General features: G+C 67.9%; 49 protein-coding genes (2 of these 49 cut by a window edge). 25 read left to right on the forward strand and 24 right to left on the reverse strand.

Annotation, left to right across the window (positions count from 1 at the left end):
- Nucleotides 1-1,237, forward strand: partial view of a CoA-acylating methylmalonate-semialdehyde dehydrogenase gene (locus AC1PPL_RS09675; RefSeq protein WP_312792798.1) — the 3' portion only. 281 nt of this gene lie to the left of the window's left edge; the window shows 1,237 of its 1,518 coding nt (coding positions 282-1,518); its start codon lies beyond the left edge, outside the window; its stop codon occupies nucleotides 1,235-1,237.
- 103 nt (nucleotides 1,238-1,340) lie between these two features.
- Here the strand turns inward: AC1PPL_RS09675 and AC1PPL_RS09680 are convergent, their stop codons facing one another.
- Nucleotides 1,341-2,213, reverse strand: coding sequence for a FadR/GntR family transcriptional regulator (locus AC1PPL_RS09680; protein ID WP_479973163.1), 873 nt, complete (start codon nucleotides 2,211-2,213; stop codon nucleotides 1,341-1,343).
- Between the two features lie 245 nt (nucleotides 2,214-2,458).
- Between AC1PPL_RS09680 and AC1PPL_RS09685 the strand changes: the two genes are divergently transcribed.
- The 10 genes from AC1PPL_RS09685 (at nucleotide 2,459) to AC1PPL_RS09730 (ending at nucleotide 13,506) form a co-directional block, all read left to right on the forward strand.
- Nucleotides 2,459-3,664, forward strand: coding sequence for an ABC transporter substrate-binding protein (locus AC1PPL_RS09685; RefSeq protein ID WP_015914667.1), 1,206 nt, complete (start codon nucleotides 2,459-2,461; stop codon nucleotides 3,662-3,664).
- An 83-nt stretch (nucleotides 3,665-3,747) separates the two neighbouring features.
- Complete coding sequence (locus AC1PPL_RS09690; RefSeq protein ID WP_287803742.1) at nucleotides 3,748-4,608, forward strand: branched-chain amino acid ABC transporter permease; 861 nt, start codon at nucleotides 3,748-3,750, stop codon at nucleotides 4,606-4,608.
- 11 nt (nucleotides 4,609-4,619) lie between these two features.
- Complete coding sequence (locus tag AC1PPL_RS09695) at nucleotides 4,620-5,627, forward strand: branched-chain amino acid ABC transporter permease (protein ID WP_123675581.1); 1,008 nt, start codon at nucleotides 4,620-4,622, stop codon at nucleotides 5,625-5,627.
- Nucleotides 5,624-6,403: an ABC transporter ATP-binding protein gene (locus AC1PPL_RS09700; protein WP_015914670.1), complete on the forward strand. Its 780-nt coding sequence runs from the start codon at nucleotides 5,624-5,626 to the stop codon at nucleotides 6,401-6,403. The genes AC1PPL_RS09695 and AC1PPL_RS09700 overlap by 4 nt, the downstream gene beginning before the upstream one ends.
- The gene (locus tag AC1PPL_RS09705; RefSeq protein WP_015914671.1) at nucleotides 6,400-7,107 is read left to right on the forward strand and encodes an ABC transporter ATP-binding protein; all 708 of its coding nucleotides are present in this window, start codon (nucleotides 6,400-6,402) and stop codon (nucleotides 7,105-7,107) included. Before AC1PPL_RS09700 ends, AC1PPL_RS09705 begins: the two co-directional genes overlap by 4 nt.
- Before the next feature lie 80 nt (nucleotides 7,108-7,187).
- Nucleotides 7,188-8,444 carry a Zn-dependent hydrolase gene (locus AC1PPL_RS09710; protein ID WP_312792792.1) on the forward strand — a complete coding sequence of 419 codons (1,257 nt, stop codon included), beginning with the start codon at nucleotides 7,188-7,190 and terminating at the stop codon, nucleotides 8,442-8,444.
- Entirely contained in the window at nucleotides 8,441-9,907 is a 1,467-nt protein-coding gene (locus tag AC1PPL_RS09715) for a M81 family metallopeptidase (RefSeq protein WP_479973164.1), read from the forward strand. The genes AC1PPL_RS09710 and AC1PPL_RS09715 overlap by 4 nt, the downstream gene beginning before the upstream one ends.
- A 165-nt stretch (nucleotides 9,908-10,072) precedes the next feature.
- A complete protein-coding gene (locus tag AC1PPL_RS09720; protein WP_015914674.1) occupies nucleotides 10,073-12,382 on the forward strand; it encodes an NADP-dependent malic enzyme in 2,310 nt (769 codons plus the stop codon).
- A 154-nt stretch (nucleotides 12,383-12,536) separates the two neighbouring features.
- Nucleotides 12,537-12,941, forward strand: a complete 405-nt coding sequence (locus AC1PPL_RS09725) for a guanyl-specific ribonuclease (protein WP_011807185.1) — start codon at nucleotides 12,537-12,539, stop codon at nucleotides 12,939-12,941.
- A gap of 139 nt (nucleotides 12,942-13,080) precedes the next feature.
- Nucleotides 13,081-13,506, forward strand: a complete 426-nt coding sequence (locus AC1PPL_RS09730) for a barstar family protein (RefSeq protein ID WP_011807186.1) — start codon at nucleotides 13,081-13,083, stop codon at nucleotides 13,504-13,506.
- Between the two features lie 294 nt (nucleotides 13,507-13,800).
- On the opposite strand, the gene rsmA is transcribed toward AC1PPL_RS09730, so the two are convergent.
- From rsmA to AC1PPL_RS09745, 3 genes are all read right to left on the reverse strand, one after another.
- Nucleotides 13,801-14,562 (reverse strand): 16S rRNA (adenine(1518)-N(6)/adenine(1519)-N(6))-dimethyltransferase RsmA, encoded by a 762-nt coding sequence (rsmA, locus tag AC1PPL_RS09735; RefSeq protein ID WP_479973165.1) that lies wholly within the window; start codon nucleotides 14,560-14,562, stop codon nucleotides 13,801-13,803.
- Nucleotides 14,559-15,956, reverse strand: a complete 1,398-nt coding sequence (locus AC1PPL_RS09740; RefSeq protein WP_479973166.1) for a peptidylprolyl isomerase — start codon at nucleotides 15,954-15,956, stop codon at nucleotides 14,559-14,561. The genes rsmA and AC1PPL_RS09740 overlap by 4 nt, the downstream gene beginning before the upstream one ends.
- A gap of 63 nt (nucleotides 15,957-16,019) precedes the next feature.
- Nucleotides 16,020-18,473, reverse strand: coding sequence for an LPS-assembly protein LptD (locus tag AC1PPL_RS09745; protein ID WP_479973167.1), 2,454 nt, complete (start codon nucleotides 18,471-18,473; stop codon nucleotides 16,020-16,022).
- 86 nt (nucleotides 18,474-18,559) lie between these two features.
- Between AC1PPL_RS09745 and AC1PPL_RS09750 the strand changes: the two genes are divergently transcribed.
- From AC1PPL_RS09750 to AC1PPL_RS09780, 7 genes are all read left to right on the forward strand, one after another.
- A complete protein-coding gene (locus tag AC1PPL_RS09750) occupies nucleotides 18,560-19,723 on the forward strand; it encodes an aminoglycoside phosphotransferase family protein (RefSeq protein ID WP_479973168.1) in 1,164 nt (387 codons plus the stop codon).
- Nucleotides 19,724-19,790: 67 nt separating this feature from the next.
- A complete protein-coding gene (locus AC1PPL_RS09755; protein WP_015914679.1) occupies nucleotides 19,791-20,519 on the forward strand; it encodes a 16S rRNA (uracil(1498)-N(3))-methyltransferase in 729 nt (242 codons plus the stop codon).
- Nucleotides 20,519-21,946 carry an efflux RND transporter periplasmic adaptor subunit gene (locus tag AC1PPL_RS09760; protein WP_088888024.1) on the forward strand — a complete coding sequence of 476 codons (1,428 nt, stop codon included), beginning with the start codon at nucleotides 20,519-20,521 and terminating at the stop codon, nucleotides 21,944-21,946. The genes AC1PPL_RS09755 and AC1PPL_RS09760 overlap by 1 nt, the downstream gene beginning before the upstream one ends.
- On the forward strand, nucleotides 21,939-22,661 hold the full coding sequence (locus AC1PPL_RS09765; protein WP_479973169.1) for a hypothetical protein: 723 nt from the start codon (nucleotides 21,939-21,941) through the stop codon (nucleotides 22,659-22,661). Before AC1PPL_RS09760 ends, AC1PPL_RS09765 begins: the two co-directional genes overlap by 8 nt.
- Nucleotides 22,662-22,666: 5 nt before the next feature.
- Nucleotides 22,667-25,501, forward strand: a complete 2,835-nt coding sequence (locus AC1PPL_RS09770) for an ATP-binding protein (RefSeq protein WP_479973170.1) — start codon at nucleotides 22,667-22,669, stop codon at nucleotides 25,499-25,501.
- A 211-nt stretch (nucleotides 25,502-25,712) separates the two neighbouring features.
- Entirely contained in the window at nucleotides 25,713-25,937 is a 225-nt protein-coding gene (locus AC1PPL_RS09775) for a hypothetical protein (protein ID WP_479973171.1), read from the forward strand.
- A 183-nt stretch (nucleotides 25,938-26,120) separates the two neighbouring features.
- Nucleotides 26,121-27,269: a GGDEF domain-containing protein gene (locus AC1PPL_RS09780; RefSeq protein ID WP_302077361.1), complete on the forward strand. Its 1,149-nt coding sequence runs from the start codon at nucleotides 26,121-26,123 to the stop codon at nucleotides 27,267-27,269.
- A 67-nt stretch (nucleotides 27,270-27,336) separates the two neighbouring features.
- Here AC1PPL_RS09780 and AC1PPL_RS09785 read toward each other — a convergent pair whose 3' ends face one another.
- The 7 genes from AC1PPL_RS09785 to AC1PPL_RS09815 all read right to left on the reverse strand — a co-directional run bounded on the left by AC1PPL_RS09785 (nucleotide 27,337) and on the right by AC1PPL_RS09815 (nucleotide 35,757).
- Complete coding sequence (locus tag AC1PPL_RS09785) at nucleotides 27,337-28,212, reverse strand: alpha/beta hydrolase (protein ID WP_015914684.1); 876 nt, start codon at nucleotides 28,210-28,212, stop codon at nucleotides 27,337-27,339.
- Nucleotides 28,213-28,226: 14 nt separating this feature from the next.
- A complete protein-coding gene (locus AC1PPL_RS09790) occupies nucleotides 28,227-29,690 on the reverse strand; it encodes a M20 family metallopeptidase (protein WP_312843526.1) in 1,464 nt (487 codons plus the stop codon).
- 82 nt (nucleotides 29,691-29,772) lie between these two features.
- Nucleotides 29,773-30,960, reverse strand: coding sequence for a GGDEF domain-containing protein (locus AC1PPL_RS09795; RefSeq protein WP_479973172.1), 1,188 nt, complete (start codon nucleotides 30,958-30,960; stop codon nucleotides 29,773-29,775).
- 80 nt (nucleotides 30,961-31,040) lie between these two features.
- Nucleotides 31,041-33,065, reverse strand: coding sequence for a methyl-accepting chemotaxis protein (locus tag AC1PPL_RS09800; protein WP_479973173.1), 2,025 nt, complete (start codon nucleotides 33,063-33,065; stop codon nucleotides 31,041-31,043).
- Nucleotides 33,066-33,321: 256 nt separating this feature from the next.
- Nucleotides 33,322-33,906 (reverse strand): methionine biosynthesis protein MetW, encoded by a 585-nt coding sequence (gene metW, locus AC1PPL_RS09805; protein WP_011807201.1) that lies wholly within the window; start codon nucleotides 33,904-33,906, stop codon nucleotides 33,322-33,324.
- A complete protein-coding gene (gene metX, locus AC1PPL_RS09810; protein WP_015914688.1) occupies nucleotides 33,903-35,042 on the reverse strand; it encodes a homoserine O-succinyltransferase MetX in 1,140 nt (379 codons plus the stop codon). The genes metW and metX overlap by 4 nt, the downstream gene beginning before the upstream one ends.
- A 136-nt stretch (nucleotides 35,043-35,178) precedes the next feature.
- On the reverse strand, nucleotides 35,179-35,757 hold the full coding sequence (locus tag AC1PPL_RS09815) for a TMEM165/GDT1 family protein (RefSeq protein ID WP_015914689.1): 579 nt from the start codon (nucleotides 35,755-35,757) through the stop codon (nucleotides 35,179-35,181).
- Nucleotides 35,758-36,234: 477 nt separating this feature from the next.
- Here AC1PPL_RS09815 and AC1PPL_RS09820 point away from each other — a divergent pair, with 477 nt between their 5' ends.
- On the forward strand, nucleotides 36,235-36,600 hold the full coding sequence (locus tag AC1PPL_RS09820; protein ID WP_015914690.1) for an RNA recognition motif domain-containing protein: 366 nt from the start codon (nucleotides 36,235-36,237) through the stop codon (nucleotides 36,598-36,600).
- Between the two features lie 241 nt (nucleotides 36,601-36,841).
- Nucleotides 36,842-37,297: an RNA recognition motif domain-containing protein gene (locus AC1PPL_RS09825; RefSeq protein ID WP_287740121.1), complete on the forward strand. Its 456-nt coding sequence runs from the start codon at nucleotides 36,842-36,844 to the stop codon at nucleotides 37,295-37,297.
- Between the two features lie 73 nt (nucleotides 37,298-37,370).
- Here the strand turns inward: AC1PPL_RS09825 and AC1PPL_RS09830 are convergent, their stop codons facing one another.
- Genes AC1PPL_RS09830 through AC1PPL_RS09845 form a run of 4 tightly spaced genes read right to left on the reverse strand, consistent with a single transcriptional unit; the run spans nucleotide 37,371 to nucleotide 40,385 of the window.
- Nucleotides 37,371-38,183 (reverse strand): SDR family oxidoreductase, encoded by an 813-nt coding sequence (locus AC1PPL_RS09830; protein ID WP_479973219.1) that lies wholly within the window; start codon nucleotides 38,181-38,183, stop codon nucleotides 37,371-37,373.
- A 5-nt stretch (nucleotides 38,184-38,188) separates the two neighbouring features.
- Nucleotides 38,189-38,809: an LPS export ABC transporter periplasmic protein LptC gene (gene lptC / locus AC1PPL_RS09835; protein WP_479973174.1), complete on the reverse strand. Its 621-nt coding sequence runs from the start codon at nucleotides 38,807-38,809 to the stop codon at nucleotides 38,189-38,191.
- Entirely contained in the window at nucleotides 38,806-39,384 is a 579-nt protein-coding gene (locus AC1PPL_RS09840; protein ID WP_103736977.1) for a KdsC family phosphatase, read from the reverse strand. Before AC1PPL_RS09840 ends, lptC begins: the two co-directional genes overlap by 4 nt.
- Nucleotides 39,384-40,385, reverse strand: coding sequence for a KpsF/GutQ family sugar-phosphate isomerase (locus AC1PPL_RS09845; protein ID WP_088888012.1), 1,002 nt, complete (start codon nucleotides 40,383-40,385; stop codon nucleotides 39,384-39,386). Before AC1PPL_RS09845 ends, AC1PPL_RS09840 begins: the two co-directional genes overlap by 1 nt.
- Before the next feature lie 48 nt (nucleotides 40,386-40,433).
- Here AC1PPL_RS09845 and AC1PPL_RS09850 point away from each other — a divergent pair, with 48 nt between their 5' ends.
- Nucleotides 40,434-42,419 carry a monovalent cation:proton antiporter family protein gene (locus AC1PPL_RS09850; protein WP_287951417.1) on the forward strand — a complete coding sequence of 662 codons (1,986 nt, stop codon included), beginning with the start codon at nucleotides 40,434-40,436 and terminating at the stop codon, nucleotides 42,417-42,419.
- Nucleotides 42,420-42,489: 70 nt separating this feature from the next.
- Nucleotides 42,490-43,044 carry an adenine phosphoribosyltransferase gene (locus tag AC1PPL_RS09855; RefSeq protein WP_011807211.1) on the forward strand — a complete coding sequence of 185 codons (555 nt, stop codon included), beginning with the start codon at nucleotides 42,490-42,492 and terminating at the stop codon, nucleotides 43,042-43,044.
- A 35-nt stretch (nucleotides 43,045-43,079) separates the two neighbouring features.
- Here AC1PPL_RS09855 and AC1PPL_RS09860 read toward each other — a convergent pair whose 3' ends face one another.
- From AC1PPL_RS09860 to rpmH, 8 genes are all read right to left on the reverse strand, one after another.
- The gene (locus AC1PPL_RS09860; protein ID WP_047349218.1) at nucleotides 43,080-43,919 is read right to left on the reverse strand and encodes a hypothetical protein; all 840 of its coding nucleotides are present in this window, start codon (nucleotides 43,917-43,919) and stop codon (nucleotides 43,080-43,082) included.
- A 137-nt stretch (nucleotides 43,920-44,056) separates the two neighbouring features.
- A complete protein-coding gene (locus tag AC1PPL_RS09865; protein ID WP_041839105.1) occupies nucleotides 44,057-44,548 on the reverse strand; it encodes a Crp/Fnr family transcriptional regulator in 492 nt (163 codons plus the stop codon).
- An 87-nt stretch (nucleotides 44,549-44,635) separates the two neighbouring features.
- Nucleotides 44,636-46,039: a tRNA uridine-5-carboxymethylaminomethyl(34) synthesis GTPase MnmE gene (mnmE, locus tag AC1PPL_RS09870; RefSeq protein WP_479973175.1), complete on the reverse strand. Its 1,404-nt coding sequence runs from the start codon at nucleotides 46,037-46,039 to the stop codon at nucleotides 44,636-44,638.
- Nucleotides 46,040-46,256: 217 nt separating this feature from the next.
- Nucleotides 46,257-47,843 carry an ABC transporter substrate-binding protein gene (locus AC1PPL_RS09875; protein ID WP_011807215.1) on the reverse strand — a complete coding sequence of 529 codons (1,587 nt, stop codon included), beginning with the start codon at nucleotides 47,841-47,843 and terminating at the stop codon, nucleotides 46,257-46,259.
- A gap of 130 nt (nucleotides 47,844-47,973) precedes the next feature.
- Nucleotides 47,974-49,686: a membrane protein insertase YidC gene (yidC, locus tag AC1PPL_RS09880; protein WP_479973176.1), complete on the reverse strand. Its 1,713-nt coding sequence runs from the start codon at nucleotides 49,684-49,686 to the stop codon at nucleotides 47,974-47,976.
- On the reverse strand, nucleotides 49,683-49,979 hold the full coding sequence (gene yidD, locus AC1PPL_RS09885; RefSeq protein WP_011807217.1) for a membrane protein insertion efficiency factor YidD: 297 nt from the start codon (nucleotides 49,977-49,979) through the stop codon (nucleotides 49,683-49,685). Before yidD ends, yidC begins: the two co-directional genes overlap by 4 nt.
- Complete coding sequence (locus AC1PPL_RS09890) at nucleotides 49,976-50,449, reverse strand: ribonuclease P protein component (RefSeq protein ID WP_015914746.1); 474 nt, start codon at nucleotides 50,447-50,449, stop codon at nucleotides 49,976-49,978. The genes yidD and AC1PPL_RS09890 overlap by 4 nt, the downstream gene beginning before the upstream one ends.
- Before the next feature lie 70 nt (nucleotides 50,450-50,519).
- Nucleotides 50,520-50,654 (reverse strand): 50S ribosomal protein L34, encoded by a 135-nt coding sequence (rpmH, locus tag AC1PPL_RS09895; protein ID WP_005798102.1) that lies wholly within the window; start codon nucleotides 50,652-50,654, stop codon nucleotides 50,520-50,522.
- Nucleotides 50,655-50,974: 320 nt separating this feature from the next.
- On the opposite strand from rpmH, the gene dnaA reads away from it, so the two are divergent.
- From dnaA to gyrB, 3 genes are all read left to right on the forward strand, one after another.
- Complete coding sequence (dnaA, locus tag AC1PPL_RS09900; RefSeq protein WP_287985714.1) at nucleotides 50,975-52,396, forward strand: chromosomal replication initiator protein DnaA; 1,422 nt, start codon at nucleotides 50,975-50,977, stop codon at nucleotides 52,394-52,396.
- A gap of 144 nt (nucleotides 52,397-52,540) precedes the next feature.
- The gene (dnaN, locus tag AC1PPL_RS09905; protein WP_011807220.1) at nucleotides 52,541-53,647 is read left to right on the forward strand and encodes a DNA polymerase III subunit beta; all 1,107 of its coding nucleotides are present in this window, start codon (nucleotides 52,541-52,543) and stop codon (nucleotides 53,645-53,647) included.
- Nucleotides 53,648-53,764: 117 nt separating this feature from the next.
- The gene (gene gyrB, locus AC1PPL_RS09910) at nucleotides 53,765-56,371 is read left to right on the forward strand and encodes a DNA topoisomerase (ATP-hydrolyzing) subunit B (protein WP_172204922.1); all 2,607 of its coding nucleotides are present in this window, start codon (nucleotides 53,765-53,767) and stop codon (nucleotides 56,369-56,371) included.
- Between the two features lie 18 nt (nucleotides 56,372-56,389).
- Here gyrB and AC1PPL_RS09915 read toward each other — a convergent pair whose 3' ends face one another.
- Nucleotides 56,390-56,534 carry the end of a winged helix-turn-helix transcriptional regulator gene (locus AC1PPL_RS09915; protein WP_287964224.1) on the reverse strand. The gene runs 353 nt beyond the window's last position, so the window shows 145 of its 498 coding nt (coding positions 354-498); its start codon lies off the right edge, out of view; its stop codon occupies nucleotides 56,390-56,392.

The following is a 56,534-nucleotide window of genomic DNA, read 5'->3' on the forward strand; positions in this document are numbered from 1 at the left end:
CGCCGAGCACGGCAAGGTGCTGGCGGATGCCCACGGCGAGCTGCAGCGCGGCATCGAGAACGTGGAGTACGCGAGCTACGCGCCCGAGCTGCTCAAGGGCGAGCACAGCCGCAACGTGGGCCCCGGCATCGACAGCTGGAGCGAGTTCCAGGCGCTGGGCGTCACGGCCGGCATCACGCCGTTCAACTTCCCGGCCATGGTGCCGCTGTGGATGTGGCCCATGGCCGTGGCCTGCGGCAACACCTTTGTGCTCAAGCCGTCCGAGCGCGACCCCAGCAGCACGCTGTTCATCGCCCAGCTGGCGCTGAAGGCGGGCCTGCCGCCCGGCGTGCTGAACGTGGTCAACGGCGACAAGCTGGCCGTCGATACGCTGCTGCAAGACCCGCGCGTGAAAGCCGTGAGCTTTGTGGGCTCCACCCCCATCGCCGAGTACATCTACGCCGAAGGCTGCAAGCACGGCAAGCGCGTGCAGGCCCTGGGCGGCGCCAAGAACCACGCCGTGCTCATGCCCGACGCCGATGTGGACAACGCCGTCAGCGCGCTCATGGGCGCGGCCTATGGCTCGTGCGGCGAGCGCTGCATGGCCATCCCGCTGCTGGTGGCCGTGGGCGACGCAGTGGGTGACGCCGTGATTGCGGGCCTGAAGACCGAGATCGCCAAGATGAAGGTCGGCCCCGGCACGGACAACAGCAACGACATGGGCCCGCTGGTGACCAAGCCCCACTTCGAGAAGGTGAAGGCCTATGTGGACAGCGGCGTGCAGGAGGGCGCCACGCTGGTGGTGGACGGCCGTGGCGTGCAGGTGGCGGGCCACGAGGAAGGCTACTTCCTGGGCGCCTGCCTGTTTGACAACGTCAAGCCCGGCATGAAGATCTACCAGGAAGAAATCTTCGGCCCCGTGCTCGGCGTGGTGCGCGTGAAGACGCTGCAGGAAGCCATGCAGCTCATCAACGACCACGAATACGGCAACGGCACCTGCATCTTCACGCGCGACGGCGAAGCCGCCCGCTACTTCACCGACCACATCCAGGTCGGCATGGTGGGCGTGAACGTGCCGCTGCCCGTGCCGGTGGCCTACCACTCGTTCGGCGGCTGGAAGCGCAGCCTGTTCGGCGACCTGCACGCCTATGGGCCGGATGCCGTGCGCTTCTACACCAAGCGCAAGACGATCACCCAGCGCTGGCCCTCGGCCGGCGTGCGCGAGGGCGCGGTGTTCAGCTTCCCGAGCAGCCGCTGATCCGGGCGGCCGGGGCGGCCCCGCCCCGCGCCGTTTGCGAAAAGCCCCTGGGCCTGGCGGCCGCAGGGGCTTTGTCTTTTGTGAGGGAGGCGGCCTGGCCGGCCTATTCCGCCCCCACGCCGGCGGCGCGCCTGCGCGGACGCTTGGTCCCTGCGGCGGCCGTGGCTGCCGTGGACACGGCAGGCGCCGCACGCGGACGCCGCAGCGTGTCTGCGTCGAGGATCAGGCGTCCCTGGATGCGGCCCTTCATGCGCTTGACGCTGCTCGCCGCATCCTGCATGTGGCTCTGCATGAGCGTGCGCACCTTCTCCGCGTCGCGCGCGCGTGCGGCCTGCACGATGGCGCGGTGGAACTGCGCGTTGGCCTCGCCAAAACGCCGGTGCTCGGCTTGCGGCGTGCGATTGCCAAACACGATGAGCTGGCGAATCATCTCGTTGATCAGCTCACAGGTGAAGCGCAGGAACGGATTGGGGTTGGCCGCCGCGAGGATGTCGTGGAAGTTCACGTCTTCGCGCCGCTGGCTCACCAGGTCCTCCTGGCTCTGGGTGGGGTCGCAGCAGGCGATGCTGTGCTCCAGCGCCTCGAAGTCGGCCTCCGTCAGGTGCGGCACAGCGCCCGCCGCCAGCATGGGCTCGAGCTGCTGGCGCACGGCATAGATGTCGTCGATGGTCACTTCCTGGAAGAACAGGTAGTTCTGCATGAACTGCAAGGTGCGGTCCAGAGGCACTTCGACGATGGTGCCGCCGCCCGAGGGGCCCGTGGAAATGGTGACGAGGCCCTGCACCTCCAGCGACTTGAGCGCCTCGCGGATGGTGCCCTTGCTGACCTGGAACTGCGCCTGCAGCTCGATCTCGCGCGGCAGGCGGTCACCGGGACTCAGGTTCTTCTCGGTAATCAGCCGCTTGATCTCCTGGGCCACGAGATCGGAGCGCTTGAGCTGCTTGATCGCCAGGGGAGCGGGCTTCTGTGTTGCCATGGCTTGTTGTCTTTCCTCGGGATAGTCCGGTACCACCACCGCCACCCCGGTGTTCGCTGTCGTGGTGCAGTATGCACCGCCCAGGGGCATGCCGGAAGCGTCTAGGGTTTGTACGCGTCATATTCATTCTATTTGTCACTATAAATATGAATTAAGGAGCGTGCACGCATTCCGACAAATTGGCATGCATCGTGCTCTGAGACCCGTACCACCCACTGTTCTTCAGCCTCACCACGGAGTCCCCTATGCAACGACGTCACCTCCTGCAACTTTCCGCATTCGGCGCGCTGCCCGCCTCCCTGGGCTTGGGCGCCAGCGCCTGGGCACAGTCCAAGGACGCGATCCAGTTTGGCTGCCCCGTGCCCATGTCGGGCGCATTCGCCGCGAACGGCAAGTTCGCGGACCTGGGAATGAAGCTCGCCATCGAGCAGTACGGCAAGGCCCTGGACCGGCCGCTGGCCTACACGCTGCTCGATACCGAAGGCAAGCCCGCCACCGCGGTGCGCAAGGTGCAGGAGGCGGCTCAGCAAAAGGGCGCGCGCTTCTTCGCAGGCGGCATCCTGTCGTCCGAAGCGCTGGCCATGGGCAAGGAAGCCGAGAAGGCCGGCGGCATCTTCATCACGACCGCAGGGGCCGACGAGCTCACCGGCTCCGACTGCAATGGCGCCACGTTCCGCTGGTCGGTACCGACCTTCGGCGCCATCGAGCAGACCGTGCGCCCCTTGCTCGACGCGCACCCGAAAGCCAAGCGCTGGTACACCATCACGCCGCAGTACGTGTTCGGCGACGGCCTGCTGACCGCTGCCAAGAACATCTTCAAGGAAAAGGGCATCGAGCACGTGGGCAACAGCTACCACTCGCTGACCGAGAAGGAGTTCAGCGGCTACCTCACCAACGCCATGGCCGCCAAGCCCGACGTGCTGCTGCTGCTGAACTTCGGCGCCCAGTCGTCCGACGCGCTGCGCCAGGCCATCAGCTTCGGCATGCACAAGAACATGACCATCCTGATCGCCTGGGCCTCGGGCCTGGAGCAGTTCGAATCGCTGGGCGCCGATCTGTGCGATGGCGTGTACTTCGGCGCGCAGTACTGGCACACGGTGGACACGCCGCTCAACCAGGACCTGGTCAAGCGCACCCAGGCCGCGTTCAAGTCCAACCCCAACTACAGCCTGGCGGGTTCGTACATCTGCACCAAGCTGCTCCTCGACGCCATCCTCAAGGCCGGCACGGTGGACCAGAAGGCCGTGGTGGCAGCCCTGGAGGGCATGAAGTACCAGGGCCTCACGGGCGAGGAGGAAGTGCGCAAGGCCGACCACCAGGTGCTCAAGAACTACTACCTGCTCAAGGGCAAGGCCAAGGCCAAGATGAAGAACAAGGACGACTACGTGGACGTGGTCAGTTCCGGCAAGTCCTTCCTGCCCATCGACCGCACCGGCTGCAAGCTGGCCTGACCGCCCGCCCCCGGGCCTCAAGCCAAAAGACCACCTAGCGCTTGACCAGCAAGCGCTGGCAGCTATTTTTTTGATAGTCGAGTATGAGCATCTACCTGCTACAGACCATCAACGGGATCGGCATCGGCATGCTGTATTTCCTGTTGGCCGTGGGCCTGTCGATCGTGTTCGGCCTGCTGCGCTTCGTGAACTTCGCGCACGGAGCCTTCTACCTGCTGGGCGCGTATTTCTGCTACCAGATGACACGCTGGGGTCTGAGCTTCTGGCTCGCCCTGGCCGTGGTGCCGCTGGCCGTGGGCGCGATCGGCTGGTTCACCGAGAAGCTCATGCTGCGCCATGTGTACGCCAAGGCCCATGAGTTCCACATCATCATCACCGTGGGCCTCGCGCTCGTGGTGCAGGAACTCGTGATCCTGCAATGGGGGCCGCTGGGCGACAGCGTGGCCGTCCCCGACCTGCTGCAGGGCGTGGTGATGTGGGGCAGCTTCGTCTATCCGAAGTACCGGTTGTTCGTGATCGGCTTCACCGCCGTGCTCGCGGTACTGCTGTGGTGGGTGCTGGAAGGCACACGCCTGGGCAGCGCGGTGCGCGCCGGCAGCGAGTCGACCGAGATGGTTTCGCTGCTCGGCCTGAACGTGCTGCGCATCTTCAGTCTGGTGTTCGCGCTGGGCGCGGCCACGGCGGCCCTGGCGGGCGTGCTCGCCGCGCCGATCCGCGGCGCCGAGCCGTTCATGGGCATCGAGGCCCTGGGCGTGGCCTTCGTGATCGTGGTCGTGGGCGGGTTGGGCAGCTTCGGCGGCGCGCTCGTGGGCGGCCTGCTCATCGGCATCGTGCAGAGCGTGATGAGCACGCTGTGGCCCGAGGGTGCTCGCCTCATGATCTACGTGGCCATGGCTGCCGTGCTGCTGCTGCGCCCCCACGGCCTGCTGGGCCGCAAAGGATGAACACGATGAACATGTCCAGACATTCCCATTTCCTTCTCGCGCTGGCGATCGTGGTCGCCATGCCGCTGTGCATGCAGTCGGGCTCGCTCGCGAGCGAAGTGCTGATCTTCGGGCTCGCCGCCATGGGCTGCAACCTGCTGCTGGGCTACACCGGGCTGCTGTCGTTCGGGCAGGGCATCTTCTTCGGGCTGGGCAGCTACACCATCGCGCTGCTGCTCACGCGCTGGACCTTGCCCATGCCGCTGGCGCTGCTGGCCGCCGTGGCCATGGGCGCCGCGGGTGCAGCCATCGTGGGCTGGGTGGCCATCCGCCAGCGCGGCACCTACTTCGTGATGCTCACGCTCGCGTTCGCGCAGATGTTCTATTTTCTGGCCTACACCGCCACGGGCCTCACGGGCGGCGACAACGGCCTGCTCGACATTCCGCGTCCCTCGCTGGCCGTGGCCGGCCAGACGCTGTGGCCCCTGGACTCGCCCTGGCAGTACTACGGCTTTGTCGCGGTGCTGTTTCTTGCGGCGTTCTGGCTGCTGCGCCGCGTGTGCGACTCGGTGTTCGGCCGCACGCTGCTGGCCGTGCGCGACAACGAGGAGCGCGCCGCGGCCGTGGGCTACGACCTGCGCCTGCTCAAGCTGCAGGCCTTCGTGATCTCGGGCGCCGTCACCGGCCTGGCCGGCGCGCTGCACGCCATGATGACCGGCATCGCGCCGCTGTCCAATGCCGAATACCACACGAGCGAGATGATCCTCGTGATGACCGTGATCGGTGGAACTGGCAACCTGCTGGCCTCGGTGCTGGGCGCGGCGTTCTATGTACTGCTGGGCGACTGGCTCTCCACCCTGTGGCCGCGCTGGCTGCTGCTGTTGGGCGTGGTGCTGATGGTCGTCAGCCTGGGGCTGCAGCGCGGCCTGTGGGGCCTGGGCGAGTCCCTGTGGAGCCTGCTGCGCCGCAAGGGCGGCGGGGCCGACGCACAACGCAACGGGGCGGCGTCCCAGGCCAACACCCAGGGAGGCCAGGCATGAGCACCACCGCATCCCCCATCCTGCTCGAAGCCCAGGGCGTCGAGAAACGCTACGACAAGTTCGTCGCCCTGGGCGGCGTAAACCTCAAGGTGCGCGCCAACACCGTGCATTCGGTGATCGGCCCCAACGGGGCGGGCAAGACCACGCTGTTCCACATGCTCACGGGGACCAAGCAGGTGAGCGGCGGGCGCATCCTGTTCGACGGCCACGACGTGACGCGCGAGCCCGACCACCGGCGCGTGCGCCGGGGCATGGCGCGCTCGTTCCAGGTCACGAGCCTGTTCCTCACCCTGCCGGTGCGCGAGAACCTGCGCCTGGCCGCCCAGGGCGTGGCCCCCAAGAAGGCGCTGGACTGCTGGAACGCCCCCGAGGGCCGGCGCTCCTGCGCCGACACGGTGGCCAGCGTGCTCGAACGCCTGGGCCTCACGCGCTACGCCGACACCCCCGCCGGCAATCTCTCGCACGGCCAGCAGCGGCGCCTGGAGGTGGGCATGGCGCTGGCCGCGCGCCCGAAGGCGATCTTCCTCGACGAGCCGACCTCGGGCATGGGCATCGACGACCTCGAGGAGATGAAGCAACTGATCCAGGGCCTCAAGGACGAGCACACCGTGGTGCTCATCGAACACAACATGGGCATCGTCATGGACATCTCCGACACCATCACCGTGATGCAGCAGGGCCGCGTGCTCGCCGAGGGCCTGCCGCACGAGATCCGCAACGACGAGCGTGTACGCAGCGCCTACCTGGGCAACATGATCACCGGAGGCAAGGCATGAAGACATTGCTGTCCGTGGAATCCGTTCACGCGCATTACGGCAAAAGCCATGTGCTGCAGGGCGTGTCGCTGCATGTCGGCGACGGCGAGCTCGTCACGCTGCTGGGCCGCAACGGGGCGGGCAAGACCACCACGCTCAAGACCATCGCCGGCGTGATGGCGCCCACGCAAGGGCAAGTCCGCTTCGGCGGCGAGCCCGTGCACCAGCTGGCCACCCATCTGGTGGCACAACGCGGCATCTGCCTGGTGCCGGAGCACCGGGGCATCTTCAAGCTGCTCACGGTAGAAGAGAACCTGTTACTGGGCCAGCGCAAGCATTCGCCCTGGCAGCTGCCCGACGTCTATCGCATCTTTCCGCGCCTCAAGGAGCGCCGCGCCAATGGCGGTGGCCAGCTCTCGGGCGGCGAGCAGCAGATGCTGGCCATCGGCCGCGCGCTCATGAACGCGCCGCGCCTGCTGATGCTGGACGAGCCCGTGGAGGGACTGGCGCCCGTGATCGTCGAGGAGATCGTGGCCCAGCTCCAGACCATCAAGGCCGCGGGCGTGTCCATCCTGCTGGTGGAGCAGAACCTCGAGGTCTGCACCCAGCTCGCCGACCGCCACTACGTCATCGAGCAGGGTGCCATCGTGCATGAGGCCAGCAACGTGGACTTCCTGGCAGACGACGCCGTGAAGGACCGCTACCTCGGCGTGGGCATGGCCTGACATCCAACGGCAGCCCTTGTGGTCCGCCCCAAAAGCGCGGAGGCCGCATCGCGCTGCGAACAGCAGTGAAGGACTCTTTCATGGACATGCAAACATCCCCCGCCACTGCGCTGCGCATCGACGGCGCACGCCTGTGGAAATCGCTGATGGACCTCGCGCGCATCGGCGGCACCCCCAAAGGTGGCGTGTGCCGCATCGCCCTCACCGACCTGGACCGGCAGGGCCGCGACCTCTTCGTGCAGTGGGCGCGCGAGGCCGGCTGCAGCATCCGCATCGATGCCATCGGCAACATCTTCGCGCGCCGTGCAGGCGCGGACGACAGCCTGGCGCCGGTGATGACGGGCAGCCACATCGACACCCAGCCCACCGGCGGCAAGTTCGACGGTAACTACGGCGTGATGGCCGGCCTGGAAGTGGTGCGCACGCTCAATGCGGCTGGCGTGCGCACCCGCGCGCCCATCGAGGTCGCGGTGTGGACCAACGAAGAAGGCTCACGCTTCGTGCCCGTGATGATGGGCTCGGGCGTGTTCGCGGGAGCGTTCACGCTGGAGCATGCGCTCGCACAGCGAGACGCCCAGGGCGTGAGCGTGGCCGAAGCCCTCGCCGCGATCGGCTACGCGGGCCAGGCCAGCGCAGCACCCGTCGTGGGCGCCTACTTCGAGGCGCACATTGAGCAAGGCCCGGTGCTGGAGAATCACGAACGCGTGATCGGCGTGGTGCAGGCGGCGCTGGGCCAGCGCTGGTACGACGTGACCGTGCAGGGCATGGAGGCGCATGCCGGTCCCACGCCCATGGAATTGCGCCAGGATGCGCTGCTGGCCGCGAGTGCGCTGGTGGCCGAGGTCAACCGCATCGCCCTGGACCGCCTGCCGCATGCGCGCGGCACCGTGGGCTCGCTGGAGGTGCACCCCAACTCGCGCAACGTGATCCCGGGCCGCGTGAAGCTCAGCGTGGACCTGCGCGCGCCCGACGACGCCCAGCTGCTGGACATGGACGCCGCGCTGCGCGCCGCCTGCGCGCGCATCGCCGCCGAGCGCGGCCTGGCCATCGACGTGGAGCAGGTGGTGTACTTCCCGCCGCAGCCGTTCACGCCGCACCTGGTGGAGGCCGTGCGCGCCAACGCCGCGGACCTGGGCTACAGCTGCATGGATGTGGTGAGCGGAGCGGGCCATGACGCAGTCTATGTAGCGCGTGTGGCGCCCGCGGCGATGATCTTCGTTCCCTGCGCCGACGGCATCAGCCACAACGAGATCGAAGACGCAGATCCCGCCCATCTGGAGGCCGGCTGCAATGTGCTGCTGCGCGCCATGCTCGCCAGTGCCGGGGTGGTGGCATGAAGATCCTGATCGCACGGCTCAACCACGAGACCAACACCTTCTCGCCCGTGCCCACGCCCCTGGAGGCGTTCTCGCCGGCTTTTGGCGAGGCGGCCTTGCGCGCCAACAAGGGCATGCGCACGGCCATGGCGGCCTTCATCGACCTGGCCGAGAGGATGGGGGCCACGCTGGTCACGCCCGTGTCCGCCACGGCCAACCCCAGCGGTCCCGTGCACGCGAAGGCCTACGACGAGCTCACGCGCCGTATCGTCGAGGCAGCTCCCGGCTCCGATGCCATCCTGCTCGACCTGCACGGCGCGATGGTGGCCGAGCACACCGACGATGGGGAGGGCGATCTGCTCGCGCGCGTGCGCGCTGCAGCGCCCGGCGTGCCCATAGGCGTGGCATTGGACCTGCATGGCAACATCACCGAGCAGATGGTGCAGAGCGCCGACGTGATGGTGGGCTTCAAGACCTACCCGCACATCGACATGTACGAAACCGGAGAGCACGCAGGTCGCCTGCTGCTGCAGATGCTGCGCGGCGAGGCGCACTTTCGTGTGTGCTGGCACCGCCTGCCGCTCATGAGCCACACGCTGCGCAGCACCACGCTTGAGGGCCCGATGCGCGATGCCGTGGAGGCCGCGCGCGGCCTCGAACGTAGCGGGCTGCCCGCTGTCTCCGTGTTCGGCGGCTTCTCGCTGGCCGACATCGAGGCACCCTGCGTGAGCGTCGTCGCCACCTGCCGCGCGGAGGATGCGGCCGCCACCCAGGATGCCGTAGACGGGCTGGCGCGGCAAATATGGCAGCGGCGGACGGAATATGTCTACCGCAGCGACCCACTGGAAGACTCTCTGCGCCGCGCGCAGGACATGGCACAAGGCGCCACCCGCCCCGTGCTGCTGCTCGACCACGGCGACAACTGCATGTCGGGCGGCACCTGCGACACCATGGACGTGCTGCAGGCCGCGCTGGAGCGGGGCCTCACCGGCATCGCCATGGGGCCTCTGTGCGACCCGGAGGCCGTGGCCCGGCTCATCGCAGCCGGCGAGGGTGGCGAGGTGGACGTCGACCTTGGCAACAAGGTGCCACTCGACCGCATCGGCCTGCACAAGAAGCCACTGCGCCTGCACGGCACGGTGCGCGCCGTGAGCGATGGCAGCTACACCGTCACGGGCCCGATCTACACAGGCCAGCGCTGCCACATGGGGCGCACGGTGTTGTTCGATACCGGTAGCGCGCAGATCGTGGTGTCCGAGCAGACCCATGAGCCGTGGGACCTCGGTGTGTTCCACTGCGTGGGGCTGGATCCCACGCGCTTCCGGTTCCTGCTGCTCAAGTCACGGATGTACTGCCGGCCTGTGTTCACGCCCCTTTCCGAGGGTCTTGTCGAGTGCGACAGCCCGGGCGTAACCACATCGGACTATGCGCGGTTCCCTTTTAGGCGGGTGCGCCGGCCGGTATACCCGCTCGATCCGGCGTGAATACCGGCACATGGAACTGCCTGCATTGCGATCACAAGTGTTTCGCTTGACGGCAGACTGACAGCCTCGCGTCCTACAATCGGCTCCCCTTACATACCGCCGACGGGGCGCAGTGCTCGCATGCCGCCACGTCGGCCATGCTTCGCTGACGATTGGAGACGCTTGATGTCCGACAACACGGCCCACAACCCTACCGACAAGCGCGCCCTGCTGCGTCGTGCCGCACTCGAATATCACGAGTTTCCCCAGCCCGGCAAGATCACGATTGCTGCGACCAAGCAGATGGTCAATCAGCATGACCTGGCACTGGCCTATTCCCCCGGCGTGGCCGCGCCCTGCGAAGAGATCGTCAAGGACCCCGCCGCTGCCTTTCGCTACACCGCCCGCGGCAACCTGGTCGGCGTGGTGACCAACGGCACGGCCGTGCTGGGCCTGGGCGATATCGGCCCGCTGGCCGGCAAGCCGGTGATGGAAGGCAAGGGCGTTCTGTTCAAGAAGTTCTCGGGCATCGATGTGTTCGACATCGAGATCAACGAGAAGGACCCGGACAAGCTCATCGAGATCATTGCCTCGCTGGAGCCCACGTTCGGTGGCATCAACCTGGAAGACATCAAGGCCCCAGACTGCTTCTACATCGAGCGCAAGCTGCGCGAGCGCATGAGCATTCCGGTGTTCCATGACGATCAGCACGGCACGGCCATCGTCGTGGGCGCCGCCATCCTCAACGGCCTGAAGGTGGCCGGCAAGGACCCCAAGAAGATCAAGCTCGTGACCTCGGGCGCCGGCGCGGCCGCGTTGGCCTGCCTGGGCCTGCTGGTCAAGCTGGGCATTCCACGGGAAAACATCTGGGTGACCGACCTGGCCGGCGTGGTCTACGAAGGACGCACCGAGCTCATGGACGAGGACAAGGTGCAATACGCCCAGAAGACGTCCGCCCGCACGCTGGCGGAGGTGATCGAAGGTGCCGACGTGTTCCTCGGCCTGTCGGCCGGCGGCGTGCTCAAGCAAGACATGGTCCGCAAGATGAACGCGCGCCCGCTGATCTTCGCGCTGGCCAACCCCAACCCCGAGATCTCGCCCGAAGACGTGAAGGCTGTCCGCGACGACGCCATCATCGCCACCGGCCGCACCGACTATCCGAACCAGGTCAACAACGTCCTGTGCTTCCCGTACATCTTCCGCGGCGCGCTGGACTGCGGCGCGACGACGATCACCACCGAGATGGAGATCGCCGCCGTTCATGCCATCGCCGAGCTGGCCCAGGCCGAGCAGAGCGAAGTGGTGGCTGCCGCCTATGTCGGCGAGCCGCTGGCCTTCGGCCCGGACTACCTGATTCCCAAGCCGTTCGACCCGCGCCTGATGATGAAGATCGCGCCGGCGGTGGCGCAGGCCGCGGCCGACAGCGGCGTGGCCCAGCGCCCCGTGGCCGACATGGACGCCTACCGCGACCATCTGCAGACCTTCGTCTACGCGTCCGGCACGACGATGAAGCCGATCTTCACGGCGGCCAAGGTGGCTCCCAAGAAGCGCGTGGCCTTCTCCGAGGGCGAGGAAGAGCGCGTGCTGCGCGCCGCGCAGATCGTGGTGGACGAGAAGATCGCGCGCCCCACGCTCATCGGCCGCCCGGCCATCATCGCCCAGCGCATCGAGAAATTCGGCTTGCGCCTGAAAGAGGGCCAGGACTACGACGTGGTCAACGTGGAGCAGGACCACCGCTACCGCGACTTCTGGCAAACCTACCACCGCATGACCGAGCGCAAGGGCGTGACGGTGCCCATCGCCAAGATCGAGATGCGCCGGCGCCTGACGCTGATCGGCTCGATGCTGTTGCACAAGGGCGAGGTGGACGGCCTGATCTGCGGCACCTGGGGCCACACATCGCACCATCTGCAGTACATCGACCAGGTGATCGGCAAGCGCGCCGGCGTGAACACCTACGCCTGCATGAACGGCCTGCTGCTGCCCGATCGCCAGGTCTTCGTGGTGGACACCCATGTGAACTACGATCCCACGGCCGAGCAGCTCGCCGAGATCACCATCATGGCGGCCGAGGAGATGATGCGCTTCGGCATCAAGCCCAAGGCAGCGTTGCTGTCGCACTCCAACTTCGGGTCCAGCAACCAACCCAGCGCGGTGAAGATGCGCCAGACGCTGGACCTGCTGCGCGTGCAGGCGCCCTGGCTGGAGGTGGACGGCGAAATGCACGGCGACGTGGCGCTGGACGGCAAGGCCCGCTCGGCCCTCATGCCCCATGGCACGCTGGCGGGCGACGCGAACCTGCTGGTCATGCCCAACATCGACGCGGCCAACATCTCCTACAACCTGCTCAAGACCGCCGCTGGCGGCAATATCGCCATTGGCCCGGTGCTGCTGGGCGCGGCCGAGCCGGTGCACATTCTCACCGCCAGCGCCACGGTGCGCCGCATCGTCAACATGACCGCCCTCACCGTGGCGGATGCCAACGCGGCCCGATAACGGCCATGACAAGCGCCGCTCTACGAGTGGGCGCTGACAATTGCCCTTCGTTCCTGCCCATTTTTTGGGCAGGCGCTTGCCTTATGTGCGCCTTTTTGTCACACTAGCGGGTCGAAATTTCGGGTTAACCCGTAGTTTCTGAAAGGTGTAGTGGATGTTGCAGGCTGTCGCCATCCGGGCGTACAAGGCAATGGGGGCGTGCGTTCTGGGTGCTGCGGTCACGCTTGCGCCCGTGGTGGTGTCCGCGCGGCAGCTCCCTGACACTGCCGCCAATCCTCCCATCTCGCTGGCTGAGCTCCCCCCGCAGGGGCGGGCCACCTATGCGCTGATCCATGAGGGTGGGCCGTTCCCGTACGACAAGGATGGTTCGGTATTCGGCAACCGCGAGCGTCTGCTCCCCCTGAAGAAACGCGGCTATTACCGCGAATACACGGTGCGCACGCCCGGCGTGCGCCACCGGGGAGCGCGGCGCATCGTGTGCGGGGGCGCTCCCCGCACACCGGACGCCTGCTATTTCACCAGCGACCATTACGCGAGCTTTCGAGAAATCAGGGAATGAACGCCAGGAATGCCCCTTGCGGCAAATCCCCTGGCAAGGCCCCTGATGCATCGCACCAACGGTTTTTCTTCCGCTAGCCGCCTTCGCCAGGCTGTCGGATACTTCTATTCGTGGACCTCTAAAAGAAAGAGCAACGGAGATGGAAACGCCACTTCGTAAAGACCAGGAAACGCTTCTGCGCGGTGTGCGCCCCAATATCGTGCAGTCGATCCGTGCCTTCCGGGTGCACGACCTGCAGGACACGGCGCGCGCCATGGGCCACCACTTCCTGTATGCCAACCTTGCACATGCGCAGTCCAAGCAGGACATCCTGGACCTGATCGCCACGCAGTTCACCTTCCCGGCGCACTTCGGCAAGAACTTCGATGCGCTGTACGACTGCATGACCGATCCGCTGCACAAGTCGGGCCCGCAGCCGGGCTTCATCGTGGTACTGGAGCAGATCCCGATCACGGCCAAGTTCGACAAGGAAGCCCGCGAGCAATTGCTGGACATCTTCCGCGATGCCGCCGACTACTGGGGCGACCGCAAGATCCCGTTCCGCTGCTTCTATTCTTTTCTGTAGCCCGTTCTGCAACCGCCGGCCAGGCGGAACGGGCGCAGGAGGAGCACGGCAGTGCCGCCTCCCAGGCCATAGAGATCGCGATCGATCCCGTGGGCGAGAAGATGCCCACCGACAAGCTGGTGGACGTCTCCCCCATGGCGCTGCGCATGAGCAGCCCCTTCAACGCTGGCTACTGGCTCACGGCCGCGTGATGAAGCATGACCGGCCGCAGCCCTGCTCCGGCCGGTCACGGTTTTGCGCTTTGAATCAAATCGGGCGCTAGCGCCCTACCAATAAGCGCGAGCAGCTCCTATTTCAGGAGCATTCCTGCGCCAATGCGACGTACTCGCTCACCGGCACCTCCTCGGCCCGGCGCTGGGTGTCGAACGTGCCGGCAAACTGCCGCGCTTCGAGCCAGCGGCCCAGCGTGTGGCGCAACAGCTTGCGCCGCTGGCTGAAGGCCACCTGCACCAACTCCTCCAGCACGGACATCGACAGCGCCTCGGGCGCTTCGTGCGGCACCATGCGCACCACCGCACTGTCCACGCGCGGCGGCGGATCGAAGCTCTCGGGCGGCACGAACAGCACGTTCTCCATGGCGTAGCGCCATTGCAGCATCACCGACAGCCGGCCATAGGCGCTGGTCGCCGGCGCGGCCACCATGCGGTCGATGACTTCCTTTTGCAGCATGAAATGCTGGTCCGTAATGACCCGCACGTGCGCCAGCAGATGGAACAGGATGGGCGTGGAGATGTTGTAGGGCAGGTTGCCGACCACTCTTATCTTGGGAGCATTCAGCGCTTGCGCTACCTGCGCAAAGTCCACTTTCAGCACATCGGACTCGATGACATCGAGCTGCCCGTGCTGGCGCAGCCGAGCGGCCAGGTCGCGGTCCAGTTCGACCACTGTGAGCCGGCCCAGGCGTTCAACCAGCGGCTGGGTCAGCGCCGCCAGCCCCGGGCCGATCTCCACCATGGGCTGCCCGGGCTCGGGCGCGATGGCGCGCACGATCGCATCGATGATGCCCTGGTCGCTCAGGAAGTGCTGGCCGAAGCGCTTGCGCGGGATGTGCTTCATTGCGGAGTGTCGCGGTATTCCACGTAGGCCCGACCCCGGGCTTCCTGGATCCAGGTGGCGAAGGCCTCGTCGAGCTTCTTTTCGCGCACGGCGTCGCGCACCATGTCACGCTGCTCGCGCTGGGTGAGCTTGGCCTCGCGGCGCTCCAGCAGCTGGATCAGGTGCACCCCAAAGCGCGACACCACGGGGCGGCTGATCTCGCCAGGGCGCAGGGCATTGAGCGCCTCTTCGAATTCGGGCACGTAGCGCCCGGGCGATGCCCAACCCAGGTCGCCGCCGTCCTTGGCGCTGCCGTCCTGCGAATACTCGCGTGCCAGCGCCGCGAAGTCGGCGCCGCCGCGCGCGACGCGATCGCGCAGATCCTCCAGCCGCTCGGCCGCCTGGCGTTCCGACAGGTTGGCATTGGTGCGCAGCAGAATGTGGCGCGCGTGGCTCTGCACGGCCGTGGTGGGCACGCCGCTCTGGGTCTTGTCCACCACCTTCAGGATGTGAAAGCCCGCGGGCGAGCGCACCGGGCCGACCACGCTGCCCACGCTGGCTTGCTGCGTGGCGTTCACGAACAACTCGGGATAGCGGTCGGCCGGGCGCAGGCCCAGCAGTCCGCCGTTGGCGCCTTCGGGCGCATCGGAATACTCGCGCGCCACGGCGCCAAAGTCGCCACCCGCCTGCACCTTGGCCAGCGCCTCCTGCGCGCGCGCCGAGCGCTGGGCCACCTCGTCCGGGCCGGCGTTCTCGGGCACTTTCACCAGGATGTGACCCAGGTTGAGTTCCAGCTTGCCCGGGCCGGCGGCCTGCCGCTGCTCGCGCAGGTACTGGTCCACCTCCAGGTCGCTCACACGCACGCGCGACTCCACGTCGCGCTCGCGCAGGCGCAGCGCCAGCAGTTGGTTGCGCAGTTCTTCGCGAAAGCGCTCCTTGCTGATGCCATCGGCAGCCAGGCGCCGGTGCATCTCGTCCACGCTGATGCTGTTCTGCCGCGCCACCGACTGCTCGGCCTGGTTGACGGCATAGTCGTCCACCTTGATGCCGGTCTCCTTGGCCTGCTGCACCTGGATCTTCTCCAGGATCAGGCGCTCCAGCACCTCCTTGGCCAGCAGCTCCTGCGGCGGAACCTTGCCGCCCTGGCTGGCGATCTGCTGCACCACGCGCTCGGTGCGCTGGCGCACCTCGTTGTTGGTGATGGGCTCGGAATTGACCACGGCGACGATGTAGTCCGCCTGCCGCGGCGCGTTGGAGGCCGTCGCCCCGGCCGGCGGCAGCAGCGTCGCTGCGGAGGGCAGCCGCGGCTGGCCGGAGGCCGATGGGCGCAGCCCCTGCGCATGGGCGCTCATGGGCACCAGCGGTGCGACGGCGGTCAGGCAGACCAGGCCCAGGGTCAAGGCACGGTGTTTCATGGCGTGGTGCAAATTCATGGTGCAAGGCGGCGCGTCGCCCCAGCGGGGCGGCGCACAAGGCGATCAATCGTACTGGGTGAAGCGGCTGGGGGTGGACACGCTTTCGCGCAGGAACTGGTAGCGCGGCACATTCTGCTTGAGGCTGGACAGCGGGTTGGAGCCCAGCGACAGGCGCGAGAAGCCGATGAACTCGATCTGGAACATGAGCCGGGTGTTGGACGACGTAACGCTGCGCTGCAGGCGCTCCAGCACCACGCGGCCGATCCAGCAGCAGCTCTCGTACTCCAGGCCCACCACGGTGTCCACCAGTTTGCGGTCCTGCAGGCTGTAGTTCAGCCGCCCCACGCTGTACCAGCGCCCCCCGGCAGAGGAGGGCTTGTCGCCGCGGTCGCCCCACAGGTCGTTGAGCGGCCACTGCCAGCCCACGTCGATCTGCTCGCTGGGCTCGGTGATCAGGCCAGTGACCTTCTGCATGCGGTAGGCCGCGCTCACCGTGCGGTAGTTGCCGGGCGAATAGCGCGCCGCCACCGTGGTGCGCAGGGACCGGCCGGTCTTGGGGTTGTATTGCACCGTGGAGTCGAAGCCCCACTGCGGCGTCCAGTTGATGCCCGCGCCCAGCAGCACGTCCGACAGCCGCTCGTTCACCGGCGAGCCGCCGGGCATGGTGACTTCCTGGTCGGAAAAGCGCACGCGCTGTGCCACGCCGAAGCGCGCGGCCTCGGCGCCGGTGTCGGGGTCGAGCAGGCGCGTGGTCACGCCCAGCGTGAGCAGGTTGTTGTCGGCCAGCCGGTCCTGTCCGCCAAAGGCGTTCTCAGTGTAGATCGACGCGAAGTTGAAGTCGTTCACCGCGGTGTCGTAGATCGGCAGCAGGCGCTGGTCGCGGTACGGGGTGTAGGTGTAGAAGGCGCGCGGCTCCAGGGTCTGCAGGAAGTCGCGGCCGAAATAGCGGGCGTCGCGCTCGAACACCAGGCCGCTGTCCAGGCTGAACGTGGGCAGCGTGCGGCTGGCGGTGCGCTGGCCGTTGGCCAGCGGCGCATCGAACTCGTAGTGCGTGCTGTGCAACTGCACGCGCGGTGTGATGAAACCCGCCGGCGCCAGGAACGGCCGGCTGACCTGCGCCATGGTGTAGCTGCGCTTGGCGTTGGGCTGGCCGGTGTAGGCGCGGTCGGCGTGAAAGCTGGTGTAGTCGGCCTCGACACTCGCATCCAGCCCGCCGGCCAGCTGCAGCGGCCGGTACTCCCAGCGCAGCTGCGGCATGCGGTCGTAGGGCGGGATGATGGGCGCGTTCACGTCCTGCAGCGTTTGCCACTTGAGGGTGCGCAGCAGCAGCGAATGCTCGCCGCGCGCCCAGTTCAGCGTCGCGTCGCCCGGCAGCAGGCGCTGGGTGAGCTGGTCGTTTACGCCGCTGCGGCCACTGTTGCGCTGGGAAAAATCGCGCCAGTAGTTGTCGTCGCTCACGCGCTTGATGTCGATGCCCAGACCCACGCCGCCTGCGGGCGTATCAAAGGTGGCGCGGTGCTTGATGCCGTAGGCCCAGCGGTCGCGGTCGCGCAGCCGGTCGTTGGGCATGTAGTCGGCTGTCAACTCGCCGCTGTAGCGCGGCTCCAGGTAACGGAACTCCGTGCCCAGGGCCACGCCGCGCCGCGTCATGACCGTAGGCGTGATGGTGGCGTCGCGGTTGGGTGCAATGTTCCAGTAGTACGGCTGCGCGTATTCGAAGCCGCTGACGCTGTCCAGCCCGAGCGTGGGCGGCAGCAGGCCTGACTTGCGCCGGTCCGACAGCGGGAAGGTGATGCGCGGAATCGGCAGCACCGGCACGCCCTTGAACTCCAGCACGCCATTCTCGGCCGTGCCCACGTCCTCCACGCGGTCCAGGTGGATGCGCTCGGCGCGCAGGATCCAGTCGGGCTGCCAACTGGCCTCGTCGGTGCGCTCGCAGGTGGTGTAGGTGGCGTTGTGCACCACGGAACGGTCGCGGTCGAGGAAGTCCACGCGCGAGGCCTCGCCATGCGCCGCGGTCTCCAGGAAGCGGTAGCGCGCGTCGCTGAAGAAGCCGGTGAAGGCCTCCACGCGCAGGTCCAGCTGCGAGCCTTCATACCGGTTGCCCGCGCGGTTGATGAGCACGTTGCCGCTGGCGCGCGCGCGGTCATCGGCCACGTCGTATTGCATGCGGTCGGCATGCACCACCGTGTCGCCGCGGCGCAGCTCGGCGTTGCCCTCGATCGTGGCCTGGATGTCCGGTTGGCCCGTCACGCGGTCTCCGCGCACGAACACCGGCAGTTGCTGGCGGATGCCGTAGGGCAGCACCTCCTGCAGACGCGGGCTGGAGCGCAGCGCCGGCGCAGGCTCGGTCGGGACAGCGTCCGCCGCGGGCTGTGCCTGGGCCAGCACGGCCAATGGCACGCCGCACAGCATCAGGGCCGCCAGCCGCGCCAGCATGCTGCGCGGAGGCAGGGGCGCGGCGAATGGGCGGTGCGTCGGGACGTGCAGGGCGTGAGGCAAGGGGAGACGATCCATGGATTGCGACGGACGGCGGGCCGCTAGGCACGGGCACCGCGGGCCACCCCGCCGGGGAAGGCCGGGTTTGTAGAATCCGATTATCCATGAGCCACCCCTCTTCCCCCACTCCGGCGGGCACATCCGAGCCGGCCACGGGCGCCGTGCATACGGGCGCCGTGCACACGGGCGCCGTGCATGCGAGCGCCGTGCACTGGACCGACCCGGCCCGCCAGGCAGCCTTCAACGCCTGGCTGGCCCCGCTGGCCGCCACGCTCCAGCTGCGCCCCGAGTCCCTGCGCCCGGCGTCCGCGGACGCGAGCTTTCGCCGCTACCTGCGCCTGGACGCTGTTGATGGCACCAGCCGCATCGTCATGGACGCGCCGCCCGACAAGGAAGACTGCCGCCCGTTCGTGCAGGTGCAGGCGCTGCTGCAGGCCGCCGGCCTGCGCGTGCCGCAGATCCTGGCCTGGGACGAAGCGCACGGTTTCATGCTGCTGTCCGACCTGGGCGCGCAGACCGCCATCGAGCGCCTGGACCCTGCCAACCCGGCCGCCGCGCACGCCTGGTACCTGCAGGCCGTGGACCTGCTCATCGACTGGCAGCGCGCCTCGCGCCCCGGCGTGCTGCCGGCCTACGACGAGCCGCTGCTGCGCCGCGAGCTGCAGCTCTTTCCCGACTGGTACATCGCCCGCCACCGCCAGGCCACGCTGACCGATGCGCAGCAGACCACGCTGGCCCGCACCTTCGACGCCATCGTGGCGCAGAACCTGGCGGCCCCCAGCGTGTACGTGCACCGCGACTTCATGATGCGCAACCTGATGGTGGGTGCGGACGAGCGCCTGGGCGTGCTGGACTTCCAGGACGCGGTCTACGGCCCCGTGACCTATGACATCGCCAGCCTGATGCGCGACGCCTTCATCAGCTGGGAAGAAGACTTCGTCATCGACATTACCGTGCGTTACTGGGAGAAGGCCCGCCGTGCGGGCATTCTCGGCGCCGCGAGCGACAGCGGTTGGGGTGCGGACTTCGGCGACTTCTACCGCGCGGTGGACTTCATGGCCTTGCAGCGCCACCTGAAGGTGGCCGGCATCTTCGCGCGCCTGACGCTGCGCGACGGCAAGCCCAAGTACCTGGCCGACGCACCGCGCTTCATCGCCTACATCCGCCAGACGGCCGGCCGCTACCGCGAGCTGTCGCCGCTGCTGCGGCTGGTGGACGAACTGGAAGGCACCCAGGCCGCCATGGGCTACGCCTTCGGGCGCGTCTAGGTTTACAGGCCAAATCGGCCTCCAGCGCTTGTCCACCAAGCGCTGGCAGCTACTATTTTTGAAAGATATGCCCCGTTTTCACTGCCCCCTGCCCCTGGCCGCCGATGCGCAGCTCACGCTGCCGCCGACGGCCGCGCGCCATGTGCAGGTGCTGCGCCTGCAGCCGGGCGACGCGGTCACGCTGTTCAACGGCGAGGGCGGCGAGTGGAGCGCCACCGTCACCCACATGGGCCGCAGCGACGTGCAGGTGCAGGTCGGCAGCCACAGCGCCGTGGAGCGCGAGGCCGCGCGCGCCGTGCACCTGGTGGTGGGTATGCCTGCCAACGAGCGCATGGACTGGCTGGTGGAAAAGGCCACCGAGCTGGGTGCCGCGAGCATCCAGCCGATTGCCGCGGCACGCAGCGTGCTCAAGCTGTCCGGCGAGCGCGCCGCCAAGCGCCAGCAGCACTGGCAGGCCATCGCGGTGGCGGCCTGCGAGCAATGCGGGCGCAACCGCGTGCCCTCCGTGCACGCGCCGCTGTCCCTGGCCGACTGGCTGCGCCAGCCCCCTGCCGACGCACTCGCCCCCGACGCGGCGCGCCTGCTGCTGTCGCTGCGCAGCGGCAGCCGCCCGCTGCGGGAAGCCGCGGCCGAGGCGGGTGCCGTCTGGGTGCTGCACGGCCCCGAGGGCGGCCTGACCGCGCAGGAGGAAGACGCCGCGCTGGCCCAGGGCTTTGCGCCGGCCAGCCTGGGCGCGCGCGTGCTGCGGGCGGAAACTGCCTCGGTGGCGGCACTGGCGCTGCTGGGGCTGGCCTGATGCGCGCACTGGCCCCGGACGACCTGGCGCCACAGGTCGGCGATGACGCGCTGGACAACGGCGTGGGCGCAGGCATGGGCGTAGGCATGGGCGCCATCGCGGATTTCTTTCGCGACGCCTACAGTTTTGACGATACCGCGCAGGACTCCCCGCTGCTGTGGCACCTGTCGCGCCAGCAGCCGCTCACGCAGGCGCTGAGCGGCCTGTTCCACGGCCCGGCGGCACTGGTGCAGCTGCGCGTGTGGGTGTTCCTTCAACTGGCGGCGCAGGGCGACGCGCAACTGCCGCGCGAACGCATCGACGAACTGTTTCACGCGCTGCGCCCCGAAGCGCTGGAGACGGTGCTCAAGCGCCTGCGCGACGTGGGCCTGCTCGCCTGGGACGAGACCCAGCGCAGCTACCACCTGCCCGCGCTGGCCCAGCGCGTGGCCGGCCTGCTGGCGCCGCTGACCAGCCCCGCGCCCGAGGACGACCACGCCGACGGCGGCGAACTGGCCGCCCTGCTGGGCCAGGTGGTGGGCGCCAACCAGTTGGGCAGCGTGGATGCCGGCCAGGTGCAGCTGCTGCAGGCGCAGCTGGCGCGCCTGCACGGCGAGTTTGCCGACGCCATCGCCAGCGGCTCCGAGTTCCGCCTGCGCGAGGCGCGCAAGCGCTACGACCGCGCAGCCCAGCTCATCGACCGCGCCTCCGACGCCATCACCGCCATCATCGGCAACAGCCACGGCCACCTGCTGCTGGAGCGCGCGGCGCGCGGTCTGGGCCAGGCGCAGTCGCGCCTGCTGGCCATGGCCAGCCAGTTCAACCGTGCGCTGCAGCAGGTGGACCGCCAGCGCGTGACGCTGGGCACCACCGGCATCACCAGCACCGACGTGAAGCGCTGGCTGCAGGCCGCGCCGCAGCTGCACCGCCTGCTGGACGGCGCCGTGGCCCAGCCCACGCAACTGGCCACGCTGGCCCCGCACGAGCTGCTGGACGTGGTGGAGGCCGAGTTCGAACGCGACCGCCCCCAGCCCGCGCTGGCCGAGGCCCTGCCCAGCGCGCAGAGCGCCCCGGCCGGCACGCTGACCGCCGTGGCCCTGCCGCGCGAGCTGGGCGACCTGAATGCGCTGCTCGCCGAATGGGCCCGCGACGGCGGCCATGCCGATGCCGCCCGCACCGCGGCCGAGGCCCTGCTGGGCCCGCGCCCCGGCGCCACGCGCTACGCGCAGCTGGCCTACAAGGCCCAGCTCATGCCCCTGCTGGGCGATCCGCAGGCCGCCGTGCTGCCGGGCCTGACGGGCGAGCTGGCGCGCCAGCCGTGGCGCATCGAATGGCAGCCGCAGGCCGAGCCGCTGGACCACCACCAGGTGGAGCTGCTCAGCCGTGGCCGGCTGGTGCCGGCCGAACCCGACAGCCCCCAGGGCACCGAGGAAGTGAAGAATGGATGACGCCGCCCTGCTGATCGCCGAGCTGCTCACGCGCCGCTGGCTGCCCCGCAGCCACCCACGTGTGAAGCGCGCGCTGGTCGATGCCGAACTCTTTGCCCAGGTGGAGCAGCGCCTGGCCCAATCCGGCCTGCGCTGGATGGACAGCATCTACGCCGACCACGTGAGCGTGGCCCTCTTGAGCGCCGCGCAGAACGGGGTGATGGGCGAGTCCGGCCTGAACGCCAACAACAACCTGGAGCTGCCGCGCGACGCGCAGGCGCTGCTCATCGTGCTGTGGGCGCTCATCGTTTTACCGAAGCGCGAGCGCCAGACCAGCCGCGTGCAGGAGGCCGACGCGGGGCAGAACGACTTCTTCCCCGGCGCCAAGCCCCTGCCCCAGGCCAGCGTGGCCAGCCCCGTGCTGTCGTACAAGGCGCTGCTGGAAGACTACGGCCCGCAGCTGGGCAAGAAGCTGCGCCTGGACGCCAACCTCAAGCTGCTGGAGCGCCATGGCTTCATCCTGCGCCGCCAGGACGAGATCGCCGAGGGGCCGCTGCTGGACGTGCTGCTGGACTACGACGTGCTCGCCCCGCGCATCCTGGACGGCGCGCTGGCCGACGTACTGCTGCGCGAGCGCGCGGCCGCGCCGGAATTCGAGCCAAATCAGCCTCTAACGCCCGAACAGCAAGCGCCAGCAGCTATGAATAACGAAGCATCCACAGTGCAGGAGAACTGACCGCCATGTTCCACCTGCAAACCCTGGAACTCGTTCACTGGGACTACTGCCAGCGCGTGTCGCTGCCGCTGGACGGCTCCATCATCACGATTGCCGGCCCCAACGGCTCGGGCAAGACCACGCTGCTGGACGCCATGCGCACCCTGCTGGGCCTGCGCTGCTCGGCCCCGCGCGACTACCGCACCTATGCGCGCCACGCCGGCGCGCAGACCGCCTGGCTGCGCGCCGTGGTGGACAACCGGCCGCAGGGCCGGCAAAGCTCCAGCCGCCCGTTTGCGCGCCGCCTGCTCTACAGCGACCAGGTCACGCTGGCCTGCCGCATCGACAAGAACGGGGGCGACTGGCAGCGCCGCTACTGCCTGGTGGAGGGCGATGTCTCCATCGAGCAGCTGCTGGACATGCCCGAGAAGGACCTGGGCTTCATGGGCGTGGAGGCCTGGGGCCGCGTGCTGGCCGCCGCCGGCCTGTCGCCGGCGATTGCGCGCGTGCTCTCGCTGGAGCAGGGCCAGACCGACCGGCTGTGCGAATTCAGCCCGCGCGAGCTGCTGCGCCTGGTGTTCGACGTGTTCGGCGACCAGCAGGTGCTGGACGCCTACGACCAGGCGCGCGAGCACCAGCAGCAGCTGGCGCGCGAGATGGCGCAGGCCGAGCGCGAGCTGGACCACAGCCGCGCGCAGCTCTCCGAACTGCACAACCGCGTGACCAACTACAAGACCTGGCAGATGCGCCTGGCCGAGCGCGAGCGCCTGGCCACCGAGGTGCTGCCCGTGCTCGGCTGGTGGGGCGAGCGCGAGCAGCTCACCAAACAATCGCGCGAGTTGCGCCGCCAGAAGGCCCAGCACCGCGCGGCCCTGGCGGAGCAGGCGGTGCAGAACAAGCGCCTGCTGCACCTGCTGGAGGAAGGCACGCGCGCGCAACAGCACGCTGAGCAGCTGCGCGCAGAGCGCGACCAGGCGCGCACGCAGCTGGACGAGGCCACACGCCACGAGGCCCCGCTGGAAAAGCTGGCCCAGCGCGAGCAGGAGCTGCTGGCGCTGGTGGACAAGGGCAGCAATGCCGACGAATTGCAGGTCCACCTGGCCCAGTTGCAGGACAAGGAATCGACCCTGCAGGACGAGCGCAGCCAACTCACCCAGCGGCGCAAGCTGGCCGCCGCGCAGCTCGCCGCGCTCGAAGGCCAGAGCCTGCCGCCGCTGCCGCCCGAGGTGCTGCGCTTTCGAAAACAACTGGCCAACGCGGGCATCGGCCACCGCTTCGTCGCCGAAACCGTGGAGGTGCAGGACGAGCGCTGGCGCGCCGCCATCGAGGGCGTGCTGCGCGGCCACCGCTGGGTGGTGCTGCTGGACCAGGCCAACGACCTGGCCGAGGCCTGGGAGCTGGGCGAGCGCGAGCGCTACCGCCACTACATCGTCGAGCCGGGCAGCGTGGCGCTGAAGGGTGAGAGCGGTACGCTGTTGGAGCATGTGCGCTTCACCGCGCCCGTGCCGCGCTGGCTGGTGCAGCAGCTGCAGAACCTGCGCTGCGTGGCCGACCCGCGCGAAGGCAAGAAGCTGGGCGGCACCTGGATCACACCCCAGGCCTACATGCACGACGGGCGCGGCGCGCGCTCCATGTGGGTCGAAGCGCATGAGCACCAGTTCGGCGCCAGTGCCGTGCAGGCACGCCGCAGCGCGGCCGAGCGCGACCTGGCCCGCATCGATGCGCAGCTGGCACCCGTGCTGGACCAGCTCATGGCCCTCAAGCGCCAGATCACCGACACCCGCCGCGCCCTGGAAGGCCACAGCGCCGCCGAGGAGCTGGCGCGCCGCAGCGACGAGTTTGGCCAGGCGCGCGAACAGTTGCCCGCCGCCAAGCAGGCGCGCGTGGCGGCGGCCCAGCTGTGGCAGCGCCTGGAGCAGGAATCCACACGCGCGCACGACCGCCACCGCGCCTTCAACGACGAGCACAAGCGCCTGGAGGCGCAGCTGCAGCGCGCGCGCGGCGACAGCGAGCGCGCCGCGCAGGAGTGGAGCGCGCGCCGCCGCCAGCAGCAGGGGGCCGTGGCCCGCAGCCAGGCCCAGCGTGCGCAGTTCCCGGCGCGCTGGATCACGCCCGCCGCCATGGGCGCGCTGGTCGACGAATACGTGAACGACACCCAGGCCAAGCTGCGCCTGCATGCCGTGGAGCAGGAACTGGAGCAAGGCACCTGGGAGCAGGATGCCACCGTGGAAGAACGCCACCGCCGCATGGACGTGACGGTGCGCGAGCAGGCGGCCAGCCTGTCGGACCACCAGGTCAAGAACGCCCAGGCCGCCACGGCGGTGCTGAACGCACGCGAGAGCTACATCGAGGTGCTGCGCAGCACGGTGCGCCGCTACCGCAAGAACATCCAGGAGCTGGGCCAGCTGGCCGGTGTGGAAGTGGCGGCCGACCTCCCCCTGCTGGAGAACGACGACACCGTGCTCGCCCAGGCGGGCCTGAAGGTGCATTTCGCCTTCGACGGCAAGGGCAGCATCGGGCTGAACGACGGCGAGGCCTCGGGCGGGCAGCAGGTCATCAAGTCGCTGATCCTGCTGGTGGGCCTGCTGAAAGACGAGGAAAGCGGCTCGGGCGGCTTCGTCTTCATCGACGAGCCCTTCGCCCACCTGGACGTGCGCAACATCCAGCTCGTGGGCCACTTCCTGCGCAGCACGCGCGCGCAGTACGTGCTGACCACGCCCATCACGCACAACCTAGAAGTGTTCGAGCCCGCCGAGATCACCCTCGTGACCAGCAAGAAGCCTGCCGGCAGCCGCTGGGCGCCGCCCATCGCCGTGGCCAAGCGGCGCGGCGTGCCGGAGCTCAAACCCATCAGCGCATGACCGCCCCGCGCACGCAACCCAACGGGCACAGGCGCCGTACGCGGCACGACGCACCGTGGACGAGCCTGCCAACGTTGCGCCCCGCCCAATAGGCCTTTTTGTGCGACTGGCTGCGCGCCGACGCGGCAGAACGCCAATGGCAGTCCCTGCTGGACATTGCGCGCGCACAGCGGCTGGAAGCGCTGGGCAACGCCCGCTTCGCGCCGCTGTTGTGGCTGGGCGGCTCGCTCACTCTGAATGCCCCGGGGGCTGCATCGACGTAGCGGCTGCCGGCCTGTGCAGCCTGCCCACGCGCCTGTTTGGCACGCCGGCTCAGGTGCGGGCGCCCCGCCGCTACTGGCTGATCGAGAACCGTGCAAGCTTCGAGCGCCAGGCACTGGCGGCCGCGCCCGGCCCTTGCGTGGTGTGGCTGCCCGGCCAGCCGCCGCAGAGCTGACGGGAGGCGATGCAGTGGCTGCAACATGGTCCCACGACAGGGCATCGGGACAACTCATCGCCCCCTGGCAGGCCAGACCTCCAGCTCACGGCAACTACCTATTCTCAGACCGCGCGCGGGCCGCCTACAGTCCACACAGCGTGCGCGGTCCGCAGCCCCGCGCCTCTGAGAAAAGGAGCTTGCGTGAACCAGGAGGTCACGGGCCGCCGCGGCCTCGCCCAGCGGACGCTGGATGCACTCATCACGACCGATCCCCATCAGCGCATCCGCCTGGCCATGGCGGGGTTGTCGGCGCTGCTGATGCTGGGCTGCATCGGGGCGATGCACCTGGTGGCCGCCGCAGGCCTGACCGATCCCGTGCCGGTGTACTGGTGGACCCTGGCGTGCGGCGCGGGCATCACCACGGTGTTCGTGCTCATCCGCAGCGGCGCCAGCCGGCGCTTTGCCGACCCGTCGCTCACGCTGTTCCAGATCGTCTATGCGATTGCCTGCAACGCGGCGGCCTATGTGATCGCCGGCCCCGCGCGCGGTATTGCGCCACCCATTCTCGCGGTCATCATGATGTTCGGCGTCTTCGGGCTCACCCCCCGCCAGATGGTGGGCGTGGCGCTCTACGGGCTGGTGGCCTTTGGTGCAGCGGGCGCCGTGGTGCAGTGGTGGCATCCGGCTTGGCTATCGCCCGACAGCCAGCCCCCGGCGCTGTCGGCGGCCTACCTGGTCATGATCGCGGTGGTGCTGGCCAGCAGCACCTTTCTCACCACGCGCGTACACAGCGCGCGGGCCCGTCTGCGCAGCCAAAAGCGCGAGCTGGCCGCCGCCGTGGAGCAGATCCGCGAACTGGCCATCCGCGACGAGCTCACAGGCCTGCCCAACCGCCGCTGCATGCTGGAGATGATGCGGCTGGAGCATGCGCGCGCGCAGCGCAGCCGGCAGCCCCTGCTGCTGGCGCAGCTGGACCTGGACCATTTCAAGGTGGTGAACGACACGCACGGCCATGCGGCCGGCGACGTGGCGCTGCAGTCGTTCGCGCAGACGGTGCACGGCTGCGTGCGGGCCAGCGACCTCCTGGCGCGCTGGGGCGGCGAGGAGTTCCTGCTGCTCATGGCCAATACCCACCCGGCGGACGGCACGCGTCTGCTGGAGCGCGTGCGCGCCACCGTGGCCGCCACGCCCGTGGCCCTGCCAGGCGGCACGCAGCTGTCTCTGACGGTGTCGGTCGGGCTGGCGGAACTGGCCCCCGGCGAGAGCACCGCGGCGCTGCTGCAGCGCGCGGACGCGGCCCTCTACGGCGCCAAGCGCCTGGGGCGCAACCGCGTGCTGCTCGCGCACTGAGGGCGGGTTTGCTCCTAAAAAGGTAGCTGCTAGCGCTTGCTACACAAGCGCCGCAGGCCGATTTGGCTCAAGCCGCCACGGGCTGCGCCCGGCGCACCGGGCAGCGCTGCTCCAGCCACGACTCCAGTTGCGCGAACACGGGCGCCGCGTCGCGCTCGTTGAAGATCTCGTGGTACAGCCCTGCAAAACCCTGGGCATGCACCACGGCCGGGGGCGCCGCTGCCGCGAAGGCACGGCTGCCCGCGGGATTGACGATGCGGTCGTCCTCGCCCCACAGCAGCAGCGTAGGAACCGTCCAGCGCGCGGCGCGCGCCAGCGTGGCGGGGCCGGCATCGGCAATGAAGCGCGCCAACCGCGCGCTGATGCGGTCGTGGCAACGCCGGTCGGCCCGGTAGGCGGCCACCACGGCCGGGTCGTGCGACAGGTGTTCGGGGTTCAGGCCGTTGCCCACGCGCAGGTTGGGCACCAGCCGGGGCAGCGTGGCCAGCAGCAGCTTTTGCAGCGGGTTCATGAAAGTGGCCAGCGCGGGCGACGAGAGCACCAGCGCATCCACGGGGCGCACGCCCCGCGCCACGAAGCTCGCCGCCACCAGCCCGCCCATGCTGTGGCCCAGCAGCACCAGCGGCTCGCCGGGCCGCAGCCGCGTGCGCGTGGCGTCCACCAGGTCCGCCAGGTCGGCCAGCAGGCGCAGGTCGCTGGTGAGGCCGCCTCGCGGCCCGCCGGAGTCGCCGTGGCCGTAGTGGTCGTAGCCGCGCACGCTGAAGCCCCAGCCGTTCAGGCGCTGGGCCAGGGCCTCGTAGCGCCCCGCGTGCTCGCCCAGGCCGTGCACCAGCAGCACGGCGCCGCGGCGCTCCTGCGCGGGCAGCGGCCAGTCCTGTACGGCGAGGTTTTCACCGTCGCTGGCGGTGAAGGGGCGCAGCGTGGGTTCGCTCAGTTCCTGCATGGCCGTGCGCGTTTTCAGGCCGGCATGCTGGCGATCACCTGCGCCACGGCCGCGGTGAGCTTCTTGGCGTAGGGCACGTGCAGGAACTCGTTGGGGCCGTGGGCGTTGCTCTTGGGGCCGAGCACGCCGCAGACCATCATCTGCGCCGTCGGGAACCCGCGGCTCAGCATGTTCATGAGCGGAATCGTGCCGCCCTGGCCGATGTAGCCGCAAGGCGCGCCGAAGTGCGCCTGGCTCGCGGCGTTGAGCGCCTGCTCGAACCACGGCGTGATGGCCGGGGCGTTCCAGCCGCTGGCCGCGCCATCGGGGGCGAAGGTGACCTTGGCCTGGTAGGGTGCGTTGTCCTCCAGCACGGCCTTCATCTCCTGCAGGCAGGCGGCGGCGTCCACCAGCGGCGGCAGGCGCAACGACAGCTTGAAGGCCGTGTAGGGGCGCAGCACGTTGCCCGCGTCCTGGAGGGCGGGGAAGCCCTCGGCCCCCGTCACGCTGAGCGTGGGCTCCCAGGTGCGCTTGAGCAGCGCCTGTACCGGGTCGGTGGTGGTGGGCAGGGCAAACACCGTGCTGCCACCGCAATCGGCATGCGCCCAGGGGAAACGCTTGTAGACCTCCTCGCCCAGGATGGCGGCGGTGGCCCGCGCCTGCGCCAGGCGGTCGGGCGGCACCTCGCAGTGGAAGTGCGCAGGCAGCAGGCGGCCCGTGGCCGAGTCCTCCAGCCGGTCGAGCACCTGGCGCATGATGCGAAACGACGACGGCACCAGACCCGATGAGTCGCCCGAGTGCACCCCCTCGGTGAGGATCTGGACCTTGAGCGTGCCGCTGGCCATGCCGCGCAGGCTGGTGGTGAGCCACAGCTGGTCGTAGTTGCCCGCACCCGAGTCGAGACAGATCACCAGCGCCACGTCGCCCAGGCGGGTCTTCAGCGCGTCGATGTAAGGCAGCAGGTCGGCGGAGCCGCTCTCCTCGCAGGTCTCGATCAGGCCCACGATGCGCGGGTGCGGCACGTTCTGGCGCTTGAGCTCCTGCACCGCGGCCACGCTGGCGTAGACCGCGTAGCCGTCGTCGGCGCCGCCCCGGCCGTAGAGCTTGCCGTCCTCGTACTTGGGTGTCCACGGGCCCAGGTCGCTGCGCCAACCCTCGAATTCGGGCTGCTTGTCCAGGTGGCCGTACATCAGCACGGTCTGCGTGGACTGCGGCTGGGTGGCCGCCACCTCGAAGAACAGTACCGGCGTGCGCCCCGGCAGGCGCACGATCTCCAACTGCAGGCCGGCCACCTTTTGGGCCTCGACCCACTGCGCGGCGTTGCGCAGCACAGTCTCCAGGTGGCCCTGTTCGCGCCAGTCGGGCGCAAAGCCCGGCGACTTGGCGGGAATGCGGATGTAGTCGGTGAGCTGCCGCAGGATGTCTTCGTCCCACACCCGCCCCACGCGTTCCAGCGCGAGTGCGGCATCCAGGGCGGCGGCGGGCAGGCGGTCGTTCATGGCGGAACCTCTGTCGGTGCGCAAAAGGCGCAGGATACGCCAACACCCGCCGCCCGGCGACGGCGATCTGCACGGCGCCCTATTAGTCCACCGCCGGTACGGGCGCGGGGCGCGGTGCCGCCAGCGCCGTGGACTCCACCCGGTTGCGCCCGGCGAGCTTGGCCGCATACAGCGCCTCGTCGGCCCCCTGAACGAGCCTGTCCCAGCCGTCCGCGGGCTGCAGAGGCCCGCCGCACACGCCGATGCTCACGGTCACCGGTATCTCCTTGCCGCCACCCACACAGGGCAAGCGCTCCACGGCGCGGCGCAGCGTCTCGGCAAGCTCCAGGGCCCCGCCGAGCGGGGTGTGCGGCAACAGGACCATGAATTCTTCACCCCCGTAGCGACCCACCAGGTCCTGCGCCCGCAGGCGCGTGCGCAGCAGGTCCGCCACATGGCGCAGCACGCTGTCGCCCGCCAGGTGGCCATGGCTGTCGTTGACGGACTTGAAGTGATCGATGTCCACCAGCATTACCGCGTAAGGCTCGCGCAGGCGCACGGCGCGGGCCACATCGCGCTCCAGCGCCATGATGAGCGAACGGCGGTTGACCAGCCCCGTGAGCGCATCGTGCGCGGCGAAATAGCGATTGTCGGCATCGGAGCGGTCCTTGCCCATGAGGATGAAGCCCAGCGAACTCAGGATCACCACCACGAAGGCCGCCATGAAGGTGATGGACTGCATGGCGTTGCCCTGCATCAGCCCCTCGACCGGTATGTCGCGCGTGGCGGCGAGCATTCCGCGCACCCCCAGCAGCAATACCTCCATCACCAGGCCCACGCTGAGCAGCGTCGCGCCCCGCAGGGACGCAGCCGGCCGCTCGCGCCACAGGGACCACAGCACCATGCCCAGCTGCAGCGGCGGCACCACGCCCGCCGTGATGATGCGTGCGCGGTAGTCGTCAATGAAGAACGCAAACAACAGCGCTGTCGCCGCAACCGGCACCGCCATGCGGCGCCACGGCAACGCCCGCCCCTGGAACTGGTGCACGGCCGCCAGCACCATGGCGAACGTGCCCGACAGCAGCGTGTTGGCCAGGACGATGCTGGCCCAGTCGGACACCAGGCCGCGCAGGGCGTACAGCACGTACGTGGAGGTGTGCATCATCAGCCCCAGCGCCCACAGGCTGATGCCCTCGCGGCGCCCCGGCCGCACCGCGCCCAGGGATGCCGCCATGGTGAGGGAAGCCGCCGCGGTCATCAGCAGCATGGTGGGCACATCGAGGAACGGCATGGAAACGGCAAGGGTGGGCGCGCCCCGGGCCAGGCGCGCAGCGCGCGAGGATAACCGCCCCGCCCCGGCGAGGCCCGCACTCAGGTAAGCGCGAGGGCCCCCACGCGCAGGTCGGCCACCTCAGCCATTGGCGCGGGTGCATGCGCAGGTGCCCCAATCAGGGACGCGTCGCCCAGCGCCGGCCCCAGCCTGAACACCTGCACGGCCGCGGCCAGGCGCGCCGCCTGCTCGCGCAGGCTGTGCGCGGCGGCGGCGGACTCCTCCACCAGCGCGGCGTTCTGCTGCGTCATCTGGTCCAGCTGGCCCACGGCCTGGTTGACCTGGCCAATGCCGCCGGCCTGCTCGGACGCTGCGGCCGTGATCTCGCCAATGATGTCGCCCACGCGCTGCACGCTGCCCACGATCTCGCCCATGGTGCTGCCGGCGTCCTGCACGAGGCGCGCGCCCGTCTCCACCTTCTCCACCGAGGCCTGGATGAGCTGCTTGATCTCGCGCGCCGCCTCGGCGCTGCGGCCCGCCAGGCTGCGCACCTCGCCCGCCACCACGGCAAAGCCGCGGCCCTGTTCGCCGGCGCGTGCAGCCTCCACGGCGGCGTTCAGCGCCAGGATGTTGGTCTGGAAGGCAATGCCGTCGATCACGCCGATGATGTCGGCGATCTTGCGCGAGCTCTGGTTGATGTCGTCCATGGTGGTCACCACCTCGCCCACCACCTGACCGCCGCGGGCCGCCACCTGCGCGGCGGAGGCCGCGAGCTGGTTGGCCTGGTGGGCCGCATCGGCGGACTGGCGCACGGTGGCCGTGAGCTGGTCCATGCTTTGCGCCGTCTGCGCCAGGCTGCCGGCAGTGGCCTCCGTGCGTGCCGACAGGTCCTGGTTGCCGCTGGCGATCTCGGCGCTGGCGGTGTCGATGCTGTCCACAGCCGTGCGCACCTCTTGCAGCATCTGCACGTAGCGCAGGCGCATGCCTTCCACTTCCCGCACCAGCGTGCCGATCTCGTCGCGCCGCGTGGTCTCGAAGCTCTGCGTCAGGTCGCCCTGCGCGACGAGCGTGATGGCCTGCGTGAGCCCGGTGAGCGGCTGGCTGACGCCGCGGCGCAGCATCACGAACAGACCCACGCCCAGCAAGCCGACGGCCAATGCCATCAATCCCCACACGGCCCAGGTGACGTGGCGCTGGCCGGCCATGGCCTCGGCGTCCGGCACCTCGGCAACCACCCACCATCCGCCCTGTGTCTTGCGCAGCAGCGCCCAAGGGTCCTGCGCGCCGGGCGAATACACCGCCGCCGCGTCGCGCACGAAGCCCTCTGGCGCAGCCACCAACGCCTCGAAGAAGGCCCGTGACTGGGGGAAGGACTCCAGCACCCGCTGGCCCCGCGCCGTGGGGTGGTACACGAAGCCGGCCTGCTCCAGCCCGGCGCCGGGGTTGATCACGTACACGCCGCCGTGCTCGAAAAAGCGTGTCTGCTCCACCTGCTTTTGCAGCATGGCGTGGAAGATGCTGACGTCATTGCCGATGAACAGCAGCGCCACCACCTTGCCCGCCGTGTCCTTGACCGGCAGGTAGTGGCCCATGTAGGGCTTGCCTGCGACCACGGTGATGCCGGTGTAGGGCTCGCCCTTGGCGACTGCCGCGTAGGCAGGATCGGCACGGTCCAGCGGCGTGCCCTGCTGGCGCTGGCCTTGCGCATCTTTCACCGAGGTGGTGATGCGCACGAAGTCGTCGCCCTTGCGCGCAAACACCGTGGCCACGCCGCCGGTCTCGTTGGCGAACTTGTCCACCGCGCTGTAGTCCTCGTTGACCAGCGCGCCGAAGCTGCGCAGCTCCCCCGCGCCCTCGTCGAGTTGCATGGTGGCCTCGAAGTAGCGGCGAAAGCCGCGCATGGTGGCCTGGACCAGCTCACGGTTGGTGTTGTCCGCCGCATCCAGCGAATGGGCGACGGCCTGGGTGGTGCCGCCAATGCTCTGCACCAGCTGCGCCCGCGTGCTGCGTTCGGTCAGAACCGCCAGGGCCAGCCCCACGCCCACCAGCACCAGGGCCACAAGCCCCAGGGCGGTCAGCGTGACCCGGCGGGCAACGGAATGGTGGGCAAGCGAAACGGCGGCCATGCATGTCTCCAGAAAAAGGGGTGCGCCGGGTCGTCCCGGTCTGTCTGGAAATCTACGGCAGGCCTGTCGTTACATCTATTCACAATATCCCTTACGCGGTCTCACGTACCACGCATCCCGCCCAGAGGCCTGGCATCGGGAACAGAGGATTTTTGGCCTCTAGCGCTTATCCATCAAGCGCCAACAGCTACAATTCTAATAGCAACAAACCCCGCCGGCGAGAAATGTCCCCTGCGCGCCAGGCTGGACGGTGCGCTCAGTCGTGCTCGAAACGGAACACTGCCGTGCCCGCACGCGCATTGGGCAGCCAGCGCACCTCGCGCCCGTCCTGCAGGCCGAAGGCGTCCAGGATGCGCAGCTTGTTCTTGTGCGCCAGCACCTCGAAGTCCTTGAACGTGCCCACGCGGATGTTGGGCGTGTCGTACCACTGGTAGGGCAGGCGCCGGGTGACGGGCATGCGCCCGCGCAGCACCGACACGCGGTTGGGCCAATGCGCGAAATTGGGGAAGGCGACGATGCCGCTCTTGCCCACGCGCGCAGTCTCGCGCAGCATCACCTCGGCATTGCGCAGGTGCTGCAGCGTATCGATCTGCAGCACCACGTCGAAGCTGTTATCGCCGAACATCGCCAGCCCCTCGTCGAGGTTGAGCTGGATCACGTTCACGCCGCGGCGCACGCAGGCGAGCACGTTGGCGTCGGCGATCTCGATGCCGTAGCCGCTGCAGCCGCGTTCGCGCTGCAGGTAGTCCAGCATCGCGCCATCGCCGCACCCCAGGTCGAGCACGCGCGCGCCTTCGGGCACCAGGCGCGCAATGGCTTGCATGGTGGCGTGGTCGCTCATGGTTGTCCTCCCTGCAGCCCCTTGGCAACACTATCGAAATAAGAGCGCACCACGCTCATGTAGCGCGGGTCATCAAGCAAGAACGCATCATGCCCGTGCGGGGCGTCGATCTCGGCGTAGCTCACGTCGCGGCGGTTCTCCAGCAGCGCGTGCACGATCTCGCGGCTGCGCTGGGGCGAGAAGCGCCAGTCGGTGGTGAAACTCACCAGCAGGAACTTGGCACGCGCCACGGCCAGCGCCTGCGCCAGATTGCCGCCATGCTGGCGCGCGGGGTCGAAGTAGTCGAGCGCGCGCGTGATGAGCAGGTAGGTGTTGGCGTCGAAATAGTCGCTGAACTTGTCGCCCTGGTAGCGCAGGTAGCTCTCGATCTGGAACTCGATGTCCTGCGTGCTGTATTTCAGGTCCATGCCCTCGCGCAACTGACGCCCGAACTTCTCGTTCATCACGTCGTCGCTCAGGTAGGTGATGTGGCCGATCATGCGCGCGATGCGCAGCCCGCGCTTGGGGATCACGCCGTGGCGGTAGAAGTGCCCGCCGTGAAAGTCCGGGTCAGTGACGATGGCCCGGCGCGCCACTTCGTTGAAGGCGATGTTCTCGGCCGTGAGGTTGGGAGCGCTGGCCACGACCACGGCGTGACGCATGCGTTCGGGGTACTGCAGCGTCCAGGAAAGCGCTTGCATGCCGCCCAGGCTGCCGCCCATTACCGCCGCCAGTTGCGTGATGCCCAGGCGGTCCAGCAGGCGCGCCTGCGCATCGACCCAGTCCTCCACTGTGACGACGGGGAAGTCCGCACCGTAGACCTCGCCCGTGTCCGGGTGGCGGTGCATGGGCCCCGTGGACCCGAAGCACGAGCCCAGGTTGTTGACGCCGATGACGAAGAACTGGTTGGTGTCGACAGACTTGCCCGGCCCAATCATGTTGTCCCACCAGCCCTCGCTCCTGGGCTGGCCTGCGTAGCTGCCTGCGACGTGGTGTGAGGCATTGAGCGCATGGCATACCAGTACGGCGTTGGAGCGGTCGGCGTTGAGCGTGCCGTAGGTCTCGTAGGCCAAGGTGTAGTCGCGGATCGAGGCCCCCGACTGCAGCGGCAGGGGCTCGGCGAAGTGCATGGTTTGCGGTGTGGCGATGAACGACATGAAAAAACCCGGCTTCGCTAAACAACGAGGCCGGGTCCGGGTGCGTGCTGGGGTGGCAGGCGTGTCGATCGGTCACGTCTTTAGCTGGATTTGTAAAGCGCCCGCAAGCGGTGCAAATCGGCGCGTCTGCGGGCCATTATGCCAAAGGCGTCGCATCTCCCGCAAACAGCGCCAGCAGGCCCAAGACCAGGAAGATCAACGCAGACACCAGATGCACCACGCGGATCGGCACCTTCTTCACCAGCCGATCCCCCAGCCAGACCACGGGCGCATTGGCCAGCATCATGCCCAGCGTGGTACCCGCCACCACCCAGAAGTAGGCGCTGTACTGCGCAGCCAGCATGACGGTGGCGACCTGCGTCTTGTCGCCCATCTCGGCCAGGAAGAACGCCACCAGCGTCGTGCCGAACACGCCGAAGCGCGGCGCCGCACCGTCACCGTCGTCGTCCAGCTTGTCGGGAATCAGCATCCACACCGCCATAGCAATGAAGGAAAGACCCAGCACCCAGCGCAGCACCTGCGGCCCCAGCACGGTGGTCACCCACGACCCCACCGCGCCTGCCAGCGCGTGGTTGGCCAGCGTAGCCACGAAAATGCCCAGCACGATGGGCCAGGGCTTGCGAAAGCGTGCGGCGAGCACCAGCGACAGCAGCTGGGTCTTGTCACCCATCTCGGCAAGGGTGACGATGGCGGTGGAGACGAGGAAGGCTTCCATGGGGCGGTCGTAATAGATTTCCGGCCGGAAGTACATCGGACAGCATTGACCACGCTCCGACTCCGGCCTGATGGATCGGTACGCGGTCAATGGTCTCGCCCGACCCGCTGTGGCAGCGGGTCCCATGCACCATGGCGCCCAAGGGCCCCAAGTCTGTTGATGCATGCATCCTCTCGCGTCGCAGTCGCAGCGGACTCGCGCGGGGCAGGCTACTCCCCAAAGACAGCGGGGGATTGTATCCGGCGGAAGAAGGCACCTTTTTGCCCAGCTAGACACAGTAGTTACCCTGGAAAGTGTTGCAGGCGCGCAATTACGACATCTTTGGGGTTATGGCAATGCTTGATAATGGCCGTGCAGTTCTGCCATGCGGAAGTGCACGCTGCGGTGTCTGGTCAGTTTCGCGTCTTTGAAGTCGTCACAGGTTTGTTGATTGCGTCGGGCTCCATCGCATTTCATGTTTTTTCTAGGAGTCCGATCATGGGCAACAAACTCTACGTGGGCAACCTGCCCTATACCTTCCGCGACCAGGATCTGGAGCAGACCTTCAGCCAATTCGGCGCCGTGCAAAGCGCCAAGGTCATGATGGAGCGCGACACCGGCCGCTCCAAGGGTTTCGGCTTTGTCGAAATGGGCAGCGACGCTGAAGCCCAGGCCGCCATCCAGGGCGCGCATGGCCAGAACTACGGCGGCCGCGACCTCGTGGTCAACGAAGCCCGTCCGATGGAACCCCGCCCGCCCCGCAGCGGCGGCGGCTTTGGTGGCGGTGGTGGCTACGGCGGTGGCCGCAGCGGCGGTGGCGGTGGTTATGGCGGCGGCTACGGTGGCGGCCGCTCCAGCTATTGATATTCCGCTGAGTCAAAAAAGGAGCCTTAGGGCTCCTTTTTTTTGCGTCAGATTGACGACACGTGCGTTGAAAACCCCTTGCATCTTTACAAAGGTTCTGGCGCATAATGTTTTGACGAGGGTATTGCCTCGTAGAGGTTGCGGTGATCCGTCAGTTTTCGCGCATAGGGCGTCATTGTGATTAACTGGCTGCGGGTTCGGGACTCCGTCGCTCATTCCATTGTTTTTGAGGAGTCCCTTAATGGGCAACAAACTGTACGTCGGCAATCTGCCGTACTCGGTGCGTGACCAAGATCTGGAGCAAGCCTTCAGCCAGTTCGGTGCGGTGACCAGCGCCAAGGTCATGATGGAGCGCGACACCGGCCGCTCCAAAGGCTTTGGCTTCGTGGAAATGGGCAGCGATGCCGAGGCCCAAGAGGCCATCAATGGCATGAACGGCCAGTCCCTCGGCGGCCGCAGCATTGTCGTGAATGAAGCCCGTCCCATGGAAGCGCGCCCCCCCCGCAGCGGTGGCGGCGGCTTTGGTGGGGGTGGCGGCTACGGCGGCGGCCGCAGTGGCGGTGGTGGCGGCTACGGCGGCGGTGGTGGCGGCCGCAGCGAAGGCGGCTTTCGCAGTCCCTACGGCTCCGGTCCACGTGGTGGCGGCGGCGGTGGTGGCCGTGGCGGCTACGGCGGTGGCGGCAACAACGGATATTGATTTTGGCAGGCGCGGGTAAAAGCGCGCTCCACCATCACAAGGCTCCCTCGGGAGCCTTTTGTCCTTCCAAGCCTCAGGGATTGGAAGATCGGCCCTGGCCCGCGCGATGCTTGCGTGGCCGTCCCGCCAGCAGCCGGTCGAACCAGGCATCCGGCAATATGCGCAGTAGTTTGGCCACTACGCCCATCTGCCAGGGAATCACCCGGTATGTCGCCCCCGCCTCAATGGCACGGAACGCGCGGTCCGCAAAAGCCTGCGGCGGCAACAGGAAGGGCATGGCATACCGGTTCTCCCGCGTCAGCGGCGTATCCACATAGCCCGGGCAGATCGTCACCACCTGCACGCCGGTGCCGCGCAACTCCCCCCGCAGGCTCTCGCAGTAGCTGATCACCGCCGCCTTGCTCGCGCAATAAGCTCCATGGCCGGGGAGGCCCCGGATACCCGCCACGCTGCCGATTCCCACCAGCCGGCCGCTGCCGCGGCGGACCATCGCATCGATGAACGGATGAAAGGTGGCCGCCATGCCCAGGTTGTTGGTCGCAAAGGTCTGCGCCATGACATCGAGGTCGCCGCGCTGCGCCGTGTCCACCCCGACGCTGATTCCCGCGTTGGCCACCACCACATCGGGAAGCCCTTGGCGCTCCAGACAAGCGTGGCAGGCCGCGATGACGCTGTCAGGCTGCGCTACATCTGCGCTATATATTTCATAGCTACTTGCGCTTATCCCTACTGCCCTAGCCCAAGATTCGATCATATCGACGCGCCGCGCCACAAGGGCCAACCGCCACCCTGCCCGGTGGTAGCGCTCGGCCAGCGCCTGGCCGATGCCGCTGGAGGCTCCAGTGATCAACACCAGCGGGCGGTCTTGCGGAGCCGAACGCGCCATCTCGGTCAACGGCGCACGGGTGCGGGCATCAGCGTGCCGCGCACGCGGCCGCGCAGTTGCATGACCTGCTCCAGGTTGTCGTAGTCCATGCTGTCGGCGGTGAACGTGTCGGCGCCGCGCTTGAGTGTTACGGGCTGGTCGGAGCGCACGCGCTCTTCATTCACCCATGCATGCAGGAACTCCCCCTGGAACTCTAGCCGCGGCACTGGAGCGCGGCCTTCGGGGGCAGACGCCTCGCGCGTGACGATGGCATCGCCGTAGAGTTGGACCTCGCTGCCGTCCCCGTTGGACAGCGCACGATTCGCACGGGCGGTAACGACGCGCCCCTCCTCGTTCACCGAGCGCATGCGCGCCTGGTCGATCTCCAGCGTGTCGTTGTCCGCGTAATGGCGCGCCAGGGTGCCGCGGATCTCGCTCTGCAGTCGGCCCGTGGCATCAAAGCTTTTGACCGCGAAGTCGCGCATGTAGTAGTCGGGCTCGTGGCTCACGGGGCGCTCCTGCGCCGGCTGCTGCGGCCGCGGCGCGTTGCGCACCAGCCACCAGGAGCCCAGCGCCAGCAGCCCCATGAGCAGCACGGGCAGGTAGAGCGACAGGCGTTCCCACGCCAGGTGTAGGCGTGAGGTCATACGGCATGCGCGGCCAACAGACCGGCGTAACGGCCACTGGCGACCAGCAGCAAGTCGCAGAACTCCCGCGCCGCACCCGCGCCACCCGGCGCGGCGGTGACATGGTGGGCGACGGCGCGGGCCTCGATGTGGGCCTGTGCGGGCGCGCAGGCGAAGGCCACACGGCGCATCACCGGCAGGTCGGGCCAGTCGTCTCCGATGGCGGCGGCCTGCGGCCACGACAGGCCCAGCTCGGCCAGGATGGACTCAGCCGCCGGGCGCTTGTCCTCGGTGCCGAAACGCGCATGCATCACCCCCAGCGCCTTCAGGCGCAGCCGCAGCGCCGGTGAATCACGCCCCGTGACCACCGCGGGCGTGATGCCCGCCTGCTGCAGCAGCTTGATGCCGTGTCCGTCAAGCGTATGAAAACGCTTGAGGGTCTCGCCCACTTCAGAGAAATACAGGCCGCCGTCGGTCAACACACCGTCCACGTCGAAGAAGGCGACGCGCACCGGCTGCGCCAGCAGCAGGAGTTGCGGATCGAACTGCAGGGCCGGTTGCAGGGGGGGCAGCGGCGTGGCGTTGGACTGGGACATCAGATCACCTTGGCTCGCATCAGGTCGCCGATGTGCACCACGCCCACCAGCACGCCGTCGTCGTCGGTGACCAGCACGCTGGTGATCGAGTGGTGCTCCATGGCCTGCGCCGCATCGGCCGCCAGGGCATCGGCTGCAATGGTGCGCGGGCTGGCATGCATGACGTCCTGGGCGCGCGTCTCGCGCAGGTCCACGCCGGCCTCGATGCGCCGGCGCAGGTCGCCGTCCGTGAAGATACCCACGGGCCGGCCCGCATCGTCTACCACCGCGGTGGCGCCCACGCCCTTGGCGCTCATCTCGCGCATCAGGGTGCTGAAATTGGCATGGGGCGGTACATGCGGCACGTCTGCGCCCGCGCGCATGACGTCACGCACATGCGTCAGCAGCTTGCGGCCCAGCGCACCGCCGGGGTGCGACCGCGCGAAATCCTCGGGGCGAAAGCCGCGCGCGTCGAGCAGCGCCACCGCCAGCGCGTCGCCCATGGCCAGCTGCGCCGTGGTGCTAGTGGTAGGCGCCAGGTTCAGCGGGCAGGCCTCGCGCTGCACGCTGCAGTCCAGCACCAGGTCCGCGTGGCGCGCCAGGGTGGACTGCAGCCCGCCCGTCATCGCGATCAGCGGGACGCCCAGGCGCTTGAGCACCGGTAGCAGCACGGTGATCTCGCTGCTTTCGCCGCTGTTGGAGAGCGCCAGCACCAAGTCGCCGTTGGTCACCATGCCCAGGTCGCCATGGCTGGCCTCGGCAGGGTGCACGAAGAACGCGGGCGTGCCGGTGGAGGCCAACGTAGCGGCGATCTTGCGCCCCACGTGGCCGCTCTTGCCCATGCCCATGACCACCACGCGGCCCGTGGTTGCCAACACGCGCTGCACCACCTGCACGAAGCCGCCGCCCAGGCGTTCGCCCATGGCATGCAGCGCCTCGGCCTCCGTGCGGACGGTCTCGCGTCCCAGGCGCAGGGCCTGTTCGGCATTGAAAGACGAGGAAGCGGCAGGAGCGACAGGCATGGATGAATTCTATCGGTCGGCCCACCTGCGGCTCGGCTACGATGAAACATGTCCTCTCTCGCCCTGACCCTGCTTTACCTGCTGGCCGCCGTGCTGGGCGTGGTGGCATGCCGCAGCCTGCGGTTGCCGCCGATGATGGGCTATCTGGCGGCGGGCATCCTCATCGGCCCGCATGCCCTGGCCTTGACGCAGAACTCCGAAGGCGTGCGCCACCTGGGCGAATTCGGAGTGGTGTTCCTCATGTTCACCATCGGCCTGGAATTCAACCTGCCCAAGCTGCGTGCCATGCGCCGCCATGTGTTCGGCCTCGGCCTGCTGCAGGTGCTGGCGTGCATGGCGGCCTTCTCCGCATGGTTGCTGCTGCTGGCACGGCTGACCGGCGGCGTGTGGGACATGGGCTGGCAGACCGCACTGGCGCTGGGCGGAACGCTGGCAATGAGCAGTACAGCGATCGTCGTGAAGCTGATGTCCGAGCGCGGCGAGCTGGAGAGCGAGCATGGGCGCAGGGTGCTGGGTATCCTGCTGTTCCAGGATTTGGCCGTGGTGCCCCTGCTGGTGCTGGTGCCTGCGCTGGGGTCCGAGCCCGAGCAACTGCTGACGGCGCTGGCGGTCGCCCTGCTGAAGGCCACAGTACTCGTAGCGGTACTGCTGGTTGGCGGCCAGCGCGTGATGCGCTGGTGGCTCACGCAGGTGGCGCGGCGCAAGAGCGACGAACTGTTCATGCTCAACCTGCTGCTGGTCACGCTGGGGCTGGCCTGGCTGACCGAACTGGCAGGCCTCTCGCTGGCCCTGGGCGCCTTCATCGCCGGCGTGCTGGTGTCCGAGACCGAATACCGGCACCAGGTGGGCACCGACATCCGCCCCTTCCACGACGTGCTGCTGGGGTTGTTCTTCATCACGGTGGGCATGATGCTCGACTGGCACGTGCTGGTGGAGCGTTGGTCGCTGGTGCTCGTGTTGCTGGCCGCGCCGCTGCTGATCAAGACGGCCATCATCGTCGCGCTGGCCCGCGGGTTGGGAACGACAACGGGCGTATCGCTGCGCACCGCGCTGTACGTGGCGCAGGCAGGGGAGTTCAGCTTCGTGCTGCTGTCGCTCATGCAGGTCCACGGCCTGCTGCAGCCCGCACTGATGAACCCGGTGCTGGCGGCCATGGTGCTGTCCATGCTGGCTACGCCATTCCTCATCCAGTACAGCAACCGCATCGTCATGAAGCTGGTGGCCAGCGACTGGCTGCAGCAGTCGCTGCAGGTGACCACCATCGCGCGCCAAGCCATCAACACCAGCGGGCACGTGCTGATCTGCGGCTACGGCCGCTCGGGGCAGAACCTGGCACGCATGCTGGAGCGCGAAGGCATCGCCTACATGGCGCTGGACCTGGACCCCGACCGCGTGCGGCAGGCCGCCGCCGCGGGCAACTCGGTCGTGTTCGGCGACGCCACGCGCCTGCAGGCGCTCAAGGCAGCGGGCCTGGCGCGTGCGGCCGCCCTGGTCGTCACCTACCTGGACACTCCCGCCGCGCTCAAGGTGATTCACCATGCACGCACCCACGCGCCACAGCTCCCCGTGGTCGTGCGCACCCAGGACGACTCTCAACTGGAAAAATTGCAGGAGGCCGGCGCCACCGAGGTGGTGCCCGAGGCCATCGAGGGCTCGCTGATGCTGGCCAGCCACGCACTGGCGTTGGTGGGCGTGCCCATGCGCCGCGTGCTGCGCCTGGTGCAAGACCAGCGCGATGCACGTTACGGCCTGCTGCGCGGCTACTTCCACGGGGCGGACGACGACACGCCGTCCGAACGCGACCAGGAGCGGCTGTACTCCCTGTCCCTGCCCGCGGGCGCCGCCGTGGTGGGTAAGCCGCTGGCCGACCTGCCCCTGCATGGCATCGGCGTGCGTCTGGTCAACGTGCGTCGCGCCAGCGGCGCCATGTCCCCGCCCGACGACCGCACGCCCCTGGCCGAAGGCGACACGCTGGTGCTGTCCGGCCATCCCACCGCCCTGGGCCTGGCAGAGGAGAAGCTGCTGCGCGGCTGATTACACTGTGCGCCCTGGCGGTGCCCGGCAGGGTCTGCACATCCGAATCGTTCTCTCTTTTGCCCCACCCATGACAGCCCTTAGCGTCAACGACTACCTGCGCCAGCACATCCGCACCGTCCCTGACTGGCCGGCGCCGGGGGTGCAGTTCCGCGACATCACGCCCCTGCTGCAAAACCCCAAAGTGTTCCGCGTTCTGATCGACGCCTTCGTGCACCGCTACATGGACCGCGCGCTGCGCCCCGATGTGGTGGCCGGACTGGACGCCCGCGGCTTCATCCTGGGCGCGGTGGTGGCCTATGAGTTGAATGTGGGCTTCGTTCCCATCCGCAAGAAAGGCAAGCTGCCTTTCACCACCGTCGAGGAAACCTACGAACTCGAGTACGGCAGCGCGACCGTGGAACTGCACGCGGACGCGGTCCAGCCCGGCGACCGGGTGCTGCTGATCGACGACCTGATCGCCACCGGCGGCACGATGATGGCCGGCAAGAAACTGCTGGAAAAACTGGGCGCGACCGTCATGGAAGGCGCCGCCATCGTGGATTTGCCAGAACTCGGCGGCTCGGAACGCCTGCGTGCCAGCGGACTGCCGCTGTACACGCTGGTGGACTTCAGCGGCCACTAGACCGCTGGGCTGCTGCAGTCCCCGCAGCCGGTTCTTCAGCGCAGGTCGCCGTATTGCGTGGAGCTGAGGTCGGACGACCGGCCGTCCTGCCCCGGCATGACAGTGTCCTCGAACCCCGTGGGCGCGGGGCTTGGCGGCAGCAGCGGGCCGCTGCGCGTGGTAACACCCAGAGCCGGCGCGGCCGCGGGCGCACGCGCCACAGCGCTGGTGAGCGCCTGTTTGAACGCCGCCACCTCGTCGGCCTCGATGGGCTCGAACCGCGGCGCCGCGCGCGCGGGCGCGGGTGGCACCAGCGGCGCTGGACGCGAGGGTAGTGCCGCTCCTTGCGACGCGGCAGCGGCGGGCCGGGGCGTCCCGGAAATGATGGGCGATGCGGGGGTGGCAGAAGCCTGCGGCGCGGGCGCCTGGGCGGCCGGGGTGCGCACCTGCACGCCCGTGCTGATCTGGTCGTTGGTGCGCCAATACACGGCAGTCACCAGGATGTCGAAACGAGAACGAGCGGTCTGCGTCACCAGGGTTTCGATCTCGCCCAGCCGCGCCATGTCCCGCCCATACTCCGGCGCCAAGTCCATCATCACCAGGAACTGCGCCCCACGCTGGTCCAGCGACAGCACCTTGAACTTGTACCCCGCCGACAGCACGCCGGCACGCACCATGGCGTCACGCACCACGGTGTACAGCAGCTCGCGGCGCTCCATGCGTTCGTTCTTGCGGCCTGTGGCGGGCTCGGGGGCCGCGGCGGGTTGGGGCTCCAGCAGGGGTTTGCCTGCGCGCGCCGGGGCCGCGCCGTTGGTCTGGGCAGCAGCGGCGGGTGCCGGGCGCGCACGCGCGACCGGAGGCTTGGATTTGCGGGTGAACCAGCTGAACAATGACATGCTTGCCTTCGCGAAGAAGCGCTTAAAAAACGTCGGCAAGTGTACTGCGCGCGCCTCGGCCGAGGCGTGACAGTTGCAGGATCGGCCGCGCCGCGATGGGCGCTGTGGTCACAAAGCGTGGCGCTCGCGCGCCGCGCTCAGGTGGCCGCGATGCGGCGGCGGCGGTTGCCCAGGCGCTTGGCCAGCACGGCGCCGGCCGCCATCGCCAAGTGCAGCGCTACCGCCGGTTGGCGATTGCAAAGTTCCGTAAAGCGCAGAGCCGGCAGGCTCCACAGCTTGCTCGGTGCGCCCGCCTGCACCGTGGCGCTGCGGGGCTGATGGGAAAAAAACGCCCCCTCGCCCACCATCGAGCCGGGGCCGACGATGGCCAGGCGCAGCCGCTGCTTCTCGTCCTCGAAGTGCACGCTGAGCGAGCCGCTTTCCACCAGGTACAAGGTGCGGTCGTTGGTGCCCTTGGCAAACAGCACCTGTCCCGAGGGGATGCTGATGGGCAACAGGTAGGCGGACAGCCAATCCCACTGCTCGGCGGTGAGCACGTTGTTCATGCTGTCGTCCGCCGTCGCGTGGGTGATGGCCTGGATCAGACCCGAAAGGTCGACTTTGGAGGAGGGAGCGGTGATGGCATTCATCGGGCGCGAACGGTAACGCGCCGCCGTCATCTGCACAAGCACTCATTACCCTTACTTACACATGGCGTTGCGCGCCCGCCGCGCCGGCTATTTGCCGATGCAGAAGCTGGAGAAGATGACACCGAGCAGATCGTCGGACGTGAACTCGCCCGTGATGGTGTTGAGGGCGTTTTGCGCCAGGCGCAGCTCCTCGGCCAGCAGGTCCAGCGCCGGCCCGTCGCTTTCCAGTTGCGCGGCCGCCTCCATGAGGTGGGCGTCCACGGCGCGCAAGGCTTCGATGTGGCGCGCGCGGGCGATGTACACGCCCTCCGCAGCCGACTGCCAACCCGCGATTTGCAGCAATTGCCGCCGCAGCGTATCCAGCCCCTGGCCGGTGCGCGCGGACAGCAGCACCGCCTGGCTCTCACCCTCGCGCGCAGGCGCCGCCGCCTGCGGGGCGGCGTCGGCCTTGTTCCAGACGTCGACCACCGGCACGCCCGCGGGCAGCCGGTTGGAGAGCGTGTGCGCAATGGCGGCGTCGTCGTCCTGGTACTGCGCACTGCCCCAGCGCGTGAGGTCGTGCAGGAACAGCACCGCGTCGGCGCCCGCGATCTCGTCCCAGGCGCGGGCGATGCCGATGCGCTCGACCTCGTCGTCACTTTCGCGCAGGCCCGCCGTGTCGATCACGTGCAGTGGCACGCCCTCGATCTGGATGGTCTGCTGCACCTTGTCGCGCGTGGTGCCGGCGATCGGCGTGACGATGGCGAGTTCCGCCCCTGCCAGCGCGTTCAGCAGCGAGCTCTTGCCCGCGTTGGGCTGCCCTGCGATCACCACCTTGATACCTTCGCGCAGCAACGCGCCCTGGCTGGCACGCTGCATCACGCGGACCAGCGATTGCTGCAAATTCGATAGCTGCCCGCGCGCGTCTGCCTTGCGCAGGAAGTCGATTTCCTCCTCAGGAAAGTCCAGCGTCGCCTCCACCAGCATGCGCAGGTGGACCAGCGCGTCGCGCAGCGTGTGGATCTCGCGCGAGAAGTCGCCCGACAGCGAACGGCTGGCGCCCCGCGCGGCCGCCTCGGTGCTGGCGTCGATCAGGTCGGCGATCGCCTCGGCCTGGGCCAGGTCGATCTTGTTGTTGAGGAAGGCTCGCTCGGTGAACTCGCCGGGCTCGGCCAGCCGCAGGCGGTCCAGCACCCCGCCCGCGGCCGCCTGCAGGCAGCGCGCCAGCAGCAGCTGCAGCACCACGGGGCCGCCATGGGCCTGCAGCTCCAGCACGTCCTCGCCGGTGTAGCTGTGCGGCGCGGGAAAGTACAGCGCCAGCCCCTGGTCGATGGCCTGGCCCGCAGCATCCCGAAACGGCAGGTAGGTGGCCTCGCGCGGCTTGAGCGCGCGGCCGCACAGCGCTTGCACCAGTGCACCGATCTGCTTGCCCGAGACCCGCACGATGCCGACCGCGCCGCGCCCCGGCGCGGTGGCAATGGCAACGATGGGGTCGGAATGGCGCGGCAGCATGGGCTTTCAGGTGCGGTGGAGAGGGGCAGCGCATGATAGCCGCGCCCCGCCCGGCGCCATGAAGAAGGCCCGCGCGGGGCGGGCCTGGGGCGTGGGTCACGCATATTTGATAGCTGCTTGCGCTTGTCCAACGTCGGTTTCAGGGGTTTTTGTATCTGAAAACCTTTTTAGCCAAGCGCTGGCAGCTATCGTTTTTAAGGCCTTCGGCCTGCCGCGATCACTTGATGGTCGTCCACGCGGGCATGGGGCGATCGTCCGCGCGATGCGGCGTGTCCACGTTCTTGCGCATCGCCCAGGGGCGGATCTGGTGGTGCAGCGGCAGGTAGTAGTACTCGTCCTTGACCAGCTTGAGCGCGTCGTTGATCAGCGCGTCGCGCTTGGGGGCATCCATCTCGACCTTGATCTGCTGGATCATGCCGTCGAGTTTGGCGTCGGAAAAGCGCCCGCCGTTGTAGACGCCAGCCGAGGTCTTGCCGTCCTTGGTGGACATCAGCGAGTCCAGCGAATACAGCGCGTCGAACGTGGCCACGCCCCAGCCGAACAGGTAGGCGCTCACGTCGTTGTTCATCACGCGGGTGACGAACTGCGCCATGGGCGCGGTTTGCAGGTTGGTCTTGACGCCGATGCGTGTCCACATGGCGGTGACGGCCTGGCAGATGGCCTCGTCATTCACGTACCGGTCATTCGGGCAGTCGAGCTTGAGCGAGAAGCCGTTCGGGTAGCCGGCGTCGGCCAGCAGCTTCTTGGCGGCCTCCACGTCGTACTTGGCGGCACGCTCGTCCAGTTGCTTGGTCCAGCCATGCACCATGGGAGCGATCATGGTGCCCGCAGGCACCGACAGGTTGCGCATGGTGCGGCTGTGCAGGCCCGCAGAGTCGATGGCCTGGTACAGCGCCTGGCGCACGCGCTTGTCCTTGAGCGGGTTCTTGCCAGCCGTGCCCGCGCCGGGCAGCTCGTCGCGGAACTGGTCCAGGCCCAGGTAGATGGTGCGGTTCTCGGCCCCTTCGATGAGCTTGATGTCGGGGTTGGCCTTCATGCGCGCCAGGTCCTGCGGCGGCGGGTCGACCACGAAGTCCACCTGCCCCGAGATCAGCGCGGCCGAGCGCGTGGCGGCCGACTTGATGGGGGTGAACACCACCTCGTCGATGTTGCCCTTGGGCTTGTCCCACCAGTTGGGGTTCTTCTTGAGCGTGACCTTCACGTCCGGCTGCCAGCCCACCATGACGAAGGGGCCTGTGCCGTTGGCGTTGCGCGAGGCGTAGTTCTCTTCCTTGCCCGCGTAGTCTTGCGACTTCACAGAGTTGTGCTTCTCGGCCCAGGCCTTGTTCATGATGCGCGCCTCGGTCAGCTCGCGCAGCAGGATGGGATTGGGGCCCTTGAGAAACACGTCCACCGTGTGCTCGTCCACCTTCTTGACTTCCTTGACGCTCTGCACCGCGGACATCATGTTGGACGGCGCCGTGCCGGCACGCGTGAGCGAGAACACCACGTCATCGGCCGTGAATGGCGCACCATCATGGAATTTCACGCCCTTGCGCAGTTCAAAACGCACCTGTGTGGGGGAGACCTGCGTCCACTTGGTGGCCAGCGCGGGCTCGATCTGGTACTTGTCGTCATAGCGCACCAGGCTCTCGTACACCTGCTGCAGGAAGGCGTGCGTGGTCTGGTGGTTCTGCGCGTGGGGGTCCACGGTGAGGATGTCGTTGGCGCCGGCCCAGCGCATGGTGGCGGCGTGGGCGGTGCCCATGGCCACGAGCACGGCGGCCCCCAGCAAGCCCAGTTTGAAGGTGGTACGTTGAATCATCCGTCTGGCTCCTGTGTGTTGATGGTTACTACCGGATCACGTAGTAGCAATCATCGTACCGAAAACAACAACGGCCGCTGAGCGGCCGTTGCGGGGAGCAGGGGATTGCGGCCGGGAAGGCCGCGCTCCGTCAGCGGAACTTGGGCAGGTTGAACTGCGGCGGCACGCCCATGCGGGTGTTGATGATCCACTGCTGCGCGATCGACAGGATGTTGTTCGTCAGCCAGTACAGCACCAAGCCGGCCGGGAAGAAGAAGAACATCACGCTGAACATCAGCGGCATCAGCCACATCATCTTGGCCTGCATCGGGTCCGGCGGCGCGGGGTTCAGCGCGGTCTGCAGCAGCGACGAGAGCGTCATCAGGAGCGGCAGGATGAAGAACGGGTCGGGCGAGGACAGATCCTTGATCCAGCCGATCCACGGCGCATTGCGCATCTCCACGCTGGACAGCAGCACCCAGTACAGCGCGATGAACACCGGGATCTGGATCATGATGGGCAGGCAGCCGCCCATGGGGTTGACCTTCTCCTCGCGGTAGATGCGCATCATCTCCTGCTGCATCTGCTGGGGCTTGTCCTTTAGGCGCTCGCGCATTTCCATGATGCGCGGGTTGATGGCCTTCATCTTGGCCATGCTGGCGTAGGCCTTGGCGTTGAGCCAGTAGAACGCGATCTTCAACAGGAACACCAGCGCCACGATGGACCAGCCCCAGTTGGCGATCACCTTGTGCAACTGGTCCAGCAGCCAGTACAGCGGCTTGGCCAGGATGGTGAGCCAGCCATAGTCCTTGACCAGCTCCAGGCCCGGGGCCAGCTTTTCCAGCAGCGTCTCGATCTGCGGGCCGGCGAACAGGCGCGCGTCCACGGCCTTCGACTGGCCGGGGGCGATCTCGCCCAGCGGCGTGATCATGCCCACCGAGTACAGGTTGGTGTCCACCTTGCGCACGAAGTTGTCGCGCTGCACGCCGTCGCCCAGCAGCCACGCGGTGGCGAAGTAGTGCTGCACCATGGCCACGTAGCCGTTGCTGGAAGACTTGTCGATCTCGGCCTTGCCGTTCTCGATGTCCTTGAACTCCACCTTGTGGTACTTCTTCGCCTCGGTGTACACGGCCGGACCGGTGAACGTGGAGTAGAACGACGACTCGCCCGCCGGCTTGTTGCCATCGCGCGCCAGCTGCAGGTACAGCTGGGGCGATACCGGGGCCGTGCCCGTGTTGACCACCTCATGCTTCACGGCCACGTCGTAGGCGCCGCGCTTGAGCGTCCAGGTCTTGACCAGCTTCACGCCGCCCATGTCGGCCGACTCGAAGCGCACGGTCAGCTCGTTCTGGCCGTCCTGCAGTTCGCGCGGACCGGGCACGACCGCCATGGGGGTCTTGTGCGTGGGGAAGGCGCCGCCGGCACCGTTGCCGATGAGGCCCGTCTGCGCGACATAGACACGCGAAGCGCTCTCGTCCAGCAGCAGGAAGGGCTTGGTCTTGTCCTCCATCTCGGGATATTGCAGCAGCTCTCCGTGGACCAGCGAACCGCCTTCGGAGTCAAAGCTCAGGCGCAGCACGTCGGTGCTCACCGTCACACGCTTGCGCGGGATGGCGGCGGCAGGCGGCACGCTGGCGCCTGCGGGCGGCTGCGCCGCCGCGCCCGGCGTGGCGCTGGCGGCGGCCACCGGCACGTCGGCAGCGCCAGCGCCAGAGGCCGCTACCGCGGGCGTGCTGGCCGTCTGCGCCGGCGGCGTGGGGAAGAAGGTGGCCTTGTTGCCGTTGTGGATCTGCCACTTGTCCCACAGCAGAACCATGGAAAAGCCAAAGATCACCCACAGGATGGTGCGGCGGATGTCGTTCATGAAGTCTTCTTACGTGAGGAAGAGGGAGTGTCGTCGGAAGGCGTGAGCCGTGAAAACAGGCGCATGCCGCGCGGCAGCTCCTGCGGCACGGGGTCCAGCCCGCCCTCGCACCAGGGATGGCAGCGCGCCAGGCGGCGCACGGTCAGGTAGCTGCCGGCCGCGGCACCATGTTGCTCCAGCGCCTGCAGAGAGTACACCGAGCAGGTGGGCTCGAAGCGACAGGCCGACCCGATCCAGGGACTTAGCAGCAGCCGGTAGCCGCGCACCAGCCCCATGAGCAGCGCGCGCATCATGGTCGCGCCCCTGTCGCGGCCGCCCTACTGCGGCGTTCGGCCGCGGCAAAGAGCTGTTCCAGTTCGGCGCGCACGGCTTGCTTCAAAGCCTCGGAGGTGGCGCTCACGAACTGCTTGCGATCAAAGCCCATGCGCAGGCGCACCACGTGCGCGCCGCTGGGCATGCGCGCCTCGAACCCGCTGGCCACGGCATAGATCTGGCGCTTGATGGTGTTGCGCGTGACTGCGCGGCGGGCCCAGCGCTTGGGCACCATGGCGCCCAGCCACACGCCGCCCGCCTGCCCCCCAACGAGAAACAGGGCCTGCGATCCCTGCGCCTGCGGCGAGGAATCGGGCCCTGTGGCTGGCGGAACTCCATCGGTTGCCACCGGCGGCAAACCCAGCCGGTGCAATGCGAAGTGCGCCGTGCGGGAGACGGTGCCTCCCGCCATGGCTGCCTGAAACTGGGGGCGCGTTTTCAGCCGATGCATGGGTGCAGCGTCCCCGGCAGGGAACTGGCGGTGCAAACCCGTAAGCGGCCGAAAGCCGAGCGGCCCGGCCTCAGACGGCCAGACGCTTGCGGCCCTTGGCGCGGCGAGCGTTGATGACGGCACGGCCGCCGCGCGTCTTCATGCGCACGAGGAAGCCATGGGTGCGCGCACGGCGCGTCTTGGAGGGCTGGTAAGTACGTTTCATGTTCTCGATCCTTGAAGGTTCAGTTACGGGCGCGGCTTCGATCGGCAGCACCCGCCGGGCCTGCTGCATCCTGCATGGAATGCGCGAAAAGCAGCCGCCCGGGCTTGATCACCCTGAACACCATTCAGGGAAACCGCGGATTATTGCAGGCTCGGTGAATCCTGGCAATGCCTGGGGCGTCTCGGCCTACTTCGCGGTCCGGTGCATGTATCGCCGCGCATGCCCCCTTACCGCCTCGCTCAGATTGTGGATAACTCCTTGACAAGCTAGAATCGCGGGCCTTGTACCGTTCCTCCTATCCACAACAAGAATCACCTGAAATGAACGAGGGACTTCACTCCTCCAGCCACGACAGCGACGGCGCCAGCGCCGGCCAGGGTCTGTGGCAGGCCTGTGCCGAGCAGCTGGCGCAGGACCTCCCGGAACAGCAGTTCAACACCTGGATCAAGCCCCTGGTGGCCCAGGTCGCCCCCGATTTTTCCAAGGTCACCCTGCTGGTGGCCAACCGCTTCAAGCTCGACTGGATCCGCGCACAGTATGCCGGCCGCATCTCGGCCCTGCTGGAAGGTCTGTACGGCCAACCGGTCACGCTGGAGTTAGCGCTTGCTCAGCGGGAATCCGTTGTCAGGACTTACGTCCGTCCCACGGCGCCAGACACCCCCGCCACCGGCGATGCACCGTCCGCCCACCCCACGGCCGACGAGGCGCCTGCCGGCGCCTTCCGCACGCGCCTGAACCCGGTGTTGACCTTCGAGACGTTGGTGGAGGGCACGGCCAACCGCATGGCGCGCTCGGCGGCGATGCACGTGGCCGGCTCGCCCGGCCACCTGTACAACCCGCTGTTCATCTATGGCGGCGTGGGCTTGGGCAAGACCCACCTGGTGCATGCCGTGGGCAACAAGCTCCTGCAGGACCGTCCCGACGCCAAGGTTCTCTACATCCATGCGGAGCAGTTCGTCTCGGATGTGGTCAAGTCATACCAGCGCCGTACCTTCGACGACTTCAAGGAACGCTACCACTCGCTCGATCTACTGTTGATCGACGACGTGCAATTCTTTGCCAACAAGGACCGCACGCAGGAAGAATTCTTCAATGCCTTCGAGGCGCTGCTGGCCAAGAAGAGCCACATCGTGATGACTTCGGACACCTATCCCAAGGGTCTGGCCAACATCCACGAGCGGCTGGTCTCGCGCTTCGACTCTGGGCTGACGGTGGCGATCGAGCCGCCCGAGCTGGAAATGCGCGTGGCCATCCTGATCAACAAGGCGCGCGCCGAAGGGTCGGAGATGCCCGAAGAGGTGGCCTTCTTCGTGGCCAAGAATGTGCGCTCCAACGTGCGCGAACTCGAAGGCGCGCTGCGCAAGATCCTGGCCTACAGCCGCTTCAACCAGAAGGAAGTTTCCATCCAACTCGCGCGCGAGGCGCTGCGCGACCTGCTGTCGATACAGAACCGGCAGATCTCGGTGGAAAACATTCAGAAAACCGTGGCCGACTATTACAAGATCAAGGTCGCGGACATGTACAGCAAGAAGCGTCCAGCCAGCATCGCCCGCCCGCGGCAGATCGCCATGTACCTGGCCAAGGAGCTCACGCAAAAGAGCCTGCCCGAGATCGGCGAGCTGTTCGGCGGGCGCGACCACACCACGGTGCTCCACGCGGTGCGCAAGATTGGCGCCGAACGCCAGCAGCTCACCGAACTCAACCAGCAGCTGCACGTGCTCGAGCAGACGCTGAAGGGTTGACGCACCCCATGGAGCGAAAAGGACCGCCCCCCGCAAAAGCACGCCCGTTCGCGGGCAAAATGGCGCGTTGGACGGCCCGGGAGGGGGCACTGCCCATGCCGCCGTCTGCGCACCTATCCCCAAAAACCACCAAAGGTTGACGACATGATTGTCCTGAAGGCCACACAAGACAAGGTTCTCGCCGTTCTGCAATCGGTTGCCGGCATCGTCGAGCGCCGCCACACGCTGCCCATCCTGGCCAATGTGCTGCTGCGCAAGACGGGCAATGCCATCCAGCTCACCACCAGCGACCTGGAGATCCAGATCCGCACCACGGCCGAGCTGGGCGGCGACACGGGCGACTTCACCACCACGGTGGGTGCACGCAAGCTCATCGACATCCTGAAGACCATGCCCTCCGACCAGACGGTGAGCCTGGAGTCCAACCAGTCCAAGCTGATCCTGAAGGGCGGCAAGAGCCGCTTCACACTGCAGACGCTGCCGGCCGAGGACTTCCCGCTGGTGCAGGAGGCCGCCAGCTTCGGCCCCGCCTTCAGCGTGCCGCAGAAGGTCCTGAAGAGCCTTCTGGGGCAGGTGTCGTTCGCCATGGCGGTGCAGGACATCCGCTACTACCTGAACGGCATCCTGTTCGTGGCCGAGGGTACGACGCTCTCGCTGGTCGCCACCGACGGCCACCGCCTGGCGTTCGCCAGCGCGCAGCTGGACGTGGAGGTCCCCAAGCAGGAGGTCATCCTGCCGCGCAAGACCGTGCTGGAGCTGCAGCGTCTGCTGTCGGACGCCGACGGCGCCATCGAGATGCAGTTCGCCAACAACCAGGCCAAGTTCAGCTTCGGCGGCATGGAGTTCGTCACCAAGCTGGTGGAGGGCAAGTTCCCCGACTACAACCGCGTGATTCCCAAGAACCACCACAACAGCGTGACCCTGGGCCGCGCCCCGCTGCTGGCCAGCCTGCAGCGCACGGCCATCATGACCAGCGACAAGTTCAAGGGCGTGCGCCTGAACATCGAACCCGGCCTGCTGCGTGTGGCGTCGAACAACGCCGAGCAGGAAGAGGCGGTGGACGAGCTGGACATCGACTACGGCGGCGACGCCATCGAGATCGGCTTCAACGTCAGCTACCTCATCGACGCCCTGGCCAACATGGGCCAGGACATGGTGAAGGTCGACCTGGCCGATGGCAACAGCTCCGCGTTGATGACCATCCCCGACAACGAGCATTTCAAGTACGTCGTGATGCCCATGCGCATCTGACATACTATTATTTTGATAGCTGATAGCGCTTGATGGATGGGCGCTAGCGGCACATTTGATTCCTATAAGGCCGCCGGCACGCCGTGCCGGCGCGCCTGGACCGAAGGCAGCCCTTTCATGACCGCAGAGCAATCGCAGCCCGCCCCCGAACAGCCCATTTCCGCCCCGGCCGAGCAGCCCGTCGCATCGGTCGCCGGCAGCGACGGCTACGGCGAGGGCGCCATCCAGATCCTGGAGGGCCTGGAGGCCGTGCGCAAGCGTCCGGGCATGTACATCGGCGATACGTCGGACGGCACCGGCCTGCACCACCTGGTCTTCGAGGTGGTGGACAACTCCATCGACGAGGCCCTGGCCGGCCACTGCGACGACATCGTCGTCACCATCCACACCGACAACTCCATCAGCGTGGTGGACAACGGCCGCGGCATTCCCACCGGCGTGAAGATGGACGACAAGCACGAGCCCAAGCGCTCGGCCGCCGAGATCGCGCTGACCGAACTGCACGCCGGCGGCAAGTTCAACCAGAACAGCTACAAGGTCTCGGGTGGCCTGCACGGCGTGGGCGTGTCCTGCGTGAACGCGCTGTCCAAGAAGCTGCGCCTGACCGTGCGCCGCGACGGGCAGACGCACCAGCTGGAGTTCTCCAAGGGCGTGGTGCAGAACCGTCTCATCGAGATCGTGGATGGCTTCGAGGTCTCGCCCATGAAGGTCATCGGCCCCTCGGAAAAGCGCGGCACTGAGGTGCGCTTCCTGCCCGACACCGAGATCTTCAAGGAGAACAGCGACTTCCATTACGAGATCCTGGCCAAGCGCCTGCGCGAACTGTCCTTCCTGAACAACGGCGTGCGCATCCGCCTGATCGACGAGCGCACCGGCAAGGAAGATGACTTCTCGGGCGCCGGTGGCGTCAAGGGCTTTGTGGAATTCATCAACGGCACCAAGAAGGTGCTGCACCCCACGGCCTTCCACGCCACGGGCGCGCGCCCGGCCGAGACCTACGGCGGCATCCCCGGCACCGAGATTGGCGTCGAAGTGGCCATGCAGTGGAACGACGGCTACAACGAGCAAGTCCTCTGCTTCACCAACAACATCCCGCAGCGTGATGGCGGCACGCACCTGACCGGCCTGCGCGCGGCGATGACGCGCGTGATCGGCAAGTACATCGAGCAGAACGAGCTGGCCAAGAAGGCCAAGGTCGAGGTCAGCGGCGACGACATGCGCGAAGGCCTGTGCTGCGTCCTGAGCGTGAAGGTGCCCGAACCCAAGTTCAGCAGCCAGACCAAGGACAAGCTGGTCAGCTCCGAAGTGCGCGCGCCGGTCGAGGACATCGTCGCCAAGGCGCTCACCGACTATCTGGAGGAAAAACCGAACGACGCGAAGATCCTCTGCGGCAAGATCGTCGAGGCTGCGCGCGCCCGCGAGGCCGCGCGCAAGGCACGCGAGATGACACGCCGCAAGGGCGTGCTGGACGGCATGGGCCTGCCCGGCAAGCTGGCCGACTGCCAGGAAAAAGACCCGGCGCTGTGCGAGATCTACATCGTCGAGGGCGACTCCGCCGGCGGCTCCGCCAAGCAGGGGCGCGATCGCAAGTTCCAGGCCATCCTGCCGCTGCGCGGCAAGATCCTGAACGTGGAGAAGGCGCGCTACGAGAAGCTGCTGTCCAGCAACGAAATCGTCACCCTCATCACCGCCCTGGGCACCGGCATCGGCAAGGCCGCCGTGGAATCGGGCAAGAGCGGCGCTGACGACTTCGACGTGGCCAAACTGCGTTACCACCGCATCATCATCATGACCGACGCGGACGTGGACGGCGCCCACATCCGCACGCTGCTGTTGACCTTCTTCTACCGCCAGATGCCCGAGCTGGTGGAGCGCGGCCACATCTACATCGCCCAGCCACCGCTGTACAAGGTGAAGAACGGCAAGGAAGAGCTGTACCTGAAAGACGCCGCGGCGCTGGACACCTTCCTACTGCGCGTGGCACTGAACCACGCCAGCATCACCACCGGCGGCGACCAGCCCCGCACGCTGGCCGGCGACGAACTGGCCCAGCTGGCGCGCACGCACCAGCATGCCGAGCAGGTGATCGCGCGCCTGTCCGCCTTCATGGATGCCGAGGCGCTGCGCGCCGTGGCCGACGGCGTGGTCTTCAACCTGGACACCCTGCAGGACGCCGAGGCCAGCGCCGTGCAGCTGCAGGCCAAGCTGCGCGAGCTCAACACCAACGGCGTGCCCGCCGATGTGGCGGGCGAGATCGACCCGCGCACCGACAAGCCCATCCTGCGCATCAGCCGCCACCACCATGGCAACATCAAGAGCAGCCTGATCACGCAGGACTTCGTGGCCGGCGACGACTACGCCGCCCTGGCCCAGGCCGCCGAGAGCTTCCGCGGGCTGATCCAGGAAGGCGCCAAGGTCACGCGTGGCGAGGGAGAGAAGGCCAAGGAGGAAAAGGTGGGCGACTTCCGCCAGGCCATGGCCTGGCTGATCAGCGAAGCCGAGCGCACCACCAGCCGCCAGCGCTACAAGGGCCTGGGCGAGATGAACCCCGAGCAGCTGTGGGAAACCACCATGGACCCCGAGGTGCGCCGCCTCTTGCGCGTGCAGATCGACGACGCCATCGAAGCCGATCGCGTGTTCACCATGCTCATGGGCGACGAGGTCGAGCCGCGCCGCGACTTCATCGAGACCAACGCGCTGCGCGCGGGCAACATCGACGTCTGATTTGTGGGTTTCGAGGCCTCAGGCCTTCTTACGCGATTGGATCGCTTTCAGGTACGCGGCCTGAAGTTCGTCGAACACGGAGCGCGCCGGGGGTGCCGCGCCAAGATGGAGGTGACGCAGTTCGGCCATGAACGCGTCCCACAGCGCAGGCCCGCCTTTTTCC

Source organism: Diaphorobacter sp. B2A2W2 (genome assembly GCF_056730635.1).

Bases quoted from the DNA above. Each gene is read 5' to 3' on its own strand.
- AC1PPL_RS09680 (WP_479973163.1), bottom strand. From the start codon at position 2,213: ATGGCAACACAGAAGCCCGCTCCCCTGGCGATCAAGCAGCTCAAGCGC.
- AC1PPL_RS09685 (WP_015914667.1), top strand. From the start codon at position 2,459: ATGCAACGACGTCACCTCCTGCAACTTTCCGCATTCGGCGCGCTGCCC.
- AC1PPL_RS09690 (WP_287803742.1), top strand. From the start codon at position 3,748: ATGAGCATCTACCTGCTACAGACCATCAACGGGATCGGCATCGGCATG.
- AC1PPL_RS09695 (WP_123675581.1), top strand. From the start codon at position 4,620: ATGTCCAGACATTCCCATTTCCTTCTCGCGCTGGCGATCGTGGTCGCC.
- AC1PPL_RS09700 (WP_015914670.1), top strand. From the start codon at position 5,624: ATGAGCACCACCGCATCCCCCATCCTGCTCGAAGCCCAGGGCGTCGAG.
- AC1PPL_RS09705 (WP_015914671.1), top strand. From the start codon at position 6,400: ATGAAGACATTGCTGTCCGTGGAATCCGTTCACGCGCATTACGGCAAA.
- AC1PPL_RS09710 (WP_312792792.1), top strand. From the start codon at position 7,188: ATGGACATGCAAACATCCCCCGCCACTGCGCTGCGCATCGACGGCGCA.
- AC1PPL_RS09715 (WP_479973164.1), top strand. From the start codon at position 8,441: ATGAAGATCCTGATCGCACGGCTCAACCACGAGACCAACACCTTCTCG.
- AC1PPL_RS09720 (WP_015914674.1), top strand. From the start codon at position 10,073: ATGTCCGACAACACGGCCCACAACCCTACCGACAAGCGCGCCCTGCTG.
- AC1PPL_RS09725 (WP_011807185.1), top strand. From the start codon at position 12,537: ATGTTGCAGGCTGTCGCCATCCGGGCGTACAAGGCAATGGGGGCGTGC.
- AC1PPL_RS09730 (WP_011807186.1), top strand. From the start codon at position 13,081: ATGGAAACGCCACTTCGTAAAGACCAGGAAACGCTTCTGCGCGGTGTG.
- rsmA (WP_479973165.1), bottom strand. From the start codon at position 14,562: ATGAAGCACATCCCGCGCAAGCGCTTCGGCCAGCACTTCCTGAGCGAC.
- AC1PPL_RS09740 (WP_479973166.1), bottom strand. From the start codon at position 15,956: ATGAAACACCGTGCCTTGACCCTGGGCCTGGTCTGCCTGACCGCCGTC.
- AC1PPL_RS09745 (WP_479973167.1), bottom strand. From the start codon at position 18,473: ATGGATCGTCTCCCCTTGCCTCACGCCCTGCACGTCCCGACGCACCGC.
- AC1PPL_RS09750 (WP_479973168.1), top strand. From the start codon at position 18,560: ATGAGCCACCCCTCTTCCCCCACTCCGGCGGGCACATCCGAGCCGGCC.
- AC1PPL_RS09755 (WP_015914679.1), top strand. From the start codon at position 19,791: ATGCCCCGTTTTCACTGCCCCCTGCCCCTGGCCGCCGATGCGCAGCTC.
- AC1PPL_RS09760 (WP_088888024.1), top strand. From the start codon at position 20,519: ATGCGCGCACTGGCCCCGGACGACCTGGCGCCACAGGTCGGCGATGAC.
- AC1PPL_RS09765 (WP_479973169.1), top strand. From the start codon at position 21,939: ATGGATGACGCCGCCCTGCTGATCGCCGAGCTGCTCACGCGCCGCTGG.
- AC1PPL_RS09770 (WP_479973170.1), top strand. From the start codon at position 22,667: ATGTTCCACCTGCAAACCCTGGAACTCGTTCACTGGGACTACTGCCAG.
- AC1PPL_RS09785 (WP_015914684.1), bottom strand. From the start codon at position 28,212: ATGCAGGAACTGAGCGAACCCACGCTGCGCCCCTTCACCGCCAGCGAC.
- AC1PPL_RS09790 (WP_312843526.1), bottom strand. From the start codon at position 29,690: ATGAACGACCGCCTGCCCGCCGCCGCCCTGGATGCCGCACTCGCGCTG.
- AC1PPL_RS09795 (WP_479973172.1), bottom strand. From the start codon at position 30,960: ATGCCGTTCCTCGATGTGCCCACCATGCTGCTGATGACCGCGGCGGCT.
- AC1PPL_RS09800 (WP_479973173.1), bottom strand. From the start codon at position 33,065: ATGGCCGCCGTTTCGCTTGCCCACCATTCCGTTGCCCGCCGGGTCACG.
- metW (WP_011807201.1), bottom strand. From the start codon at position 33,906: ATGAGCGACCACGCCACCATGCAAGCCATTGCGCGCCTGGTGCCCGAA.
- metX (WP_015914688.1), bottom strand. From the start codon at position 35,042: ATGTCGTTCATCGCCACACCGCAAACCATGCACTTCGCCGAGCCCCTG.
- AC1PPL_RS09815 (WP_015914689.1), bottom strand. From the start codon at position 35,757: ATGGAAGCCTTCCTCGTCTCCACCGCCATCGTCACCCTTGCCGAGATG.
- AC1PPL_RS09820 (WP_015914690.1), top strand. From the start codon at position 36,235: ATGGGCAACAAACTCTACGTGGGCAACCTGCCCTATACCTTCCGCGAC.
- AC1PPL_RS09825 (WP_287740121.1), top strand. From the start codon at position 36,842: ATGGGCAACAAACTGTACGTCGGCAATCTGCCGTACTCGGTGCGTGAC.
- AC1PPL_RS09830 (WP_479973219.1), bottom strand. From the start codon at position 38,183: ATGGCGCGTTCGGCTCCGCAAGACCGCCCGCTGGTGTTGATCACTGGA.
- lptC (WP_479973174.1), bottom strand. From the start codon at position 38,809: ATGACCTCACGCCTACACCTGGCGTGGGAACGCCTGTCGCTCTACCTG.
- AC1PPL_RS09840 (WP_103736977.1), bottom strand. From the start codon at position 39,384: ATGTCCCAGTCCAACGCCACGCCGCTGCCCCCCCTGCAACCGGCCCTG.
- AC1PPL_RS09845 (WP_088888012.1), bottom strand. From the start codon at position 40,385: ATGCCTGTCGCTCCTGCCGCTTCCTCGTCTTTCAATGCCGAACAGGCC.
- AC1PPL_RS09850 (WP_287951417.1), top strand. From the start codon at position 40,434: ATGTCCTCTCTCGCCCTGACCCTGCTTTACCTGCTGGCCGCCGTGCTG.
- AC1PPL_RS09855 (WP_011807211.1), top strand. From the start codon at position 42,490: ATGACAGCCCTTAGCGTCAACGACTACCTGCGCCAGCACATCCGCACC.
- AC1PPL_RS09860 (WP_047349218.1), bottom strand. From the start codon at position 43,919: ATGTCATTGTTCAGCTGGTTCACCCGCAAATCCAAGCCTCCGGTCGCG.
- AC1PPL_RS09865 (WP_041839105.1), bottom strand. From the start codon at position 44,548: ATGAATGCCATCACCGCTCCCTCCTCCAAAGTCGACCTTTCGGGTCTG.
- mnmE (WP_479973175.1), bottom strand. From the start codon at position 46,039: ATGCTGCCGCGCCATTCCGACCCCATCGTTGCCATTGCCACCGCGCCG.
- AC1PPL_RS09875 (WP_011807215.1), bottom strand. From the start codon at position 47,843: ATGATTCAACGTACCACCTTCAAACTGGGCTTGCTGGGGGCCGCCGTG.
- yidC (WP_479973176.1), bottom strand. From the start codon at position 49,686: ATGAACGACATCCGCCGCACCATCCTGTGGGTGATCTTTGGCTTTTCC.
- yidD (WP_011807217.1), bottom strand. From the start codon at position 49,979: ATGATGCGCGCGCTGCTCATGGGGCTGGTGCGCGGCTACCGGCTGCTG.
- AC1PPL_RS09890 (WP_015914746.1), bottom strand. From the start codon at position 50,449: ATGCATCGGCTGAAAACGCGCCCCCAGTTTCAGGCAGCCATGGCGGGA.
- rpmH (WP_005798102.1), bottom strand. From the start codon at position 50,654: ATGAAACGTACTTACCAGCCCTCCAAGACGCGCCGTGCGCGCACCCAT.
- dnaA (WP_287985714.1), top strand. From the start codon at position 50,975: ATGAACGAGGGACTTCACTCCTCCAGCCACGACAGCGACGGCGCCAGC.
- dnaN (WP_011807220.1), top strand. From the start codon at position 52,541: ATGATTGTCCTGAAGGCCACACAAGACAAGGTTCTCGCCGTTCTGCAA.
- gyrB (WP_172204922.1), top strand. From the start codon at position 53,765: ATGACCGCAGAGCAATCGCAGCCCGCCCCCGAACAGCCCATTTCCGCC.